51 protein-coding genes and 1 riboswitch (1 of these 52 running past the window's edge) are annotated in these 57,671 nt (G+C 65.3%); of the genes, 12 read left to right on the top strand and 39 right to left on the bottom strand.

What is annotated here, in order from left to right; all coding sequences use genetic code 11:
• Positions 1-86, top strand: an 86-nt coding sequence (locus B5G02_RS10325) for an IS3 family transposase (protein ID WP_428843242.1), incomplete at its 5' end; no start/stop codon positions are given.
• Positions 87-170: 84 nt separating this feature from the next.
• On the opposite strand, the gene B5G02_RS07245 is transcribed toward B5G02_RS10325, so the two are convergent.
• The 5 genes from B5G02_RS07245 to ilvA all read right to left on the bottom strand — a co-directional run bounded on the left by B5G02_RS07245 (position 171) and on the right by ilvA (position 6,751).
• Positions 171-1,124, bottom strand: coding sequence for an FHA domain-containing protein (locus tag B5G02_RS07245; protein ID WP_094335743.1), 954 nt, complete (start codon positions 1,122-1,124; stop codon positions 171-173).
• On the bottom strand, positions 1,121-3,007 hold the full coding sequence (locus B5G02_RS07250) for a protein kinase domain-containing protein (RefSeq protein ID WP_143758292.1): 1,887 nt from the start codon (positions 3,005-3,007) through the stop codon (positions 1,121-1,123). Before B5G02_RS07250 ends, B5G02_RS07245 begins: the two co-directional genes overlap by 4 nt.
• Before the next feature lie 20 nt (positions 3,008-3,027).
• Positions 3,028-3,924 carry a hypothetical protein gene (locus tag B5G02_RS07255; RefSeq protein ID WP_143758293.1) on the bottom strand — a complete coding sequence of 299 codons (897 nt, stop codon included), beginning with the start codon at positions 3,922-3,924 and terminating at the stop codon, positions 3,028-3,030.
• A 324-nt stretch (positions 3,925-4,248) separates the two neighbouring features.
• Positions 4,249-5,472, bottom strand: coding sequence for an Mbeg1-like protein (locus tag B5G02_RS07260; RefSeq protein ID WP_094335746.1), 1,224 nt, complete (start codon positions 5,470-5,472; stop codon positions 4,249-4,251).
• Between the two features lie 58 nt (positions 5,473-5,530).
• Positions 5,531-6,751 carry a threonine ammonia-lyase gene (gene ilvA, locus B5G02_RS07265; protein ID WP_094335747.1) on the bottom strand — a complete coding sequence of 407 codons (1,221 nt, stop codon included), beginning with the start codon at positions 6,749-6,751 and terminating at the stop codon, positions 5,531-5,533.
• A gap of 163 nt (positions 6,752-6,914) precedes the next feature.
• Here ilvA and B5G02_RS07270 point away from each other — a divergent pair, with 163 nt between their 5' ends.
• Positions 6,915-7,730: an ABC transporter ATP-binding protein gene (locus B5G02_RS07270; RefSeq protein ID WP_094335748.1), complete on the top strand. Its 816-nt coding sequence runs from the start codon at positions 6,915-6,917 to the stop codon at positions 7,728-7,730.
• A 205-nt stretch (positions 7,731-7,935) separates the two neighbouring features.
• Here the strand turns inward: B5G02_RS07270 and B5G02_RS07275 are convergent, their stop codons facing one another.
• From B5G02_RS07275 to B5G02_RS07340, 14 genes are all read right to left on the bottom strand, one after another.
• Entirely contained in the window at positions 7,936-8,793 is an 858-nt protein-coding gene (locus tag B5G02_RS07275) for a MetQ/NlpA family ABC transporter substrate-binding protein (protein WP_094335749.1), read from the bottom strand.
• A 94-nt stretch (positions 8,794-8,887) separates the two neighbouring features.
• Complete coding sequence (locus B5G02_RS07280) at positions 8,888-9,577, bottom strand: methionine ABC transporter permease (protein WP_019239826.1); 690 nt, start codon at positions 9,575-9,577, stop codon at positions 8,888-8,890.
• The gene (locus B5G02_RS07285) at positions 9,570-10,319 is read right to left on the bottom strand and encodes a methionine ABC transporter ATP-binding protein (RefSeq protein ID WP_094335750.1); all 750 of its coding nucleotides are present in this window, start codon (positions 10,317-10,319) and stop codon (positions 9,570-9,572) included. Before B5G02_RS07285 ends, B5G02_RS07280 begins: the two co-directional genes overlap by 8 nt.
• Positions 10,320-10,702: 383 nt before the next feature.
• Positions 10,703-11,299, bottom strand: a complete 597-nt coding sequence (locus B5G02_RS07290) for an Asp23/Gls24 family envelope stress response protein (RefSeq protein ID WP_094335751.1) — start codon at positions 11,297-11,299, stop codon at positions 10,703-10,705.
• A gap of 37 nt (positions 11,300-11,336) precedes the next feature.
• Complete coding sequence (locus B5G02_RS07295) at positions 11,337-11,765, bottom strand: DUF2273 domain-containing protein (protein WP_094335752.1); 429 nt, start codon at positions 11,763-11,765, stop codon at positions 11,337-11,339.
• Positions 11,752-12,306 (bottom strand): hypothetical protein, encoded by a 555-nt coding sequence (locus tag B5G02_RS07300; protein ID WP_094335753.1) that lies wholly within the window; start codon positions 12,304-12,306, stop codon positions 11,752-11,754. Before B5G02_RS07300 ends, B5G02_RS07295 begins: the two co-directional genes overlap by 14 nt.
• 327 nt (positions 12,307-12,633) lie before the next feature.
• Complete coding sequence (locus tag B5G02_RS07305; RefSeq protein ID WP_019239831.1) at positions 12,634-13,440, bottom strand: YebC/PmpR family DNA-binding transcriptional regulator; 807 nt, start codon at positions 13,438-13,440, stop codon at positions 12,634-12,636.
• Positions 13,441-13,602: 162 nt separating this feature from the next.
• Positions 13,603-14,715: an SIS domain-containing protein gene (locus B5G02_RS07310; RefSeq protein WP_094335754.1), complete on the bottom strand. Its 1,113-nt coding sequence runs from the start codon at positions 14,713-14,715 to the stop codon at positions 13,603-13,605.
• A 99-nt stretch (positions 14,716-14,814) separates the two neighbouring features.
• Positions 14,815-16,146 (bottom strand): phosphoglucosamine mutase, encoded by a 1,332-nt coding sequence (gene glmM, locus B5G02_RS07315; protein WP_094335755.1) that lies wholly within the window; start codon positions 16,144-16,146, stop codon positions 14,815-14,817.
• A 310-nt stretch (positions 16,147-16,456) separates the two neighbouring features.
• Positions 16,457-17,275 (bottom strand): prolipoprotein diacylglyceryl transferase, encoded by an 819-nt coding sequence (lgt, locus tag B5G02_RS07320; RefSeq protein WP_094335756.1) that lies wholly within the window; start codon positions 17,273-17,275, stop codon positions 16,457-16,459.
• 24 nt (positions 17,276-17,299) lie between these two features.
• Positions 17,300-17,584: a NifU family protein gene (locus tag B5G02_RS07325; RefSeq protein WP_094335757.1), complete on the bottom strand. Its 285-nt coding sequence runs from the start codon at positions 17,582-17,584 to the stop codon at positions 17,300-17,302.
• Between the two features lie 407 nt (positions 17,585-17,991).
• Positions 17,992-18,981, bottom strand: coding sequence for a glycosyltransferase (locus tag B5G02_RS07330; protein WP_094335758.1), 990 nt, complete (start codon positions 18,979-18,981; stop codon positions 17,992-17,994).
• The gene (locus B5G02_RS07335; RefSeq protein WP_094335759.1) at positions 18,974-21,106 is read right to left on the bottom strand and encodes a DUF6020 family protein; all 2,133 of its coding nucleotides are present in this window, start codon (positions 21,104-21,106) and stop codon (positions 18,974-18,976) included. Before B5G02_RS07335 ends, B5G02_RS07330 begins: the two co-directional genes overlap by 8 nt.
• 213 nt (positions 21,107-21,319) lie before the next feature.
• Positions 21,320-22,033, bottom strand: a complete 714-nt coding sequence (locus tag B5G02_RS07340; RefSeq protein WP_094335760.1) for a GntR family transcriptional regulator — start codon at positions 22,031-22,033, stop codon at positions 21,320-21,322.
• 178 nt (positions 22,034-22,211) lie between these two features.
• Here B5G02_RS07340 and B5G02_RS07345 point away from each other — a divergent pair, with 178 nt between their 5' ends.
• The 3 genes from B5G02_RS07345 (at position 22,212) to B5G02_RS07355 (ending at position 25,510) form a co-directional block, all read left to right on the top strand.
• Positions 22,212-22,685 (top strand): PTS system mannose/fructose/N-acetylgalactosamine-transporter subunit IIB, encoded by a 474-nt coding sequence (locus B5G02_RS07345; RefSeq protein WP_094335761.1) that lies wholly within the window; start codon positions 22,212-22,214, stop codon positions 22,683-22,685.
• A 95-nt stretch (positions 22,686-22,780) separates the two neighbouring features.
• On the top strand, positions 22,781-24,397 hold the full coding sequence (locus B5G02_RS07350) for a PTS system mannose/fructose/sorbose family transporter subunit IID (protein WP_162609758.1): 1,617 nt from the start codon (positions 22,781-22,783) through the stop codon (positions 24,395-24,397).
• 42 nt (positions 24,398-24,439) lie between these two features.
• Entirely contained in the window at positions 24,440-25,510 is a 1,071-nt protein-coding gene (locus B5G02_RS07355) for an SIS domain-containing protein (protein ID WP_094335763.1), read from the top strand.
• Between the two features lie 97 nt (positions 25,511-25,607).
• Here the strand turns inward: B5G02_RS07355 and B5G02_RS07360 are convergent, their stop codons facing one another.
• Positions 25,608-27,341: an OPT/YSL family transporter gene (locus tag B5G02_RS07360; RefSeq protein ID WP_019239838.1), complete on the bottom strand. Its 1,734-nt coding sequence runs from the start codon at positions 27,339-27,341 to the stop codon at positions 25,608-25,610.
• Positions 27,342-27,936: 595 nt separating this feature from the next.
• Between B5G02_RS07360 and B5G02_RS07365 the strand changes: the two genes are divergently transcribed.
• Positions 27,937-28,731 carry a type III pantothenate kinase gene (locus tag B5G02_RS07365; protein WP_094335764.1) on the top strand — a complete coding sequence of 265 codons (795 nt, stop codon included), beginning with the start codon at positions 27,937-27,939 and terminating at the stop codon, positions 28,729-28,731.
• A 9-nt stretch (positions 28,732-28,740) separates the two neighbouring features.
• Here the strand turns inward: B5G02_RS07365 and B5G02_RS07370 are convergent, their stop codons facing one another.
• The 8 genes from B5G02_RS07370 to B5G02_RS07405 all read right to left on the bottom strand — a co-directional run bounded on the left by B5G02_RS07370 (position 28,741) and on the right by B5G02_RS07405 (position 38,932).
• Positions 28,741-33,489: a 2-hydroxyacyl-CoA dehydratase gene (locus tag B5G02_RS07370; protein WP_094335765.1), complete on the bottom strand. Its 4,749-nt coding sequence runs from the start codon at positions 33,487-33,489 to the stop codon at positions 28,741-28,743.
• 25 nt (positions 33,490-33,514) lie between these two features.
• A complete protein-coding gene (locus B5G02_RS07375; protein ID WP_043359952.1) occupies positions 33,515-34,216 on the bottom strand; it encodes a TetR/AcrR family transcriptional regulator in 702 nt (233 codons plus the stop codon).
• Between the two features lie 233 nt (positions 34,217-34,449).
• Positions 34,450-34,977 carry a galactose-6-phosphate isomerase subunit LacB gene (gene lacB, locus B5G02_RS07380; protein WP_094335767.1) on the bottom strand — a complete coding sequence of 176 codons (528 nt, stop codon included), beginning with the start codon at positions 34,975-34,977 and terminating at the stop codon, positions 34,450-34,452.
• Entirely contained in the window at positions 34,974-35,429 is a 456-nt protein-coding gene (gene lacA, locus B5G02_RS07385) for a galactose-6-phosphate isomerase subunit LacA (RefSeq protein ID WP_094335768.1), read from the bottom strand. The genes lacB and lacA overlap by 4 nt, the downstream gene beginning before the upstream one ends.
• A 135-nt stretch (positions 35,430-35,564) precedes the next feature.
• Positions 35,565-35,867, bottom strand: coding sequence for a PTS sugar transporter subunit IIB (locus tag B5G02_RS07390; protein WP_094335769.1), 303 nt, complete (start codon positions 35,865-35,867; stop codon positions 35,565-35,567).
• A 17-nt stretch (positions 35,868-35,884) separates the two neighbouring features.
• A complete protein-coding gene (locus tag B5G02_RS07395; RefSeq protein WP_094335770.1) occupies positions 35,885-37,201 on the bottom strand; it encodes a PTS sugar transporter subunit IIC in 1,317 nt (438 codons plus the stop codon).
• Positions 37,202-37,212: 11 nt separating this feature from the next.
• Complete coding sequence (locus tag B5G02_RS07400; RefSeq protein ID WP_241146194.1) at positions 37,213-38,619, bottom strand: glycoside hydrolase family 1 protein; 1,407 nt, start codon at positions 38,617-38,619, stop codon at positions 37,213-37,215.
• The gene (locus tag B5G02_RS07405; protein WP_094335771.1) at positions 38,609-38,932 is read right to left on the bottom strand and encodes a PTS lactose/cellobiose transporter subunit IIA; all 324 of its coding nucleotides are present in this window, start codon (positions 38,930-38,932) and stop codon (positions 38,609-38,611) included. The genes B5G02_RS07400 and B5G02_RS07405 overlap by 11 nt, the downstream gene beginning before the upstream one ends.
• A gap of 191 nt (positions 38,933-39,123) precedes the next feature.
• Between B5G02_RS07405 and B5G02_RS07410 the strand changes: the two genes are divergently transcribed.
• Positions 39,124-41,013, top strand: a complete 1,890-nt coding sequence (locus B5G02_RS07410) for a BglG family transcription antiterminator (protein WP_162609759.1) — start codon at positions 39,124-39,126, stop codon at positions 41,011-41,013.
• A 302-nt stretch (positions 41,014-41,315) separates the two neighbouring features.
• On the opposite strand, the gene B5G02_RS07415 is transcribed toward B5G02_RS07410, so the two are convergent.
• On the bottom strand, positions 41,316-42,071 hold the full coding sequence (locus B5G02_RS07415; protein WP_297035994.1) for a ZIP family metal transporter: 756 nt from the start codon (positions 42,069-42,071) through the stop codon (positions 41,316-41,318).
• Positions 42,072-42,270: 199 nt separating this feature from the next.
• On the bottom strand, positions 42,271-43,131 hold the full coding sequence (locus B5G02_RS07420; protein ID WP_094335774.1) for an HAD-IIB family hydrolase: 861 nt from the start codon (positions 43,129-43,131) through the stop codon (positions 42,271-42,273).
• Positions 43,132-43,395: 264 nt separating this feature from the next.
• On the opposite strand from B5G02_RS07420, the gene B5G02_RS07425 reads away from it, so the two are divergent.
• A complete protein-coding gene (locus tag B5G02_RS07425; RefSeq protein ID WP_094335775.1) occupies positions 43,396-44,271 on the top strand; it encodes a LysR family transcriptional regulator in 876 nt (291 codons plus the stop codon).
• Between the two features lie 91 nt (positions 44,272-44,362).
• Here B5G02_RS07425 and B5G02_RS07430 read toward each other — a convergent pair whose 3' ends face one another.
• The 5 genes from B5G02_RS07430 to B5G02_RS07450 all read right to left on the bottom strand — a co-directional run bounded on the left by B5G02_RS07430 (position 44,363) and on the right by B5G02_RS07450 (position 48,329).
• A complete protein-coding gene (locus B5G02_RS07430) occupies positions 44,363-45,352 on the bottom strand; it encodes an alpha/beta hydrolase (RefSeq protein WP_094335776.1) in 990 nt (329 codons plus the stop codon).
• Between the two features lie 213 nt (positions 45,353-45,565).
• Positions 45,566-46,411 (bottom strand): transporter substrate-binding domain-containing protein, encoded by an 846-nt coding sequence (locus B5G02_RS07435; RefSeq protein ID WP_094335787.1) that lies wholly within the window; start codon positions 46,409-46,411, stop codon positions 45,566-45,568.
• A gap of 135 nt (positions 46,412-46,546) precedes the next feature.
• Positions 46,547-47,374 (bottom strand): amino acid ABC transporter ATP-binding protein, encoded by an 828-nt coding sequence (locus B5G02_RS07440; protein WP_019239848.1) that lies wholly within the window; start codon positions 47,372-47,374, stop codon positions 46,547-46,549.
• 3 nt (positions 47,375-47,377) lie between these two features.
• Entirely contained in the window at positions 47,378-48,052 is a 675-nt protein-coding gene (locus B5G02_RS07445; protein ID WP_019239849.1) for an amino acid ABC transporter permease, read from the bottom strand.
• Positions 48,045-48,329 carry a hypothetical protein gene (locus B5G02_RS07450; protein ID WP_019239850.1) on the bottom strand — a complete coding sequence of 95 codons (285 nt, stop codon included), beginning with the start codon at positions 48,327-48,329 and terminating at the stop codon, positions 48,045-48,047. Before B5G02_RS07450 ends, B5G02_RS07445 begins: the two co-directional genes overlap by 8 nt.
• Before the next feature lie 250 nt (positions 48,330-48,579).
• On the opposite strand from B5G02_RS07450, the gene B5G02_RS07455 reads away from it, so the two are divergent.
• The gene (locus B5G02_RS07455) at positions 48,580-49,764 is read left to right on the top strand and encodes a hypothetical protein (RefSeq protein ID WP_241146195.1); all 1,185 of its coding nucleotides are present in this window, start codon (positions 48,580-48,582) and stop codon (positions 49,762-49,764) included.
• Between the two features lie 66 nt (positions 49,765-49,830).
• Here B5G02_RS07455 and glyA read toward each other — a convergent pair whose 3' ends face one another.
• Together glyA and murB are read right to left on the bottom strand one after the other, a co-directional pair.
• Positions 49,831-51,081 (bottom strand): serine hydroxymethyltransferase, encoded by a 1,251-nt coding sequence (glyA, locus tag B5G02_RS07460; RefSeq protein ID WP_019239852.1) that lies wholly within the window; start codon positions 51,079-51,081, stop codon positions 49,831-49,833.
• 334 nt (positions 51,082-51,415) lie between these two features.
• The gene (murB, locus tag B5G02_RS07465; RefSeq protein ID WP_094335778.1) at positions 51,416-52,375 is read right to left on the bottom strand and encodes a UDP-N-acetylmuramate dehydrogenase; all 960 of its coding nucleotides are present in this window, start codon (positions 52,373-52,375) and stop codon (positions 51,416-51,418) included.
• Positions 52,376-52,640: 265 nt separating this feature from the next.
• A riboswitch (FMN riboswitch) is annotated at positions 52,641-52,807 on the top strand.
• 7 nt (positions 52,808-52,814) lie between these two features.
• Here murB and B5G02_RS07470 point away from each other — a divergent pair.
• Genes B5G02_RS07470 through B5G02_RS07480 form a run of 3 tightly spaced genes read left to right on the top strand, consistent with a single transcriptional unit; the run spans position 52,815 to position 56,068 of the window.
• Entirely contained in the window at positions 52,815-53,384 is a 570-nt protein-coding gene (locus B5G02_RS07470) for an ECF transporter S component (protein ID WP_094335779.1), read from the top strand.
• A 1-nt stretch (position 53,385) separates the two neighbouring features.
• A complete protein-coding gene (locus B5G02_RS07475; protein WP_094335780.1) occupies positions 53,386-55,293 on the top strand; it encodes an ABC transporter ATP-binding protein in 1,908 nt (635 codons plus the stop codon).
• Positions 55,277-56,068, top strand: a complete 792-nt coding sequence (locus B5G02_RS07480; RefSeq protein WP_094335781.1) for an energy-coupling factor transporter transmembrane component T family protein — start codon at positions 55,277-55,279, stop codon at positions 56,066-56,068. The genes B5G02_RS07475 and B5G02_RS07480 overlap by 17 nt, the downstream gene beginning before the upstream one ends.
• A gap of 324 nt (positions 56,069-56,392) precedes the next feature.
• Here B5G02_RS07480 and B5G02_RS07485 read toward each other — a convergent pair whose 3' ends face one another.
• Both B5G02_RS07485 and B5G02_RS07490 read right to left on the bottom strand, forming a co-directional pair.
• Complete coding sequence (locus B5G02_RS07485; RefSeq protein WP_019247004.1) at positions 56,393-56,803, bottom strand: heat shock protein transcriptional repressor HspR; 411 nt, start codon at positions 56,801-56,803, stop codon at positions 56,393-56,395.
• 97 nt (positions 56,804-56,900) lie between these two features.
• Positions 56,901-57,671: the 3' portion of a DnaJ C-terminal domain-containing protein gene (locus B5G02_RS07490; protein WP_094335782.1), read on the bottom strand. It continues 186 nt past the right edge of the window; the window shows 771 of its 957 coding nt (coding positions 187-957); the start codon falls outside the window, past its right edge; it ends in the stop codon at positions 56,901-56,903.

Raw genomic sequence — 57,671 nt, forward strand, 5'->3', positions numbered from 1 at the left:
ACTGGAACCACGTGAGGCGGCAGGTCAAGCTGAAGGGCCTGACCCCGGCGGAGTTCCGGGAGCTGGCCCTCCGCGAGGCCGCTTAGCGGTTATGATTTAACGCGTCCAAGTTTTGGGGTGCAGTTCACATTTGAACCCGTCCCCATTGACTCACTGACGCGATGGCGCGCTTACTCCATGGCGACGAAGGTGGTCGAGGCGCCCAGGGTGATCTCGTCTCCCGGGTACAGCTCGACCGCCTGGCGCGCCTCGAGCTGCACGCGCTCGCCATCCGCGCCGCTCACGAGCACCGTGCCGTTCGTCGAGCCCAGGTCGCACACGGTCCAGCCGCCGCGCTCCGCGTCCCAGCCCACGCGCGCATGCTCGGCGGACACATCCTCGTCCACCTCCGCGATATCGCCCGCGCCGGTGGCCATCGCGCCGATGACCGCGCCCGCGCCGAACGGGTCAATCCAGTGGATATTACCGGAGAGGTATCCGTCGCGAACGCGCACGAGCCCGAGCGGCCGCGGCTCCTCGCCATCGCGCGCCGCCGCGCCCGCGCCCGCCACCGCATCGTCCACCATGGCAGATTCCGGCGTCCCCATGCGTCCGCCCAGGTTCTTCTCCACGTACGAGCAAGCGTAATCAACCGCAACCTGCACCTGGCCGGAGCACCCCACCGCCACGAACAGCACGAGTAGCGCCTCCGCGCGCTCGCCCGTCGTATGGCCCTGCCCCTTGGAGAACCGCGTCACCGCGTTGCGATAGAGCGTGACGTTCTGATAGCAGGCAGCGAGCGCCGCGCACATGGCATCGCTGCCCTCGCCGCACACAAGGTCGATGATCTTCTCGAACGTCATGCTGCGCGGCCCGTACTGCCGGAGCCTGCTCATGATCCGCTGCGCCGAAAGCCCCCAGTCGCGGAAGTACGCGGGTTGCAGCGATCCCACCGGCGCATGGACGATGAAATGCGAGAGCCACGTGCGGTCGGCCGCGCGGCTCGAGGCGCTTCTGCCATCGGAAAGCGGGCGGTCGGACAGGATGAGCCCGGCGAGCTCCTTGTGGCTGATGCCGCCCCGGCGCTTGAACACGTCAAAGAGCACGCCGCAGGGCGTGAGCTCTGGTTGCCTCAATACCATCATTCCCCCTCCGTGAGTTCGTGGGCGGCGCGGTCGCGCAGCTCCGGGTGCTCGGCCGCCGCGCGAAGCATGCGGTGGCGCTCGGCGAGCAGCGCCGGCACGACCGCCATGGCGTAGTCGAGGACGATCGGGCACCACGCCGCCGCGCCCACGGCGAACACCGCGGCGTACAGGCCGAGCGCGCGCCGGGAGGATTCGAAATCCAACAATCCTATACCCATCAGGAGCACCGCCGTAGCTACGAGCAAAGCGCAGGTACCCCGCAGAAAGCCGGAACGCGTCGCGCGCGCCGACCCGCTCGCCACGCGGGCACAGAGCGCGGGGACGAAGAGCGCGCACGCCACCGCGATACCGCTGAGCGTCACAGGAAACGAGGCGGCACCGGCCACGACCTGTGCCTGCGCGCCGTCGAGCAGAAGCCCCGTCGCCAGTGCGACCACCACCAACACGCCTGCGGCGACCGCCTTGCCCGCCGACCGCACGACGCGGCGCAGCGCGAACGGGGAGGCCGAGTCGAGCCACGACGCGGTGCCCCAGCACGGGATGAGCGGGCTGCCGCGCAGCGCCCGCGCGACGTTCTGGCCGTACTGGTCGCAAAACGCCGCGAGGCCGTCGCGCATCGCCGCCGCGGACGGGCGGTCCGACTGCTTGGACGAGAGACAGGCGCGCAGCATGTCGGCAAGCTGGCCGTCCACCAGCACGAGCGCCGCACGCAGCGCCTGCTCGTCGGGCTCCATGCCGAAGTCGAGCAACGCCTTCGCCGCGGTGACGGCGACGTCCTGCTCATGCGCCAGAACCTCGACGATCGACGGCGCGGCCTCGTGCGCGCCGACGAACGGGCGCGGCGCGGCGGTGCTCTTGATGAGGTACGGGGAAGCGGAGCCGCTCTGCCCGTCACGTATCTGCCGCGTGGGCTCCACATCGCTGCCGTCCGCGTCCGCGCCCGCCGACGCCGTCGCATCGGCGGCGGCAAGGTCGAAGGGCACCGAACCCGTCGCCAGCTCGAACAACACGCTCGCCGCCGCGTAGACATCCACCGCGGCCGATGTTCGAAGTGCCGCGACGCCCGCGATGTCGTTCGTGAGCATCTCGGGCGGGGCATAGTCGGGCGTGGCGAACCGCACGGTTCCCATCGCATGGGTGAACGAGCCGCGCGCGCCCTGCGGCGACGCCGTCGCGGAGCCGAAGTCCACGAGGCACAGGTCGAACGCCCCCTCTTCCTCCTGCCGCTCCGCCGAGAGGTGGGAGGTCCGGAGCATCACGTTCGAAGGCGAGATATCGCGGTGCACGAAGCCCTCGTCCAGCGCATCGAAGCGCGCGAGGACGTCAAAGAGGTCGCGCCCCAGCCGCGCCACCGTGAGCGTCGACATCCGGCGCGTACCATCGACCGCGAGCTGGCGCGCAACCTGGCCGAGGGTCTCTCCCTCGATCCACTCCATGATGATCGCCGGCGCGCCGTCGACGCTCCCGTAGCCGAAGAGCCGCGGCACGCCCTTGATGCCGTTGAGCGCCCGATGCTCCTCGTATTCACGGCGAAACGCTTGACGGCGAGCCGCCGCGCGCTGCTCGGAGGAATCCTCATCCTCGGCTGCTTCGACAGCTTCACCGCTCGCAGGCCGCAACATGGTCTTGAGCGCGAGCGATTCGCCCAGGGCGTTCCGCGCGAACGCGACGCATCCGAGCCCGCCGCTGCGCGTGCGCTCATCGTCCACGAAGAGCGTGCAGAACCTGCGCAGGTACGCCGCCCGCTCATGGTCTGCCAGAGGCACCGCCGGCTCGAATTCGTCCAGGCGCACCAAGCGCAAGGGCTTCGCGCCCGCCTCGCGCGCCAGGTCCGTTGCGCTCCGCCCCGCCATGCTGCTGTCTGGTTCTCCCGGCTCCCTCATCAGGGCATGCTCGTCCCGACTCATAGCACGAACCTGTCGTAGTACGACTGGAATTCCGCAAGGGCAGCGTTCTCGCCGTTGATCTTGGCGTCTTCGAGCGGCTTCATGAATTCATCCACATGCTGCGAAGGATCCTCGAACGAGAGGTTGCTCACCCATACCTCGTTGAGAGTCGACACATACATGGCAAGGCAGCGATACATGGCTACGAGATTGACCAGCGCATCCTTGTATCGCTTCGAGACCTTGGCCAGGTAGTTCATGTTCGCGGTATAGCGGTTGGTGAGCTCCGCCTCGAGCGCCAGGGTGCGGTACCGATGCCGGGAACGAATCTCCGTTGATGCAAGCGCGTCCTGTTCAACCGCGGCCGTGCAATCGTTGATCTGGTCGATGTAGCCGCCCTGGCCATCGATTGCCTGGAATTCCACCAGCAGATACTCGTAATCCGCCTGCTCCTGGACGGGGTCGGAGGGCTCTTCCTCATCGCCGCCCGGAGTGTTCCCGCTGGAATCATCATCGCCGGGACGCTCATCGGCGTCATCGCCCGGGGTGGTGCTCTCGTCATTGGAGGCGCCAGAATTGGTCGATGGATCGCTTTGCGCGTCCTCGCCAGCCATCTCCGATGAGCTCGCGCCGCCCGTGATTCCGCTGACACCGCCGAGCACGCGGCCGGACGACGTCACACGCCCCGCGCCCGAGGTGGAGCCATCCACCGCGGCGTTTGACGCATCCTGATTGCCGCCAGACCCCACGAGCGCTTCGAGCAGCGACCCGCTCGCGATCTGGGCGTAGGCGCCGTCGCCGTCCACCGCATCCTGGACGAGGGACGGCAGCGTCGCGGTGTAGACCGCAGCGCCGAAGAACAACAGGGTGAACGAGAAGACCACGAGACCCATGAGCATTGAAGGAAGCGCCAACCGCCTGCTCAACCGTCTGAACAGCGCCCGCGCGCGATGATGGCCCATGGAATCCCCTCCCGTCGTTGCCCTCCCATTGTACCTGAGGGTCGGGGCGAGCCATTCCGCCGACCGCTAAGAACGCGCTTGCAGCCTCACGCAAACGTTCGAGCCTCGATACTGTGTGGGATTGCGGACTCGCCGAGTAGCCGGGTGATTCGGCGAACAAAACCGCAGGATTCGCAGGACGCAACAAGGGGTCTACTCGGAGGATTCAAAATCCCACACAGTATCGAGGCTCGAACGTCTCGCCGGGGGCAAATCCGGGCGCCACGCACCCGTCGCTCACCCGCCAAACACCGCGGCGGCGAGGTCGCGGCCGACGCGGCGGGCGGTGATGGCGGCGAGCTCGCCGAGGGCAGCCCCGAGCACGGCACGCGAGCCCTCGTCCAGGTTCCGCATGGCATCGCTCACGAGCTGCGGGAACGGCTTCCCGCCGAGGAACACGTCCCGGGCATCGCGCGCACCGCTTGCGCCGAGCGCCGCGAAGAGCGCGTCCACCACCTTCGCGCAGCGCTCAGGATCCATGCTGGCGAGCCATTCCATCAGGATGTCATGGAGCGCCCGCGATCCTTCGCCCAGATGCTCGACGGTGACGAAGTCGTCGCGATCCTCCGCTATCTCCCAGCTGAACAGGGAGTGCTGCATCGCCCCCTGCGCGCTGCTGCGCACGACGCGCGGCTGCACCGGGCACTCGAGCAGCATGCCCACGATGGAATCCTGCGGCACGAACCGCTCGATCTTGCACGCGCCCTGCACCCCGGCTCCGGCCGCCGCAGCGTCACCCGCGCCCGCGCCGCCCGCGTCCGCATGCCAGCCCAGGTGCGCGTACGCCTCCGTCCCGAACCGTCCCGCGCGGAACCCCGGCGCATCGAGGCACCACACGAGCTCGATACGCTCGCGCACGTCCTCGTGGCACGTGAGCGCCGCGTAGAGCGCGAGGTTCCCGCCCTTGGAATGGCCGCCCACGTGCACCGCGCCGCTCAGCCGCGGCATCATGCGCTCCAGGTACTCCCGCGCAAGCCTCTGCGACGGCACCTCGTCCTCATAGGCCATGTCGAAGTTCTCGCGCCAGCCGGTCGCCGAGATGTCCGTGCCGCGGAACCCCACAAACGAGAACGCGCGCTTCCAGCTGAACGTCATCGCCGCGAACTGCGTGGGCACGGCCTCGTCGAACACCGCCTGGTACCCGTGGATGCGCAGGTTGCGGTAGCGCGGACTCGCCGCGAGCAGCAAAAGCAGCCGCTGGATGTCGCCCGGCACGAGCCCGGTGAACATGCCGTCGAAGAACTCCGTCCGCGCGAGCTCGGCGAACGTCACCCCGCGCGCGTCGGGCGCAAGCCGGGCGAGCACGCGGTCGAGCAGCGCCGGGCGCGTGGGCGGCTCGGGCACCACGCGCGCGCCGTCGATCATGCACGCCTGCGAAAGCACCGCCGCGTCGACCGGCCCGAACGGCTTCTGGTCGAACGTCGCGAGCTCGCGTTCCACATATTCGAACAGGTACGGCATGGGTCTCCCTTCGTCGTCGGGTCGCTTATACCCATCCCGCGCCCGCGCTGCCCTGCGCCTAGAGCGACGTCTGCACGATGCTCGGCGAGAGCCCCGCCGCCTCGAGCGCGCCCACGATCTGCTCCTTGTGCTCGGTGCCGTACGCCTCGATGGTCACGCGCAGCTCCACGGCGGCGTTGCGGTTGGTGCTCACGAACTGGTTGTGCTCGAGCTTGATGACGTTGCCGTTCTGCTCGGCGATCACCTGCGCCACGCGCACGAGCATGCCCGGGCGGTCGGGCAGAAGCACGCTCACCGTGAAGATGCGGTCGCGCATGATGAGGCCGTGCTGCACCACCGAACTCATGGTGATGACGTCCATGTTGCCGCCGGAGAGGATCGCCGCCACGCGCCGGTTCTCGGCCGGCAGGTGCTTGAGCGCCGCCACCGTGAGCAGCCCGGAGTTCTCGACGATCATCTTGTGGTTCTCCACCATGTCGAGGAAGGCCACGATGAGCTCCTCGTCCGGCACGGTGATGACGTCATCGAGGTTCTCGCGCAGGTACGGGAAGACGCGGTCGCCCACCTCGAGCACGGCGGTGCCGTCGGCGATGGTGTTCGCCGCGGGCAGGCGCACGGGGTGCCCGGCCTCGAGCGCGGCCGTGAGGCTCGGCGCGCCCGCGGGCTCCACGCCGATCACGCGGATCTTGGGGTTGTAGAGCTTCGCGAAGGTCGACACGCCGCAGGCCAGGCCGCCACCGCCCACGGGCACGAGGATCGTATCCACGAGCGGCAGCTCCTGCACGATCTCCATCGCGATGGTGCCCTGCCCCGTGGCGAGCACGGGGTCGTTGAACGGGTGGACGAAGGTGTAGCCGTGCTCCGCGGCGAGCTCGAGGGCGTAGTCGCAGGCCTCGTCGTACACGTCGCCGTGCAGCACGACCTCCGCACCGTAGCCCTTCGTGCGCTCCACCTTGATGAGCGGCGTCGTGGTGGGCATGACCACGATGGAGCGCGCGCCCGCGCGGCTCGCCGCGTAAGCCACGCCCTGCGCGTGGTTGCCCGCGCTCGCGGTGATGAGGCCGCGGTCGAGCTCCTCGGCCGAAAGCGTCGAGATCTTGAAGTACGCGCCGCGCACCTTGTACGCGCCCGTGCGCTGCATGTTCTCCGGTTTGAGGAACACCCGGTTGCCCGTCGCCTGGCTGAAATACGGGCTCTCCACGAGCTCGGTCTTCTGCGTGACCTCCTTGACCTTCTCGGACGCCAACTCGAAGGCGTTGAGGGTGAGCATGTCGGGCATGGGCGATCCTTTCCGTACGGGCATCTGGGCTGCGGTGATACTCTGGTATGAGTCACCATGGTATCACCGCGGTGTTCGGGCGCGGAGCGCCAGCCCGGCCGCTCCCAGGGTGGTAACATGGCGTTCGACACCAGAGCATCATCCGTGTAGAAGCGAGGCCCCCATGCCCGATACCGTCTCATCCGCCACGCCCGCCCCGCCGCTGTTCTCGCTCCGCGACGCGCAGGTGGTGCGCGCCGGGCGCACGATCCTCTCCGTCGACCGGTTCGACTTGGCCGAAGGCGAGCACGTGGCGCTCCTCGGCCCCAACGGCGCGGGCAAGTCGACGTTCATCCAGCTGCTCACGCGCGAGATCTTCCCCCTGCACCGCGACGAGCCGCCCGTGCGCTTCCGCGGGCAGGCGCGGCCGCTCCTCACGGACATCAAGCAGGCGCTCGGCATCGTTTCGGCCACCATGCACGACCAGGTACGCGTGCACCTGCCCGTGAGCGACATCGTGTGCGGCGGCATCTTCGGCACGCTGGGGCTGCCGAACCACGTGGAGGCGACGCCCACCCAGCGCGCACAGGCCCTCGATGCCCTCGAGCGGCTGGGCATCGCCGACCTCGCGGACCGCGACGTCATGACGCTCTCCACCGGCCAGGTGCGGCGCGTGCTCGTGGCGCGCGAGCTCATGAGCGACCCGCGCGTCCTCATCTTCGACGAGCCGTGCACCGGCCTCGACCCGGAGGGCATGTACCACGTGCGGAGTACCATGAGCCTGCTTGCCGCCGAGGGCCGATCCGTGGTGCTCGTGACGCACTACCCCGAGGACATCATCCCCGCAATCGAGCGCGTGCTGCTCATCAAGGACGCGCGGATCTTCGCCGACGGCCCCAAGGAGGAGCTGCTCACGAGCGACGCGATGAGCGAGCTCTTCGGCGTGCCGCTCGAGGTGAGCGAGCGCAACGGCTGGTACGCCCTCCAAGGACGGTACTGATCCCATATGGGTTGGTTGGGGACGTGTTCCTTTCAACCCCTTTTTTGAGCGAAAGGGGTTGAAAGGAACACGTCCCCAAATGACCCATATAAGAAACGAGGCGCCGATTCCCGGGGATCACCTGGGGAATCGGCGCCTCGCCGCGCTCCTGCGCGCGTTCAGCTAGCAAAAAGGGGTTGAAAGGAACACGTCCCCAATCAACCCATTAGAAAGCGGCCTGGACGGCGTCGCCGAAGGTGTCGGCGAGGTACTGCTTGAACTCATCGGTCTGCAGCACACCCACGAGCGCGACGATGCGCTCGTCGTCCTCGAGCTCGGGCGTCGTCACGATGACGTTCGCGTACTCGTTCTGAATGATGTCGGAGTTCGCGTCCTCCTGCGCCACGGCGTCCTCGAGCTTGAGGCCGGCGTCGATGGCGTAGTTGCCGTTGATGACCCCGAAGTCCACATCGCCCAGCGTGCGGGCGACCGCTGCGGCATCTTGTTCGGAGAACTGCAAGTTTTTGGGGTTATCCACAATGTCGTTCGGCGTCGCGGTGATGCCGGCGTCATCGGCGAGCGTGATGAGACCCAGGTCCTGCAGGAGCAGCAGTGCGCGTCCCTCGTTGGTGGGATCGTTCGGCACGGCGAAGGTGGCGCCGTCGGCGACGTTCTCGATGTCGTCCGAGTTGCCCGCGAACACGCCCATGGGCTCGAAGTGGATCTCGCCCACGTTCACGAGGTCGGTGCCGTTCTCCTCGTTGTAGTTGTTGAGGTAGTTGATGTGCTGGAAGTAGTTCGCGTCCACCGTGCCGTTCGAGGTGTCCTTGTTGGGAAGGATGTAGTCGGTGTACTCCTTCACCTCGAGCTCGATGCCCTGCTCGGCCAGCAGCGGCGCCGCATAGTCGTTGAGGATCACCGCGTGCGGGCTCGGGCTCGCGCCCACGGTGAGCGTCTGCGTGGCGGCAGCGGCGGAACCCTCACCGGCATCGGAGCCGCCGCTGCATGCAGCGAGCGAGGCGGTCGCCGCGAGTGCGGCGGCGCCGGCAAGGACGGAACGACGGGAAATGAATACCTGGGACATGATGAACTCCTCTTTTGTTCGGTTCCCGGCGGGACGGCCCCGCGCGGGATGGTTGGTTACGGGACAGGCAAGCCGCGGGCCTCGGGCACAGCCCTTACGCCTCGGCCTGCGAACGATGGTCGATCTTGCGCGCGATGAAATCGCACGCGCTCTGGATGATCTGGACGAGTACGATGAGCAGCACCACGGTGACGATCATCACCTCGTCCTCATAGCGGTAATAACCGTAGCGGATGGCGATGTCGCCCAGGCCGCCCGCGCCCACCGCGCCCGCGATGGCCGTATAACCGAGCTCCGCGATGAGCGTGATGGACACGCCGCGCACGATGGACGGCAGCGCCTCGGGCAAAAGCGCCGAGATCACGACGCGCGGGATGCTCGCGCCGCAGGCCTCGGCCGCCTCGACGCTCGCACGCGGAACCTCGGCGAGCGACTGCTCGATCATGCGCGCCACGAACGGCGCCGTCGAGACCACGAGTGGCGGGATGACGCCGCGCACGCCCGAGGTGGTGCCCACGAGGGCGTCGGTAAACGGCATGATCGAGATGAGCAGGATGATGAACGGCAGCGACCGGCCGATGTTCACCACCCAGCCGAGCACCGCGTTGAGCGCGCGCATGGGGCGCAGCGACCCCGGAGCGGTGAGGTAGAGCACCACGCCGAGCACCGTGCCGATCACGTACGCGATGGCGGTGGAGACGATGAGCATGACGAGGGTGTCGACGACGCCCTGGCCGAGCAGCTCGCCGTACTCCTCGATGAATTCGGTCACGACGCTAGGCATCCCAATCAACCCTTTCGAGCAGCACCTTGGCCGCCTGGCTCTGCGGCGCGGCGAACACGTCCGCCACGCTCCCCTGCTCCACCACGCGCCCGTGCTCGAGCACGGCCACGTTGCGGCAGATCTTCTCGACCACGCCCATGGCGTGCGTGATCACGATGATCGTCACGCCCGTGGTGCGGTTGATGTCGCGCAGCAGCTTGAGCACCGAGTTCGTGCTCGCCGGGTCGAGCGCGCTCGTGGCCTCGTCGCACAGGATGTACTCCGGGTCACAGGCGAGCGCGCGGGCGATGGCCACGCGCTGCTGCTGGCCGCCCGAGAGCTGGGACGGATACGACGATGCCTTCTCGGCCAGACCGACCATCTCGAGCAGCTCGAGCGCGCGCTTGCGGTTCTCGGCCGTCACGCGACCGGATGCCGCCTTGTAGGGGAAGCACACGTTGTCAAGCACGGTCTTCTGCGCGAGCAGGCCGAAGTTCTGGAAGATCATGGCCACGCGGCGGCGGTACGCGCGCAGCGCCGCGCCGGTGAGGCCGGTCACGTCCTGGCCGTCGACGACGATCTTGCCCGACGTGGGATGCTCCAGCAGGTTGATGCACCGCACGAGCGTCGACTTGCCGGCGCCGCTCATGCCGATGACGCCCATGATGTCGCCGTCCTCGATGGTGAGCGACACGTCGTCGAGCGCGTGCGCCTGGCCGGCAGCCGTGCTGAAGGTCTTGGTGAGATGTTGGATTTCGATCACGGGAAAGCTCCGCTCGATGTTCTGGTCTGGAAGGAAGGCGAGCCGTCCCCCGCCGGGGACGACTTAACGAAGGCGCCCGGTCTCCCCATGCGCGCGACGGAAGCGCGGCATGGCAAAGTGCCCGGGCGAGGGCATCTCCATGACCATCATCATCGCGATATGTGCAACGGCGCTATTCATGTGCTTTAGCGTAGCAGCGTGCGCGCGGCGTGGCAAGCCCGCAATCAAGCCGAAACGCAAGGGGGAGCCGCGGGATGTAAAATTACCCCAGGGGTTTTTTAACATGACCCCTGGGGTTGTTCTGCTACCTGGCTCGACGGTCATGTTAAAAAACCCCTGGGGTTATTTTACATCGGGGTAATTTTACATCCCGCAGTTAGATCTTACGCTTCGTCTGCGTCGTCGTGCTTGAGGTTGTCGATGAGCTTCTTGCGGCTCGCCTCGTACTCCTCGCGCGTCAGGACGTCCTCGATGCGCAGGTTGATGCCCGCGACCTCGAGCCCGGTCATCTCGTCCAGGCGCGCCGTCACGCGCTCCTTCACATCCTCGAAGATGTCCGGCGCGTAGCAGCCGTACTCGATGATGACCGAGATGTTGATGATCATGCGGTTGTCGTCGGTGACCTCGACCGTCACACCCTTGGTGAGGTTCTCCGCGCCGAGCTGCTCCTGGAAGAAGTGGACGATGTTGCCCTTCATGCCCAGCACGTGCGGCACCTCGCGCGTGGCCATGGCGACAATCTTCTCGATCACGCCGTTGGAATAGGTGAGCGAGTCGTCGGTCTCGGGCTCGTCGTCGTACGCCTCGTCCGCGTCGGAGCCGTCGGCGGGCACGGGCGCGTCGGTCGCAGCGGGCTCAGCCGCGTCGCCCTGCGCGGCCTCCGCGGCGTCCGTCTCCGGCGCGACCTCGGTCGCCGCCGGCGCTGCATCCTGCACGACCTCGACTGTCTCGGACATGGGCTTGTCGCTTGCCTTTGCCATGGTCTATCCCCTTTCGTTACCGGGTTGCGTGGTGGGCCTAGGAACGGCGGCTGCCGATGAGCCCGCTGAAGAAGTTCACGATGCCGTTGTCGCCGTCGCGGATCTGGCCGATCATGGCGCCCACCACCACGAAGACCGCAATGATGATGGTGCTCCACAGGCCGATGGTGAGCACGAGGACCGCGAGCACGAACCCCGTGAAGCCGTACCCCACCGTGTAGGGATGGCTCCGCGCGTACGCCCACGCGGCGGCGCCGAGCCCCTGGATGAAGCCGACCGCCTCCTCGAGGTCCTCGTGGTCCAGGCGCTTCTTGCGGCGGCCGCGCTTGGTGGACGCGCCGCCGGATGCTTCGCCCGAAGCGGCCTGCTCAGCGGTCGCCTCGTCCACGACGGCGTCGGGCGCCTGCTGGTCGTCTTGCTCGATGGTCAACTTCGGAGCCGATCCGCTCCCGCTATGCTTGCTCACGGGGAACCTCCTTGGTCACCGTTGTCGTCGTGCTGGGAAGGAACGTGACCTGCACGGTCACGCCGGGAACGCCGAGCATGCGCTCGCACGCCTCCTGGACCCGCAGCTGGATGTGCTTGCCCAGGCTCTCGAGGCCGATGTCGGTGAAGGCGATGAGCTCGAGCGCGATGCGCACCTGGGACGCATCGTGCCCGGCAACGCGGCTCCGCACGCGCTCGATGAGCACGTCCTCGCCGGATACCGCCGCGCGCGCCACGGACGAGACCGCGGCGAGCCTGACCTCGATGTGCGGGTTGCCGGCGGGGTGGACGCTCGCGGGCGGACGGCGCTCGAGGAGCGCCCGGGCCACCACGATGAGCGTGCCGAGGGCCAGGATCGCGAGCGAGATGACGAGGGAGATGCGCCCCGCGGGATGATCGAGCAGCTGCCCCACGCGCAGGCGGAGGCCCGGGTTGCCGAACTCCTGCGCCGCGAACCCGCCCGCCACCACGACGGCGGCGACCAGGTAGAGCACCGCGCAGCATTTCTTGAACAGCCGCATCCTCGCCTCCTCGCCTTCCTTGCCTCGTCCCACGCGCGTCCGCACCGCGCGCCGCAAGCGCGCAGCGCCGCCGACGCGTGCTTCTGCAAGATTATACGGCGCGCGCAGCGGTGCGGGCGCCCCGCGCGGACGGCTTAAGGAGTTCGCCATATGTTCCGCCCGAGCCCGGCATAACGAAAACCAGCCCGCCTGCCCGGGTTTCGCCATGCTTCCGCCGCAGCAGCGGGGCAACAGCGGCCGCACCCGCTGCGCACGAAAAAAGGAGCCCGCAGGTGCGAGCTCCTTCCAAAAGCGAATGTTCGGCAACACGCCGGCTCGTGCCGGACGCTACTCCTCCTCGAGGGCGGCGAGCACCTCGTCGGTCATGTCCATGGTGTGGTACACGTCCTGCACGTCATCGAGCTCCTCGAGGCGGTCGATGAGGCGCTGCACCTTCTTGGCGTCGGCGGCGGAGACGGCCGTCGGCGTGGTGGGAACCATGGTGAGCTCCGAGCCCTTGACCTCGATGCCCTGCTCCTCGAGGCCCTTGGAGACGGCCATGAGCTCGGTGGGGTTCGTCCACACGACCCACTCCTCGCCGGCGTCCTCGTAGTCCTCGCCGCCGGCCTCGGCCACGGCCATCATGAACTCCTCCTCATCGCCGGCAGCGCCGTTGGCCATGAGGTTCTCCTTCTTGTCGTTCGGGTCGACAATCTGCTTGGCCACGACAATCTGGCCCTTGCGCTCGAACTGGAAGGACACGGAGCCGGTGGTGCCCAGGCTGCCGCCGGAGTGGCTGAAGGCGGAGCGCACGTCGGCCGCGGTGCGGTTGCGGTTGTCGGTGAGGCACTCGACGTACACGGCCACGCCCGCCGGGCCGTAGCCCTCGTAGACGATGTTCTCGTACACGGCGGCATCGGCGCCGGCGCCGAACGCCTTGTCGATGGCGCTCTTGATCTTGTCCTTCGGCATGGACTGCGCCTTGGCCTTCGCGACCGCGGCGGCGAGCGACGCGTTGTTGTCGGGATTCGGGTCGTTGCCCAGGCGGGCGGCGACGGTGATGTTACGGCTGAGCTTCGAGAAGAGCGCCGAGCGCTTCGCGTCCTGCGCGCCCTTGCGATGCTTGGTTGTTGCCCATTTAGAATGTCCGGACATGCGAGACCCCTTCTATGTGCTTCTGGCCGGCAGCGGAGCGTCCCGCCGCATCAGCCCACGTTCCCATAAACGACAATATGATATACCGTCGCAGCTCGCCGGTACAGAGCTCGTAAAAATGATAGAAACCCGCCGGGCCGGCTCGCCCGCGCCGGGCTTCACCTAGTTGGGCATGATCGTGTCGATCGCGTCCGTCTTCGTGCTGATCGCCTTGCGGAAGCGCTCCTCGAACAGCGGATGCTTCTCCCAGCGATGCAGGTCGGTCGTCGCCTGGTGCGCGATGATCTGGTAGAACGGCAGCACGTAGAGCGGCATCATGAGCGGCTCGGCGATGTCGAACGGCAGGCGGACGGCGTGGTCGTCGTCCACGCGGTCGGAGTTCGAGATGATGAACGCATGGTCGGTCACCGTGCGCGCGGCCAGGTAGATGTCGACGGCGCGCTCGGAGCCGGGGCCGAAGTCGTCGACGCACACCACCGTGTAGCTGGGCGTGAGCTGCAGGTTCGGGCCGTGGATCCACTCCTCGCCCTCGTACGCGAAACTCGGGATCTGGATCGTCTCGCCGAACTTGAGCGCGCCCTCGCTGGCGATGCCGTAGGCCTGGAGGAAGCCGACGTGGTTCACCACGGTCATCGAGGTGAAGTCCGCGATGTGGCGGCGGTAGAGATCCCAGGTCGCCTGCTGGACGGCCTCGTGGCGGCGCGGCGCATCCGCCATCTCGTCCAGGAGTGCGGCGCGCTGCTCGGGCGTGACGGTGCCGGTGCGCACGCCGGCCTCGATGGCGAAGAGCATCAGGAACTGCGCGAGCGTGGCCACGCCCTTCGTGACGTAGCCGACCGTCTCCTCGCCCACGCCGTAATCGACCACGAGGTCGGCATGGTCTTTGAAGTCGGACGCGACGTTGCCCGTGAGGCCGATCGCCGTGATGCCGAGCTCGCGGAGCAGGTCGAGCGCCTGGATCGAGTTCGTAGAGCAGCCGCTCTGCGAGATCACGAACACGAAGTCGTCCTCATGCAGGTCGTGCTCGCCGAAGATGAACGTGGCGGGCGGCACGATCTTCACCTCGCGCTTGAGGTACCTCATCATGAAGTAGCGCGCGCACAGGGCACCGTTGAAGCTCGAGCCGCAGGCCACGATCCAGATGGCATGGCGCGGCCTCTGGACGTACAGGTCGACGAGCGCGCCCGTCAGCTCCTCGGCGCGCTCGACGTTGCGCTTGAGCTGCTCCGGCGTCTGCTCGATATAGGTGAGCATCGTGGGCTTGGTATCTGACATGGTTCCCCCTTGAACGACAGCACCTACAGCATACCGCCCGCGGCCGCGAAGGTCGCCCTCCGCCGCGCGAAAAAAGACCAGCCCGCCCGGTCGCCGCCGCTACAGGGACTCGATGACGCGCACGACCTCGTCCACGTAGTGCTCGCACTGCTCCATGGTGGGCGCCTCGACCATCACGCGCACGAGCGGCTCGGTACCGCTCGCGCGGATGAGCGCGCGGCCGTCGCCCTCGAGCGCCGCCTCGACGCTTTCCGCCGCGGCCTTCACGGCCTCGTTCTCCATGACGGCGTGCTTGTCCTCGACGCGCACGTTCTTGAGCAGCTGCGGGTAGATGGTGAGCGGCTCGGCCAGCTCGGCGAGGGTCTTGCCCGTCTCGATCATGGTCTGCATGATGCGCAGGCTCGTGTTCACGCCGTCGCCCGTGGCGCTGTACTCGGAGAAGATGATGTGGCCGCTCTGCTCGCCGCCGAGCGAGTAGCCGTGCTCGGTCATGCACGCGCTCACGTACTTGTCGCCCACATCGGTTTTCTCGTAGGAAATGCCCAGCTTATCGAGGGCCTTGAACAGGCCGAGGTTGCTCATGACGGTCGCGACGACGGTGTTGCCGGCGAGCTTGCCCTGGCGGGCCAGGTGCGCGCCGCACACGTACATGATGGTGTCGCCGTCGCACACGTTGCCGTACTCGTCCACCGCGATGCAGCGGTCCGCGTCGCCGTCGAAGGCGAAGCCCACGTCGAGCCCCTCCTCGCGCACGTACGCCTGCAGGCGCTCGATGTGCGTGGAGCCGCAGCCCTTGTTGATGTTGAAGCCGTCCGGCTCGTCCGAAATCACGTGCACCTCGGCGCCGAGCGCGTTGAACACGCCGGGCGCGACGGGCGTGGAGGCGCCGTTCGCGCAGTCGAGCGCGATGCGGTAGCCCTTGAGCGAGAACTTCGCGGAGCCGATGAGCGAGGCGATGTAGCGGTTGCGCCCCTCCACGTAGTCCACCGCGCGGCCGATGTGCTCACCCGTGGCGAGCGGCACGTCGATCTTGCCGTCGATGTAGTCCTCGACCTTCTGGAGCACCTCCGGGTTCATCTTGTAGCCGCCCGAGTCGATGAGCTTGATGCCGTTGTCGCAGTAGGGGTTGTGGCTCGCGGTGATCATGATGCCGCAGTCGAAATCGCCGTGGCGCACCACGTAGCTCACCGACGGCGTGGTGGTCACGCGCAGCACGTACGCGTCCGCGCCGCTCGACACGAGGCCGGCGACCAGGGCGTTCTCGTACATGTAGCTCGAGCGCCGCGTGTCCTTGCCGATGACCGCCTTGGCCTTGCGGCCCTGGCGCAGGCCGTAGTACCAGCCCACGAACTTGCCGATCTTGAACGCGTGGTCGACCGTGAGGCCGACGTTCGCCTCACCGCGGAAGCCGTCGGTGCCGAAGTATTTCATCGTTGCTCCTTTGCGGAAGAAACCGGGATGCTGTTCCATGACCATGGTACGCTCGCGCCATACCAGTCGGCCGTCTTACACGAGAACTACGGAGAGCGCCGCGGGCATGCAAAATTACCCCAGGGGTATTTTTACATGCTTTGGTGGCGCTTCAGCTCGAAGGCTCCTTCGTTGCGGCATGTAAAATTACCCCAGTGACTTTTTTACATGCGTTGACAGCCCTCCAGCTCAATAGCTTTTTTCGGCGTGGCATGTAAAAAAGTCGCTGGGGTAATTTTACATGAAAAAGTCGCTGGGGTAATTTTACATGCTACTGCACATAGTCGCGCTGCGGGCGCTTGGCATGCAGGGCGTAGGCGATGAGCCCCGCGCCGATGAAGATGAGCGGTAGCGACAGCAGCTGGCCCATGGTGATGACGCCGCCGAAGATGTAGCCCAGCTGCGCGTCCGGCACGCGCACGAACTCCACGAGGAAGCGCACGATGCCGTACCCGAGCACGAAGACGCCCAGGTAGGCGCCCTGCGGCAGCGGCGGCTTGCGGCGGCTCAGCACGTAGAGCACCGCGAAGAGCACGATACCCTCGAGGAAGGCCTCGTAGAGCTGCGATGGATGCCGCGGGATGTCGCCCGCCGCGCCGCCGAAGACCACGCCCCAGGGCAGGTCGGTCGGCTTGCCCCACAGCTCGCCGTTCACGAAGTTCGCGCAGCGCCCCAGGCAGAGCGCGATGGGCACCCCGATGATCGCGAGGTCGGCCATCGTCCACGCGGAGAGCCTGTAGATGCGGCACACGATGTAGCCGCCGAGCAGCCCGCCCACGAGCCCGCCGTGGAAGCTCATGCCGCCGTGGTTCGTCATGAAGATCTCGAGCGGGTGCTCCCAGTAGTACCCGTCGCCGTAAAAGACGACGTAGAACAGGCGCGCGCCCACCACGAGGCCGATCACCGCGCCGAACACGACCATCATGAGGTCGTCCTGGGAGATGTTGAGCCCCCAGCGCCGCTGCGTGCGCCACATCATGACGCCGCAGATGAGCGCGCCCACCACGTAGGCGATGCCGTACCAATAGATGGTGATGGGACCCACCGAGAGCGCGACGGGGTCGAGGCTTTGATAGAGTTCCGTGAGCATGGGGTCTCGTTAGCAGACGGGCCGTTAGAACGGGGTGTACTCGTCGAACAGGTCGGACATGCTGTCGCCGCCCAGCTCGTTCACCGCCACGACGCGGGTCACGCCGGGGACGTGCTCCTTCAGGATGCGCTCGATTCCCATGGAGAGGGTGAGCTGGCTCATGGGGCAGCCGGCGCAGTGGCCGAGCAGCTCGAGCGAGACGACGCCGTCATCATCGACGCCCACGTACTCCATGTCGCCGCCATCGGCCTGCAGGTTCGGGCGAATCTGCTCGAGCACCTGCTTCAAGAGGTCTTCATTCACTGCCATGAGGATTCCCTTCACGCCCGCACGGCGCGCGGCGGGCTCGTATTCGTTGCGTTGACTGCACGAAGTATACCCGCATTTCCCGCTCCAAGCACGAGCGATGTGGCGGCGGCGCGGCGCGGGGCGGGGTCGCGCGGCCGTACGCTGCCGCTGCGCACGAGGGAACCGGGCCGGAGGCGCGTGGCGCGGGGGTTCGGGCCTCGATACTGTGTGGAAATCGCGACACCTCGAGTAGCGACGCCTGAGCGCCAACAAAACCGCAGGATTTTGAGGGGTGTGGGCCTTGTCTACTCGCCCGTTTCAAAATCCCACACAGTATCGGCGCTCGAACTTCCCGACACGCGCCTCCGGCGGCAAAATACCCGCCCTCGCACACCCCTCGCGCCCCCGTTCGCCCGCGCCGCAACCGGTCAGCGACCGCGCCGCCCCTCGTCCTCGATGCGGTAGACCTCGAGCTCCCACTGCTTGCGCCGGTTCTTCGCCACCGTGTCCAGGATGCAGCCCGTGCAGAACGAGAGCGCGCCGCAGAAGACGAGCCCCGTGGCGAGCACGGCCGACGGCAGCTTCGAGACGTATCCCGTGGCGGCGAACTCGGCTACCACCGGGAAGCCCACGGCGATGCCGAGCACGATGAACACGAGCGCGGCGAGTGAGAAGAACTTGAACGGATGGCAGTCCTTGAACAGCGCGCCGATGGCCATGAGCACGCGCAGGCCGTCCGAGACCGTCGAGAGCTTCGACGTCGAGCCCGCGGGGCGGTCGCGGTAGGTGATGGGCACCTCGCGGATGCGCCAGTCCATGTCGACCGCGTGGATCGAGATCTCGCATTCGAGCTGGAACCCGCGCGACACCACGGGGAAGCTGCGGGCGAACACCCGGCTGAACGCGCGGTAGCCGCTCATGACGTCGTGGAACCCGTAGCCGTAGATGAGGCGGATGAGCCAGCGCACCAGATCGTTGCCGAAGCCGTGGAAGGCGCGGTCGTTCTCGTGCGCGTAGCTGCCGTTCGAGAGGCGGTCGCCCACGGTCATGTCCGCCTCGCCAGCGAGCACGGGCCCGATGAGCGCGGGCGCGGCCTCAGCGGGGTACGTGTCGTCGCCGTCCACGAGCAGGTAGCAGTCCGCGTCGATGTCGCGCAGCATCTGGCGCACCGTCACGCCCTTGCCCTGGCGCGGCTCGAAGCGCACGAGCGCGCCGTGCTCGCGGGCGATGCGCGCGGTGTCGTCCGTTGAGTTGTTATCGTAGACCCAGATCGCGGCATCGGGCAGCACGCGGCGGAAATCGTCCACGACCTTACCGATGGTGACGGCCTCGTTATAGCAGGGTATGAGCACTGCGACGCGCGGGCAGGCAGCGGAGCCCCCGGTGGCCGCGGCGAGGTTGTCAGCACATTCAGGCATCGATGGCCTCCTTGTTGCTTCGGGTGAACAGCAGCGCGCACATGAACGGCGCGAGGAACGCCACCGGGTACGCGTAGCGGAAATAGGTCGTCGCGTTGCACGGCCCCACGAGCGCCACCGCGAGTACCACCCACGCGGCGGCGAGCACCGGGGCGAGCGGGCGCACCCGGCGCGTCGCGGCGTAGACCGTCGCGAGCGCGAGCACCCAGTCGTAGAGCGCCGCCTGCATGGTGAGCGTGGTGAAGGGGATGCTCTGGAAGAGCAGGCGGTACCCCTCGCACGCGCCGCTCAGGACGCGCGAGACGGGGTTCTCCGCGGGGGCGAAATCGAAGTAGGGTGCGATGCCCGAGCTGAACCAATCAACCTCGGTGCTCGCCATCACCTCCGCGCTGGAGGCGGGCGTGTAGCTCCAGACCATCGCCCTCCCCGCGTAGAAGTACCCGTAGTAGTTCTCGGCGAGCGCCTCGAGGAAGCAGCCGGGCTCCTCGGCGAACCACTGCGCCCAAAGCCGCATGAACCGGGCGAGATCCTCCGGCGTGGCGTCCTCGCGGAAGGTCGCCTTCACGGGATCGGACTTCGAGGGGGTGTAGATGGCGGCGAGCTCGTTCGCGTCGAGCACGGCGTCGACCGTGCGGAACTCCTCGGCCGAGACGCTTCCGGGGTGGTCGCGCATGAAGCGAGCGACCTGCTGGAAGGGGATCGAGAGCACCTCGCGCTTGCTCGAGGGCGAGATGCCGAGCGCCGGGTAGACCACATTCGAGAGCGCGAGCGACACGAGCACCGCGACCAAGAGGGCGACCGCCGGGTAGCGCCGCGCGCCCAGCTGCCTCCGCACCAGCACCAGCGCCACCAGACACGCGAGCGCGACCGTCACGAGCATGCCGCTCCGCAGCAGCGCCGTGCCGAGGGCGGAGAGCAAAAGCAGCGTGACGTGATGGGGCGGGAGCGCGAAGGACGACGGGGACGGTGCGGCGCGGCGCGCGGGCGGGCTTGCGGGCGCGGGTCGCGCGTCCGCCGGGTTCCCTGGCTGCCCGTCCGGCTGCCCGGCACGCGACCGCGCACGCCACACGAGGTACGCGAGCTCCATCGCGAACACGAGCAGGACGGCCGCGAAGGGCACGTCCTTCGTCACGATCACGCTGTAGTTCGAGAACGCCGGGACGAGCGCGATGAACGCGAGCACGACGAGGCGCACGCGCGAGCGGACGCCCATGAGCGCGAGCAGGCGGAGCGCCCACGCGATGGCGGCGATGTCGAGAGCCCATTGGAGCAGGGCGTAGAGGAAGATGCCCGCGTTCTCGTTGCCGAAGAGCGCCATCCCAGCCTGCACGCAGAGACCGACCATCGCGGTGTGCAGTGGCGGATGGTGCTGGGTGAGGAGGACGGCGGGGTCGATGAGCTCGACCGATTCGCTGATATGGTTGGGCAGGCCGAACCATTGGAGAATCTGGGTGTTCGTGTCCCACATGAAGAGCGCGGGCGCGTACCCGATGAGCACCGGCAGCCAGGCCACGGCGAGCACGGCCGCGGGAACGGCGAAGGGATGCCGGTCGAGGGCGGCGCGGGCGCGGGCGCATATGCCGCGACGGCCGGCCTGAGCCGGCGCGGGCGGCGCGGACACAGCGCTCCCCCGGGCGGCTGCAACGCTCCCCCGTGCGCAATCGAGCCAGGAAAACAGCAGGCAGATGCCGGCATGCGCCAGCACGAGCCAGCCCAGGAAGAATATGGCCGACCGGAGCGCCTCCGCGATGCCGCCGGTGACGTAGGCGCTCGACCCCACCTCGTCGAAACTCCGGCCGAAGAGCATGGCGGCTGCGAAGAGCGCGGCCACGACCCACGCCGCGCGCCCGCCGGCACGCCGCGCGGACGAATCGCTCACGCCGTGCACCGCGCGCAACGGCGCGAACAGCAGGGCAGCGAAGAGCACGGTGACGAGTGCCTCGTCGCGGGAGGGCAGCGAGCACAGCACTTTCGCGACGACGTACGCCGCGCCGTGGACGCTGCCGAAGAGGCTGCGAATCTCCTGAGATGACGCGCCCGCGAGGTCGGTAAAGACCCCGAGCGCACATAGTGCTGCAAGCGCACCGGGGAGCAGAAGCTCCCGGGCGGAATACTTTTTTGACATAACCCCCCCCCCGGTCGATCCTCCCCCCTTGGAAAGACCACCAGAACGGAATCAAGCCAGACCGACGTCCCCGTGCAGCAAACAGGAACAACCGCGTTAGGGTACCACGCGATGGCGCATCCGATGAAACGTCCACAGAACTGAAGCGACACTCAGGGCGCGCTTTGCGCCGGAGGATGCCAGCGGGAACTATCGTGAAGAAGCCCCGATCCCCTAGTCCCGTGAGGTATACGAATAGATGTCACCATTGTAATTCGTCTCGGTATATTCAAATGGCACGAGCACACCGTCAACGCGCGTATAGGTGCAGTGAGATACACGGAATAACGCGATATCGTCCGCCTGCAAAAGCCTCCGCTGTTCAAGGGTCGGAAGTACCGCGCGGAACTCGCTCCCCTGATATATGCGCGGTAGCCCAAGCGAATCAACAAAGGCGTAGAACGATTGGTCGAGACAGCGCACATCGATTGCGGGAATGATCGCCGCCGAAACATAGTTGTAGCTGATGGCAATGGGTTTACCGTCGCCTGTTCGCAATCGCGCGAAATAGTGAATGAGATCTCCATCCGAAAGCCCAAGGCGGTCCGCGATGTTCGGAGCGTCCTCGCCACGAATAACCTCATATGAAAGCAGCTGGGACCCCGCCTTCTTGCCGATGGCCTCCATGTCTTCGGTAAAGCTCCTCGAACTGTCGGAGGGTTTCACCACTTGCGTCGCTTTCACGAAGCTGCCCTTACCGGGAATTCGTTCGATATAGCCTTCCTTCGAGAGATTCAGAAGCGCCTTGTTGACCGTCATCCGGGAGAACCCGAAGCGGCGACCGAGCTGCTCCTCGGTCATGATCTTGCTTCCAACCTTTAGCGAACCGTCGGCGATGCCGCCTTTGATGAACTCCTCAATCTGCCGATATTTCGCCGTCTGACCCATGGGGAGATCCCTTTTCCCGTTATCCGGAACCCTACCGCTTGCGCGAGCTTTAAACCGTTTGCCGCTTTCAGTATACCGCTAAGGAAACATAACCGTAACTTTGTATATACATTTAGAAATAGTAAGGGCAATATATCTATACTTTTCGTATCGTCCAATCTGTTCGGAGGGAGTCCACATGGTAGAGCTGCTACGAGTCGACGATCGCTTACTCCACGGTCAAGTTGCCTACGCCTGGTCAAAGAGCTTACCGATCAACCTCATCGTCATCGCGAACGACGAGGTGTCCCAGGACAAAACCGCGAAGGCAACATTCGCCCTTGCAAAGCCTGCAGGAATGAATCTGGTTATCTCAACGATCAAGAAGACCATCGCATTCCTCGGTTCAGAGAAAGCTCGGAATTATCGCGCGCTTGTGCTGGTAAACAATCTCGACGATGCCGCCGCAATCGCACGATCAACGGAGGGTATTTCAGCCATCAACGTTGGCGGCATGCGCGAGTGCGACGGCTCGAAGCGGTACCTGCCCGCCGTTTGCCTCACCCCGCACGATACGGAAGTCATCGCTGCGCTCTCCCATGAGGGCTACGAGGTATACGCCCAACAGGTTCCCAGCGATACAAAGACCAATCTCGCCGGTCTTCTGGGATAGGCGCCACGCAGGCGAGCGGCAGCGCGACCAGAGCAGACGCTCCCTGCGTAGCTCTCGCCCCCTCAACGTCTGTTAATCCATAGAAAGGAATGCACATGACCGTCTTTCAAGAAGTGCTCCTCGGTCTTGTGGCCGTAATCGGTTGGTGCGAGTACGTCGACGGAATTAACAAATCAACACGACCCCTTGTTATGTGCACGCTCACTGGTCTTGTCCTTGGCAACCTTACCCAAGGCGTTATCATCGGCGGGACGCTCGAGCTCGCCACTATGGGCATGATGGGCATCGGCATTTCGATTCCCATCAACATCACCATAGCCGGTGTCCTGGGCGCAGGCTTCGCCATTGCAGGCGGTCTTTCTGCCGAGGCTGCCGTGGCGCTCGCGATTCCCGTAGGTATCGTCTATCGCCTGCTCGAGCATCTCGCTACGACCGGATACGACCTCATCGCCGCCAAGATGCTCTTCACGCATCCCGAGCGCAACACGCCACAGCGCGTTACCCAAGCCTTTTGGATCATCTTCGGGGCATCGTGCCTGTTCATGTTCCTGTCGGTGTTCCTGAGCCTGCTTATCGGTGCCGACGTGGTCGCGAACATCGCCAACGCCATCCCCGATAGCATCATGAACGCCATCGGCACGGGCACGAACCTGCTTGCCGCCCTCGGCTTCGCCATGCTCTTCAACCTTACGCAGTCGCCGAAAACGCTTGCCTTCTTCTTCATCGGTTTCGTGCTCGCCTCGTACCTCGGTATGCCCACGATGGGCATCGCCATCATCGGTGCAGGTGCGGCTGCAATCGCGTACTTCTTCACCGATAACGGACAGGTAGCCAACACAGAGAGCGACGAAATCCTCGACGACTTCGACGCTCTCGCCGATGCACCCGTCGAACAGAAACGCGCTGAACGCCTGCTGGGCCGCGTCGACCTTACGAACATGTTCTTCAAGTCGTTCGGCCTCGAAGGTCCCTTCATCTACTCGCGCCTGCAGGCGATCGGCTGGTGCCGCTCCATGCTGCCTGCCATCGAGAAGATTTACACCACGGACGAAGAGCGCTGCGCCGCCATCAATCGCCATCTCGAGTTCTTTAACACCAACCCCGAGTTCTCGACATTCATCTTGGGTATCTCGGCTTCCATGGAAGAGCAGAACGCGCAGGATCCGAACTTCGATACCGCGAGCATCAATAACGTCAAGGCCGGCCTCATGGGTCCCATCGCAGGTATCGGAGATAGCTTCTGGTGGGGTATCGTCAAGACAGTCGCATCGGGCATTGGCTGTCAATTCGCCATGCAGGGTAACGTGCTCGGCCCCATCCTGTTCCTGCTCATCTTCAATATCCCCCACTGGACAATCCGCTACATCCTCGCCCAGAAGAGCTATGAGCTGGGGCATCGCATTCTCGACGCCATGACCGAAAACGGCATCATCGAGAAGATCTCGCTCTGCGCAGGCATCCTCGGCATGATGGTAATCGGCGCCATGACGAGCTCGATGATCAGCATCTCCACGCCACTTGTATTCAATATGGCCAACGGCGTCACACTCGAGCTGCAGGCCGTGCTCGACGAGATCCTGCCCAACCTACTGCCGCTCGTGACGATGCTCATCGTGGCGTGGCTGCTGCGCAAGAATGTGAAGGTCGTACCGCTTATCTTCGGCATTCTGGCTTTCGGTATCGTGTTCAACCTGCTGGGCATCATCGTCTAACGTCACCCGCATCAATTCTGAAAGGTATCGACCGTGAGAAGCATGTATACCTATATCGAACAAGCACCCACCGTGTGCCGCGCGATTCTCGATACGCGCGATGAGCGCGTGGGCGGCCTCGTGCAACTCTTCTGCGCTCGCCCCTACCGGCGGCTTCATATCGTTGCCTCCGGATCCTCTTACAATATCGCCATGACCATGCGAGATTTTTTGCAGGCCGCGCTCGGCATCGAGGTGACGGTCGGCTGGCCCATGAGCTACATACTGTACGACCATCTGCAACCCGGCGACACATTCGTGCTGTGCCTCTCGCAATCGGGAAAGAGCACGAACACCATTGCTGCCGTCGAAAAGGCTGTTGAGCGCGGCAATACCGTCGCGGTGCTCACCTGTAACGCCAATGCGCCCATCGATGCCGCAGGCGGGAATGTGTTTGAATATGGCAGCGGGACAGATGACTACTACGTGGGCAAAGGCTTCCCTTCGAGCTGCACATACCTCGCCCTCTTCGGCATCATGGCGGCTTCCATGCGCGGCACACTTGAGGACGAAACGCGGGATGCACTGATCGACGCGCTCTCCACGGAGATTGGCGGCATGCAGGATGCTTTTGAAAAGGCACAGGCATTTTGCGCAGAGCACATCAATGAGCTCGTACGTGCTCGCCGCATCATGACCGTCGGAATCGGTGGAGGATACGGCCTCGCACTCGAAGGCGCACTCAAGCTCAATGAGATGACGGGCATCGCTGCAAACGCCTACGAGATGGAAGAATTCGTGCATGGACCTACCTATGAAATTCGCAAAGACCATGTCGTGATGCTTGTGGACTTAGGTGGTCCGGGTCATGAACGTATGATGCAACTTTCACAAGCACTGCACTTGCTCACTGATCATGTATTTGTGATTGCGGCAACTGAAGGGTACGACGAATATTCCCTTGAACTGGGCACAAGCTCCGGACGCAATGTGGGTTCAAAGAGCGACCTTGCCGCGATTCGCGCTATCATCCCCTTCCAAACTGCGGCTGAAGCTATCTGCAGCAAGCTCGATATGCTGAGCTATAACCTCGTCAACTTCGACTTCGAGCAGGAAATGAAGACGAAGGCGTAGGCGCTTTAGCATACCCGGTCCCGGGCGATGCCTGGTCACATACCATGCTATCGCCCGGGCTATCTGCCTTGATCCGCGCCCGCACGCCTTCGCACACCTACCCCGCGAGCCCGCTCGCCACGCTCGCGAACGCGATGATGACGCCGACGATGGACTCGCCGCCGAGCACGCCGGAAGCCACGACCGCGCCGGTCTCGTCGAGCTCCTTCGCCGCCGCGGCACCCGCGCGCTGCGCCCGCGCCGCGCGCACGCGGTCGAACGCCACGCGGACGAGCGCTCCCACCGCGGTGGTGAGCGACATGTAAAACGGCAGGTACACGCCCAGGCCGAGCATCATGGCGGGAATCCCCGCGCAGTACAGGAGCGTCCCTCCCACCAAGCCGATCACGAACGCGGGCACGCTCGGGATACCGGCGACCATCGTGGCCACGACGTTCGCCTGCGCCGCGATGAACTCCGCATCGGCGCCGAACGCGTCCGTGCCGTACGCCGCCACGATGGCGAGCATCACCGCGACCGCCACCACGGCGCCCAGGAGCGCGCCGATGGCCTGGCCGATCCACAGCGTGCGCGGGTCGGTCCCGATGATCTGCCCGGTCTTGAAATCGCTCATCACGTCGCCCGCGAGGCCGCACGCCACGGCGATAATGCCCGCGACGAAGAAGAGCTGCACCTGGGTGGTTCGCGAGAATGCCGCTACGAACAGCAGCACGATGAGGCCGAAGATCTCCATGGGGTCGATGCCGGACTGGCCCACGGACTGCGCGCTCATGATGGCCGTCACGAACGAGAGCGCAACGATCGCCACGGAGACAAGGGGCGAGAGCCCGAGCCCCATGCAGCAGATGAGCGCAGCTGCGGCGACGAAACACGCGAGCGCGCCCGCATCGAGGCGCGAGAGGTGCCGCAGGGCGCCGGCGAGCATGCCCGTGCACCTGGTTGCGTCCGCCGCCGCACGCCCGGTTGCGCCCTCCGCCGCGTCGCCCGCGCGACCGCCGCGATCCCGCGCGCCGCGCACAAGCGGCCAAACGATGTCCTTCGCCACCACACCGAGGCCGGAACCCATCATGAGCCCCATGCCCAGGCTACTCACGATGCCCTGCGCCGTCGCGACGTCCCACAGCCCCAGCGCGGTTCCGCCCACGGTGATCCCGAACGCCGCGAGCACCGCGCCCGCCATCCACCAGGCAACGGAGCGGCCGCCCACGAGGAACCCCACGGAGAGGCGCATGGGCGACGCCTGGATGCCGAAGCTCACGCCGGGGATCGGCAGCGTGGCCACCAACGCCGGAATCCACCCGAGCACGTCGCGCGCCACGCACCACGCGCCCGCGAACGCCATGGAACCGAACAGCTTGCGACCGGTGGAGCCGCCCGCCGTGCTCGCGAGCAGGGTCTCGGCGGCAGCGGTGCCGATGGGGTACTCCAGGTCGCTCTCCTCCACGAAGCGCCTGCGTATGAGCGCCGTGCACACGAGCCCCAGCAGCGTGCCCACAAGCGCCACCGCGAGCAGCTCCCACCAGCTCACCTCCACGCCGAGCCCCAAGATCCAGATGCCCGGCACCGTGAACGCGATGCCCCCCGCCACCATGGAGCCCGCGGACATGATGACCTGCGTGATATTCGCTTCATTCAGGCTTGTTCGCCCCATCGCGCGCAGCAGCACGAGCGCGGTGATGGATGTGAAGATGGTCGGCCACGGCAGCGCGCCCATCTTGAGGGCGGTGTAAACCGACGACGCCGTGATGATGACGCAGCCGACGCAGCCGATAACGATGCCGGCAGCGCTCAGCTGCCCGCGCAGCCCCGCGCGGGTACCCGTTTCGCTCATATGCGTCCCTTCGTATATCCGCTCCCCCTCGGCGGGGAGTCGGGTTACGGACCGGATGCGGTCGATTATAGCCCGCGGCATGCCCTGCGAAGGCGTTTTTCTCAAGCTGACGCGTTTTCTAGCACGTTAGTTCAGATATGCACGATGCATGAAACGTGCTCCGGCGGCGGTGCAGCAGAGCCGCGCACATGCTTCGAACGTCCAACGAAACGCGCGCCGCCTCGTTTTTCACGCGCGGAACCGAAAATGTGGTGATGAAATTCAGATATGCACGATGGGGGCACGCCCTGCGCGTCCGTCTGCGTCCCCTCGAACCCTATCGGACGAGGAAATCCTGGGAAAATGAGCATGTGACGTGCCGAAGGCATGCGAAATGCGGCCGCGTAGCCCGCCATCGCGCCGCGCAATCGTGCATATCTGAACTACACCACCATTTTTCGATGATCGCCGTGAAATTCCCCTCGAAGCACGGCCGAAGGCGCCATCGCGAACGGTTGGCACCCCCATCCGCTCCCCTGACGCCCCCCATCGCGCAGCCAGCCACCCAGAACGACCGTGGTACAGTGTCCCCATCACACGATGCGAAGGAGCCCCCATGTCCCACGTTCTCACCGTCGACGTCGGCAACACCATGACGCATATCGGCCTGTTCTCGGTCGAGGGCACGGGGACCCAAGCCGGCACCGTCGAACTCCTCGGATCCTGCGCGCTCACGACGCGCGAGCGCATCACGGCCGACGAGGCGCGCATCCAGCTCAATCAGGCGCGCTCCCTCATGCCGCGCGTCGAGCCCGACGGCGTTGTGCTCTCCTGCGTGGTGCCCACGCTCACCAGCGCATGGCGCGCCGCGCTCGGCACCGCCTGCGACGTGCGCGCACTTGTCGTGGGGCCGGGCATCAAGACCGGCATCCGCATGAGCTACGACGACCCTGCGGAGGTGGGACCGGACCGCATCGCCGACGCGGTGGCGGCGCGGGCGACGTACGGCGCGCCCGTCGTGGCCATCGACCTTGGAACCACGACGAACTTCGAGGTCATAGACGAGCAGGGCGCGTTCGCCGGCGGCATCATCGCCCCGGGCGTGGCGCTCGGCGCCCGCGCGCTCGAGCAGGCTGCCGCGCGGCTGCCCGTCATCGAGCTGCGCGCGCCGAAGCGCGTCATCGGGCGCAGCACGCGCGCCGCCATGCAGTCCGGCGTGGTACTCGGCGAGGCCGCGCGCATCGACGGGCTCATCGACGCCATCTTCTCCGAGCTGGGCTATGAGGCGCCGATCGCACTCACCGGCGACGGCGCCTCGAGCCTCGCTGCGCTCCTGCGCCACAGCGTCACGGTCGACGACACGCTCACGCTGCGCGGCCTCGCGCTCATCTGGCGCGCGAATGTAAAATAACCCCTGGGGTTATTTTACATTGTGGCCGAGGCGCTCGGCGACGGCCGTCACGGCATCATCGCTCACCGCGCCGCAGGCCGAGCAGGAACCGCTGCCCGCGCTCGCCGCGTCATCGCCGTGGAACGGGCGAAACTTGCTGTCGTCCATATCCATCGCGAGCGGCTTCACGCTCTCCATCACGAAGCCCTTGCCGGCGCGCAGGTTCTCCTTCGCCACCGAGATCATGAGCTTGATGCGGTTGAGCTGGTTCACCTCGGACGCGCCCGGGTCGTAGTCCACGGCCACGATGTTGCTCTCGGGGTGCTGGCGGCGCAGCTCCTTGATCACGGCCTTGCCCACCACGTGGTTCGGCAGGCACGCGAACGGCTGCGTGCAGATGATGTTCGGCGCGCCGTGGTCGATGAGGTCGAGCATCTCGGCCGTGAGGAGCCACCCCTCGCCCATGTTGTTGCACAGGCTCAGCACACGCGTGGCCTTCTCGGCCATGACCGAGATGGGCTCTGGCCGCTCGAAGCGCGCGCTCTTCTCCAGGAGCTCGTCCACCGGCTTGCGCATCCAGTCCACGAGCCCGATCACTGCGTCCATCGCGCCGCGCGACGCCGCCGAGCTGCCGAGCTCGTCCTTTTGCACCTTGGCGTTGCTCATGGAGTAAAGGAAGAAGTCCAGAAGGCCCGGCACCACGGCCTCGCAGCCCTCGGCCTCGATGACGTCGACCACGTGGTTGTTCGCCGTGGGGTGGAACTTCACGAGGATCTCGCCCACCACGCCCACGCGCGGCTTCGTGCCCTCGCCCTCGAGCGGCAGCGTGTCGAACGCGTTGATGGCCTCGCGCGAGAGCTTCGTGAACGAGCGGCGCGTGAAGTTGGGCGCGAGTGCGCGGACACGCTCCATGTACTCCTCGAAGAGCGCGTTCGCCGAGCCGGGGACGGCCTCGTAGGGACGCGTGCGGTAGAGCATCTGCATCATGACGTCGCCGAAGAGCACGCAGTACACGGCGGCCTTGAGCAGCGGGACGGTGAGCTTGAAGCCGGGGTTCTGCTCGTCGAGTTTCACGGCCGAGAGGCTGATGACGGGCACCTGGGGGTTGCCGCTCTCGCGCAGCGCCTTGCGGATGAGCGCGATGTAGTTCGTGGCGCGGCAGCCGCCGCCCGTCTGCGAGATGATGACGGCCGTGCGGTTGAGGTCGTACTTGCCGCTCTCGATGGCTTCCATGATCTGGCCGGTCACGAGGATCGACGGGTAGCAGATGTCGTTGTTCACGTAGCGCAGGCCGGCCTCGACGGCGCCGCGGTCGGTGGAGGGCAGCAGCACGAAGTTGTAGCCCGCCGCCTTCATGACCTCCTTGACCAGGTCGAAGTGGATGGGCGCCATCTGCGGGCACAGGATGGTGTAACCCGCGTCGCGCATCTCCTCGGTGAACTGCACCTTGGGGAATGCCGCGCTGGCAGCCCGGCGCTGCGCCGCGAGCGCGTACTTGTGCGTGGCGAAGGCGGGCGCGTCGGCGCTCGGCGCCACGGGGGCGGCGTCGCCCTGCTCGTACGACTCGCCGGCGGCCGCGGCCTCGGCGGCGCGCTCGGCCTCCTGGTCCTTGAGCGCGGCCATGAGCGAGCGCACACGGATGCGCGCCGCGCCCAGGTTTGACACCTCGTCGATCTTGAGCACGGTGTAGATCTTGCCGGAGCCCTCGAGGATCTCCTGCACCTGGTCGGTGGTGAGCGCGTCCAGGCCGCAGCCGAAGGAGTTCAGCTGGATGAGGTCGAGGTCGTTGCGGAGCGTCACGAGCTTCGCCGCGCGGTAGAGGCGGCTGTGGAACATCCACTGGTCCACGACGCGGATGGGGCGGTCGGGCTTCACGAGGTGCGCGACCGAATCCTCCGTGAGCACCGCGAAGCCGAAGCTCGTGATGAGCTCGGGCAGGGCGTGGTTGATCTCCGGGTCGTTGTGGTAGGGACGGCCGGCGAGCACGATGCCGTGGCCACCGTGCTCCTCGATCCAGTGGAGAGCCTCCTCGCCCATGGTCTGGATCTGCTCGTGGAAGCGCGCGTCCTCCTCGTAGGCCGCGTTCACGGCGGCGTCGATCTCGGAGCGCGTGATCTTGGGCCCGCGCACACGGCCGCGGCCGGCCTCGGCGTCGGCCACGCGCTCGACGGCGATGAGCTCGTACAGGCGGCGCTTGAGCTCCACCTTGTCGTGGTACGGCACGAACGGGTACATGAACTCGACGTGCTTGCTCTCGATCTCGTCGATGTTCAGGCCGAGCGCCGTGGGATAGCTCATGACGATGGGGCAGTTGTAGCAGTTGCCCGCCGCCGGGTCCTCCTTGCGCTCCCAGCGGATGCACGGCATCCAGATGAAGTCGACGTCCTTGTCGATGAGGTTCATCACGTGCCCGTGGCTGAGCTTGGCCGGGTAGCACACGCTCTCGCTCGGCATGGACTCGATTCCGGCCTCGTAGGTCTTCTTGCTCGAGTTGTCCGAGAGCACCACGCGGAAGCCGAGCTTGGTGAAGAACGCGTGCCAGAACGGGTAGTTCTCGTACATGTTGAGCGCGCGCGGGATGCCGACGGTGCCGCGCGGCGCGTCCTCCTCCGCGAGCACGGGGCGGTTGAACAGCAGCTCGTTCTTGCGGGTGAAGAGGTTCGGCACCCGGCTGCGCTTACCGTGGTTGCCGGCGCCCTTCTCGCAGCGGTTGCCGGTGATGAACTTGCGCCCGCCGCCGAAGTCGTTGATGGTGAGCTGGCAGTTGTTGGAGCAGCGGCCGCAGCGCGCGTGGCGCTGCTTCACGGTGAGCTCGGCGATCTCGTTGGCGGAGAGGATGGTCGAGGTGCCCGTGGCGCCCGCGCGGTCGCGCGCGAGGAGCGCCGCGCCGTAGGCGCCCATGCAGCCGGCGATGTCCGGGCGCACGGCGTCCACGCCGGTGAGGAGCTCGAAGGCGCGCAGCGTCGCGTCGCTCATGAACGTGCCGCCCTGCACGATCACCTGCGTGCCGATCTCACGCGGGTCGCGCAGCTTGATAACCTTGAAGAGCGCGTTCTTGATCACGGAGTACGAGAGTCCCGCCGCGATGTCGCCCACCGTGGCGCCCTCCTTCTGCGCCTGCTTCACGCGGGAGTTCATGAAGACGGTGCAGCGGCTGCCCAGGTCGACGGGCTGGCGCGCGCCGATGGCCTCGTGCGCGAACTCCTCGACGCCCATGTCCATGGACACGGCGAAGCTCTCGATGAAGGAGCCGCAGCCCGAGGAGCATGCCTCGTTGAGCATGATGTGCTCGATCACGCCGTCAGCCACGCGCAGGCACTTCATGTCCTGGCCGCCGATGTCGAGGATGAACTGCACGCCCGGCAGGAAGGCCTTCGCGCCGCGCAGGTGCGCCACCGTCTCGATCTCGCCCGAGTCGGCCTTGAGCGCCTCGATGAGGAGCGCCTCGCCGTAGCCCGTGGTGGTCACGTGGCCGATGGAGCAGCCCTCCGGGATATGCGCGTAGAAGTCGGCCATGATGGTCTTGGCCGTGCCCAGGATGTCGCCGTTGTTGTTGCCGTACCAGGTGTAGAGGAGCTGGCCGTCCTCGCCCACCATCGCGGCCTTCATGGTGGTGGAGCCGGCGTCGAGGCCGATGAACACGCGGCCGCGGTAGCTCGCCAGGTCGCCGCGCGGCACGACCTCCTTGTCGTGGCGCTCCTTGAAGGCGGCGTAGTCCTCGGGCGTGGCGAAGAGCGGGTCCAGGCGCGCCACCTCAGAGCCCTGCGTGTCGCCGAGAGCGTCGATGGCCTCGATGAGCTGCGGGAAGGTGCTCAGCTTCTCGGACTCGTGCGCCATGGCGGCGCCGCTCGCCACGAAGAGGTGCGCGTTCTCGGGCACGATGCGGTGCGCCTCGTCGAGGTCGAGCGTGATGTAGAAGCGGCGGCGCAGCTCGGAGAGGTACTGCAGGGGGCCGCCCAGGAAGGCGACGTTGCCGCGGATGGGACGGCCGCAGGCGAGGCCGGAGATGGTCTGGGTCACCACGGCCTGGAAGATGGAGGCGGCCACGTCCTCCTGGCGCGCGCCCTCGTTGAGCAGCGGCTGCACGTCGGACTTCGCGAACACGCCGCAGCGGGAGGCGATGGGGTAGATCGTGGTGGCGCCCTTGGCGAGCTCGTTCAGGCCGGAGGCGTCGGTGTGCAAAAGCGTGGCCATCTGGTCAATGAACGCGCCCGTGCCGCCGGCGCAGGTGCCGTTCATGCGCTGCTCGATGCCCTGGTCGAAGTAGATGATCTTCGCGTCCTCGCCGCCGAGCTCGATGGCCACGTCCGTCTGCGGAATGAGCGTCTCCACGGCGCGCTTGCTCGCGATGACCTCCTGCACGAACTCGAGGCCGAGCCACTGGCTGAGCAACAGGCCGCCGGAGCCAGTGATGGCGCAGGTCATCTGCGCGTCGGGCAGCACGCGGACGGCCTGGTCGAAGAGGTCGCGGGCGCAGGCGCGCACGTCGGTGTGGTGGCGCTGGTACTTGGCGTAGACGATCTGGTTGGCGTCGTTCAGCACGGCGAGCTTGACGGTGGTGGAGCCCACGTCGATGCCCAGGTGCAGCGCGCCCGTGGCCGCCTCGGGGTTCCAGATCGCGCCCTCGACGGCGGTCGCCTCGGGGGCGGCGGGGGTGGCGGGCGCCTCGGGCTGCGCGGGTGCCTCCGCCTGCGGTGCGGCCGCCTGCGTCGCGGCCGTCTCGTTCAGCGTATCCTCGGCGCGCATATCCTGCTCGCCCATCACGGGAATCTTGACCATCGAATCCTCCTTTACCGCATGGCCCCTATCGGGGGTCGCACGCGTTCAGTCCCATAAGCTTCATGCCGTACGCGGGCACGTTGATGTCGATCGGCTGGCCGTACAGGTCGCCGGGGCGCACGAAGGCGATGACCGTCATGATGCGCGCCATGGTCTCCGGGCTCTCGGCCAGGCCGCCGGCGAACCAGCGCTGCACGACGCCGACCTCAGCGGCGACCACATACGACAGGTAGTAGTCGAAGAACGTGTCGAGCACGCCGGGGAAGATGCCGTTCCGCATGCGCTCGGCGACCGTCTCGCGGGCGATGGCCTGGATGCGCTGGACGAACGCCGCGTCGCCCTGGGGGCTCAGCAGCGCGCCGATCACCGCGCCGTCGCGCTTGAGGTACGCGAGCAGCTCCACCGAGCCAGGCGCGGGCTCGAGCGCATCGATGTTGCGGTAGAGCGACGGCAGGTCCGCCGCCGAGATGCGCGCGATGCGCGTACGCAGCTCATCGAGGATCTCGCCCTCGACGTGGTCGATGAAATCGGGGATGTCGCGGTAGTGCGTGTAGAACGTGCGGCGCGTGAGGCCCGCGCGCTCCGTGAGCGCCGCCACGGTCACGCCGGAGAGATCCTGGCCGCTGTTCAGCTCGTCCGCGAGCGCCTGGCGCAGCAACCGCTGCGAGCGCAGGCTGCGACGATCGCATTTCCCCAGTTCATGGGTGCATACGGTGGTTGTTGGCATGCCCTGCCCCTCATATGCGGCGGCGCCCCGCGGCAACCGCCCGCTCTTTCACTTCGTGAGTATTATTGCACACCATGTGAATTATCAAGGGGGTACCGAGCGGTCACCGCGAGGAGTTCACAAGCGTCAAGGTTTCGTAAGACGCTGGGGTCGGGTTCAAATGACTCACTAAGTCAATTGAACCCGACCCCTATGACTCAAGACATAACGTGCGCCTTATATTCGTGAAGCCCCTAGACGGCGGCATCGTCCTGATATTCCCCGCGATCCCAGCGTGCAAGAACGTCGGCGAAGAAGCTTGGGTTACGCTGGCCTGGCGCTTCGGACTCAAGCGCCTCGATTTTCCGGAGCATAGCCTCGCTCCGAGAGGTCGGATCATAGGAAGCCTTCAAAAACGCTTCAGTGATATCACAGATGAGAAACTCGCCGCAAATCTTTCCACCGAAACCGACAACGTTCGCATTAAGGCATCGTTTCGCATATAACGCCGACGTCATATCGCGCACCAATGTGCAGCGGGCACCTGGCACCTTGTTGACAGCATTGGTGATTCCCACTCCCGTGCCGCACATTACGACACCCTGGTCTGCTTCGCCAGATGCAACGAGCTCTCCAACGCGCTTGCCGAACAGCGGATAATGTGTACGGGCGTGGTCGTACGTACCCACATCGATGACATCATAGCCCCGGCCCTTTAGGAAATCCGACACTGCGATCTTCATGTCGGTCACGATATGATCGCATCCAATCGCTACGATCATCGTCCCACCTCCCCGGCCTCGATGCTCCCCATCATCTTGAGCATGTCGACGCGCGCTTGATGCCTTCCACCGCTATAGGTGCCGGTCAGAAAGCCAAACACGATATTGCGCGCGAGCTCAGACCCTACGATCTGCGCTCCCAGGCAGATGACCCGCGCATCATTGTGCTCGCGTGTCATGTGCGCGGTTCGCTCATCGGAAAGTGCCGCAGCAACCATACCCTTCATCTTGGTTGCCGCTAGATAGCTCTCAACACCGTAGGCATCGCATACAATCCCCAAACTCTCATCGGACGCCTGAACCGCACGCGCTACGAGAACAGCAGCTTCAACGCCGTCCTCTACCGGCTCGGGCGACAGATCGACAACATCCCATCCTCGTGAGCGCAAGTCGGCCGCAAGCACTTCCTTGAGCTCGACGCCGAAGACGTCGGCGGCAAGCACCACATTCATCTGAGCCCCCTATCAAAATTGCAATTGGATTCAGAAAATTAGGGCGCACGCCCATGTGCGGTACTGGAGATAGGCCATCTTGTGCCTTCCTCCCACACCAGCCTCGGTCGTACGCCCTTATTTCACGCTTGTTATTTATGCGGCAGATACCAACTTGAGGGCGGCGTCAACGATTGCCTTTGTATTCATGGTGCCAAAGTCTTGCGGCGCCATAACGTAAATCGGCGTGCCGTTTGCGCCCTTCTCGATCTCCGGCTTTACAAAGCGCACGTGAGGACCTAGGAGGACAAGATCCATGTTTGCAGCCTCATCCGCCGCTTCGGAGACGGGAAACGCCTGAACCGTGACATCGTACCCGCGAGAAGCCGCCTCTTCCTCAAGCTTCTTCCCCAAGATGCTCGTCGTCATCCCTGCATAACAGCAGATCATCCATTTCATTGCGCCACAGCTCCCTTCTACACCGCCTGTTGTGCATCGACCTGATCGTCCGTACTTTCCTCCTCAAGCTTATTACGCTCAAACGCCTTGAAGAACGGGTAGTACACCGCGACGTCGAGAGCGATGAGCGCAATCACCAAGACAAGGGCACGAACATCCATGGTGGACACAATTGCGCCGACAGGTGAGAACAAATTCCATCCGGGGTAAATGAATGTCTTCCCGACCAACCCGAAAATCATTGCCGCGTACGTAATCGTCGCGTTAAGCACCATGCTCAGGATTGAGGGGATGAACATGAGCGGGTTGTACATAACCGGTAACCCGAAAACAATGGGTTCATTAACACCGAAGATAACCGGGACGATACCTAAACGGCCAATCGTTTTGATTTGCTTTGATTTGCTCCTCAGCGTCAGGAGAGCCAGGGCAAGCGTCGCCCCATTGCCACCGATTGAAACGAAATAGAAGAGGAACGACTGAGTAAAGGTATACGGTAGAGCAGTTCCCGCAGCATACGCCGCCATATTTGCATAAAGATTCGCATATAAAAAGGGCTCGAGAGGACTCGTGATTACTGAATCGTGGATTCCAAACCAGAAAAGGAGCGGAATGGTAAACGCCACGAACAGCACACCCCAATAGCTATCAACGGCACCGATGAGCGGAGAAAGCATAATGGCGACAAAGTCCGCAAACGGTTGTCCGGTAACACGCAGAGCAATGGTGGAAACAACACTCATAACGATGAACACGATAGCGGCGGGCGCAAGCTGACCAATTGAGTCCGCAAGAGCAGGCGGTACACCACCGCCCGGTATTTCAATACGACCAACCTTGTGGTTGCACAGGAAACGGAACAGCTCGAGAGAAGCTACTGAGCTTACGATTGCACAAAACAGGCCTGTCCCCGAGAAATAATCTGTAATGAGAGCGCCTTCGTTATTGATGAGCGCCATCGAAGCAAATGAGGCTGCGCTTACAACGACTGGCAAAAAGCCATTCATTTTGTAATGACGAGCCAAAAAGAACGCGATGCCAACTGCCACCCAGATTGCCAAGCATCCCATGGTAATGAGGTTGATGGTATTCAGCGGTTGATAAAGCCAGGAAGCGAGTGTGCTCCATCCCTGCATGAACGCCCGTCCGATTCCCGGATCCATTGTCGTGTAATCCATGGGTGGCGTTATGATAACGAGCGCCAAACCACCTATGGTCATGAAAGGAATGAGCGTGAGGAACGTGTTCTGAATCGCTTGGACGTAACGATTCGCACCGATCTTACCGGCGATTGGACCAACATGGGCTTCGATCCATTGCGTGAAAGTTTCCATGATGGCTCCTCCTATTCAAGTGAAGAGATGAATCCCTTATACCAGTAGTAACTGTCCTTTGGAATGCGTTTATTACCGTTGTCGTAATCGATATAAACGAGCCCATATCGCTTGGCGTAACCGTTAATCCAGCTATAGACGTCCATTGTTGACCATACAAAATACCCGCGCACATCGACGCCCTCCCGCATGGCTTCGCGCATCCATGCGATATGCTGGCTTTGAAACTCAATGCGATACGGATCGTGAACGTTACCAAGCTCATCGAGATGCTCGTGATACCCGATTCCGTTCTCCGTGATTATGAACGGCGTATCCGGATACAAATCATGGAGCGCCATGAGCAAGTTATAGAGACCCTTGGGATAAATCTCCATATCCCAGTCGTTGGTGGGAATCGATTCATCTCGATCAAGCTCGAACCAGTTCTTGACTACGGCCTCTACGCGATCGCCCTTCTTGCCTGAGTTGCTCATCTTGAGATGGGTCTCTCCCTGCGTATAGGGCTTTACAAGATAACGCAGGTACGCATTCACGCCGAGATAATCGACCGTGCCCGAACGCAAAATCTCGTCATCCCCATCAAGCACATAAGATAAATCGTAACCATCGGCCACAAGCTTTTCGACGAAGTCGCGAGGAGGCTCCCCGAGTACGCATGTATCATTCACGCACCGGTTGTAGAACAAGTCCGCACAATGCGCAGCCTTACGATACGACTCGTCATCGACAAGAGTCTCAATCGAGTAGGAATCGTTCACTAGACCAATCATGCCTTGATACCCGCCGGCACGAAATTCCGCAACCGCCATAGCGCTGCCAAGCAAAAGGTGATACATTGCGCGCCAGCGACGACCAAGATCTTGTACATTCGGCGGATAGTTTCCTGCTGCATAGCAGCATTGCGTCTCGTAATTCGGCTCGTTAATCGTTGCCCAATAATGCACGCGATCACCGAAACGCTCGAAACACGTCTTCGCATATGCAGCATACGCTTCACATGTCTCGCGGTTCTCCCATCCGCCGCGTTCGAACAGCGCCTGGGGAAGATCGTAATGATACATGGTAACCAACGGTTCCACACCATGCCCCAAGCAGCAGTCAATCACGCGATTATAGAATGCAACGCCCGCCTCATTCACGGCTCCTATGCCATCCGGAATGATGCGCGTCCATGCGATTGAGAAGCGGTATGCATTCTGACCACCATTCGCGAGCATCTTGATATCTTCTTCGTAATGGTGGTAGTAGTCGCATGAGACATCTGCGTTTACAGGGTTAACAACATTCTTGTCGCTATGGCAAAAAGCGTCCCAGTTCGAAATACCCTTGCCATCTTCCTGCCAGGCGCCCTCGCACTGATAAGCAGCCGTTGCGCTGCCCCAGAGAAACGCCCCCTTTGCTTTCTCATTCATCATCTGCCATCCTCCGATACACCTCAATCAGTTCCCTTGCCATGCGCTCGAGCAAAATCGTGCTCATCAGGTGATCCTGAGCGTGCACGAGCAGCAAACTGAATGCGATATCCTCTCCATTCACCTCGCACCGTAACAGATCCGTCTGGGAAGCGTGCGCCTCATTCAGAGAACTTGTACCTTGTGAAAGCTTGGCTTCTGCTGCATCAAAGTCACCCTGGCGCGCAAGCTCCACCGCATCGAAAAAGCATGCAGAGGCCTCGCCTGCATGCGCCACAAGTTGAAATGAGATGCCCTGTACAGACTCCTTTTCCATCCCACACCTCCTTTAGCCCGTCTCAGTGTCCTAACGACGCGTCTTGCGATCATCCTATTTCGAGCTAAGGAGGCGGGTAAAATCCCGTCTGGCGGGGATAGCCCGCCAGACGGGACTTCAGTTCAAAAACATATTGAAAGAGTATGGAGTGGAGTTGTATTTCGACCGCACTCTGCCGAAGGAGGGGTTCGATGTTCAGCGAACGCCAACAACGCATCCTTTCGTGCATCGCGTCCACCCGACAGCCTATAACCGGCCAAGAAGTCGCCGATCTACTCAATCTCTCCCTACGAACAGTTCAGCGCGATATTTCTCGAATCAACCGTTCTCAACAAATCGTACAAAGCTCATATGAGGGCTACAGCATCAATGCTGCGATGCTGACTGAAGTACTCAAACTGGATCATACGAAAAACGAAGGCTCGAACGCAGCTTCGACAGATCACGCTCTGCTGAAGATGCTCGCGCTTGCGTCACAACCAATTGATATCGACGATGCCGCTGAGCATCTCTTCGTCAGTACGCCGGTTCTAGAACGTAGTATCCGGATGATACGTGAGGGGCTTTCCCCGTATAAACTAGAACTCATCCGCCAGCGAAACAAGCTCTCTTTGAAGGGCGACGAATCAGGCAAGCGGGCACTCATGGGCGCGCTGCTAATTGATGAGGTTAGCGGACAATTCTCAAGTATCGACGGCGTGGCCCATTACTTCAAGGGCATGGATTTCGAGCGAGCCAAAGCTACTGTCCTTGAAGCTATCAACCGACACGGACAACGCATTAAACCGGGCTATGCACGGGGTCTTATAATTAATGTCGCAATTGCCCTCTACCGCATGCGCGCACACTCCTATATCCAAACCGGCAAACCCCGCAAGCAGCAAAATGATATTGAACATGAGATCGCCGCATCTATTTGCGCGGAATACGCCACTCATTGCCCCATCAACCCCGGTGCTGCAGAGATTGACTACCTTGCGTCATTGTTATCCGGGCAGATTGAACCCAACGACTCCATTGACGCCCCCAAAGCGACAGCAGATATCTCTGATCTTGAAAAAGCAGTCAAACGAGTTGTTGACAAAGCATTTGGATTTTTTCAGCTCAATGTTGAGTTTTCCCAGGCTATTCGAAATTTCTCTATGCATATAAAGGCGTTGATTGAACGTGTTGACGCCATACAAATCACCGACACCGAAATGCTTGAAAACGTAAAGAGAAATTGCCCGTTTGTATATGAGCTCTCCATCTTGATAGCGCAAGGCCTTTCCGAAGCGTTTCACATTCACATCGAAGATGGCGAGCTTGGCTTCATCAGCATTCATGTTGGGCTACTCATCGAAGATACACTCGCCGATGAAAAAGTCCATATCGTTCTTGCTTGTGACCAATATCAAAGTATCTCGAAGCGCATACGAAATGAAATTGAAAAAAGATTCGCTGGCGTTGCAGTTGTCACCGAACTAGATGAACTTGGGCGAGAGGATAGAGAAGTTCCACTCACCGATCTGATTGTGACAACCCGTGCTATGGAATGCACCATGCACAATGCTGTTTACGTATCTCCCTTCTTCACGCCATCAGATTATCTGAAAATTGAAAATGCTATAGGCCTATGTCTCCATGAGAAAAGGGCGGCACAGACGAAACGATTGCTCGAACCGTTCTTTGATGATCGACTCTTTTTGAAACGCAACGTGCAAAATGAACATGAAGCGATTTGCCTTCTCGGTCAAAAACTTTTCGACTGTGGAATTGTCGACGACGGATTTATTGAGTCTGTGCTCCAACGTGAGCAACTCTCTCCCACATCGTTTTTCAACCTGTTTGCCATACCGCATGCACTGGAAATGAACGCGAAACGCACGATGGCCGCCGTGCTCCTCAGTGAGCAAGGAGTATCTTGGGGTGCCGAGCGCGTGCATATCGTACTCATGATTGCCGTATGCGCCGACGATAGGCGCAGATTTATGGAAATCTACGACACTGTGGTCAACTCACTTTGCGAACGTCGCCGTGTTCGAAAGCTACTCTCTTCCAACACGCTCAGCGATTTCCTCGAAAAGCTAATTAACGGGTAGTCATTCGACAATACATCCCCGCCCAACCTATAGGCCAAACGAACCCAACTCGATGTCTCGACCCCAATGTCACGCCCGTCCATTCATCCGCCCTGTGCGGCGCGGCGTAACGCCCGTTTACGCTGTATGATGAGGCAACTTTTCGAACGGCTCCTCTACCTGCGATTTCTGTCGCTTCGCTCAACGGGTTCAACCTCATCCCTCTTGTATGGCGTTTCGTCGCCACGCAGAGCGGATGAGAGGCAGAGACGCCCCGCGGGAAGTCCCATGTAAAAAATGCCCCTGGGGTTATGTTACATGCGCTACCCCAGCGCCACGTCCAAGACCATCATGATCACGAACCCGGCGATGACACCGAGTGTGCCCACGTTGGAATGCTCACCCAAATGCGCCTCGGGAATGAGCTCCTCAACCACCACGTAAATCATCGCACCGGCAGCAAACGCGAGCATCCAGGGCATGTACGGCGAGATCCAGCCCGCCGCAAGCACCACCGCCACGCCGAAGATGGGCTCCACGATACCCGAGAGGCTTCCCACCACGAACGCCTTCCAGCGGCTGAACCCTTCGCGGCGAAGCGGCAACGACACCGCTGCGCCCTCGGGAAAGTTCTGCAAGCCGATACCGAGCGCCAGCGCAAACGCCATACCGAGATACGTATCGCCCGCCGCGCCCGACGCCTGTGACGCCATCGCGAACAACAGCCCCACGCTCATGCCTTCGGGGATGTTGTGGAGCGTCACAGCGGAAACCATCAACGTCGTGCGCTTCCATCCCGCACGCAAGCCCTCGGGCTCATCGCTTCCCACATGGAGATGCGGCAGCAGTGTATCGAGCGCGATGAGAAACGCCACACCCAGTAAAAACCCGCCTGCAGCAGGAATCCAACCGATCTGTCCGAGCTCCTCCGCCTGCTCGATCGCCGGATTAAGCAGCGACCACACACTCGCAGCGACCATGACGCCCGCTGCGAAGCCTAGGAATATATGGTGCGCGAGCTTACCGCGTTCGGGGTCTTTCCCGGTAAAGAGCACCACAGACGAACCCGCCGTCGTCATGAGCCACGTAAAGCCGCAGCCACATGCCGCCCATAGAAGAGCGCGCGCAATTGAAGGATCCATCGAAGAGCCTCCCCTTCAAAGAGCAGTCTATCTGCCTTACCGGTACCCTCGTTCGACGAACCTCATACGCCCAGATGCGCACGCACCACACCTCCGCGCACGCCTCGGCGCATGCTCGCCGACGCCGAACGCCGTGCTACTCGACCACGTACCGACCTTGCTGGGCGCGCACCGTACGCACCATGTGACGCGGCACCGCGTACGCCACGTTCGACCCGATGACCGTCCCCGCCGCGCGCTTCGCCGTATCGTTGGCGTTCGACGGCGCGTACGCATGGGCGAACCGGTCGAGCATCGCGATGTCGTTGCCACCGTCACCGTACACCGCAACCTCGTCCTCGGAGATACCCAAATAGGCCGCGAGCCACGCGAGCGCCGCGCCCTTGTTCACATCCGCGCGCGAGATCTCGAACATCACGGGTTTGAACGGCGCGTTCACGAGGGCGTCCGAACGCTCCGCCAGGTATGCCGAGAGCTCGCGGCCGAGCCCCTCGTCTGGCGTGCGCACGTTGAACTTGCAGATGTCACGTTCGAGCACCTGCGCCATCGTCTGATCGAATCGCATCCCCGTGCCGGCCTTGACGCGTTTGCGGTTGCGATGCTTCATGGCAAGCCGGTCGAGCGCGCTCTTTCCGGTGAACGACGCGAGCCATGCGTCCTCCGACCCCGTGATGTAGGCGCCGTCGGGCGCGATGCACTCGAAGATGAGCCCGGGGAATGCGCGCATCAGGTCCTCGGCGACCGCCTTGTCGATGGTGAACGCCTTGAGCAGCACGCCGTGAGAATCGCGGATGATGGCGCCGTTCGATCCCACCACCTCGAGGGGGATGTCACCGAAGCCCTGATCCGCGCCGGAACGCACCGGCCTGCCCGTCGCAAGCACCACGTGCGCCCCCGAGGCGACGACCTCGCGCACCGCCGCGCGCACCACGCAATCCGCCTGATGGAAGTAGTTGAGCAGCGTACCGTCCAGATCGCTCGCGAACATCTTGATCATGCGTCGAAACCCTCCGCGTTTCCTCGCCTCTCGCCCGCACCTCTCGCCCATACTCGTAAGCACCTTCCCATGATACGCAGGCGCGACGAATTTAGGCGCGACGAATTTGGAGTGCATGTAGGGCGAATTCAAGACGTTACCTTGTGCTTCATGTAGGGAAGGCTTCAAAACGCCGTCTGCTGTACGCCACTCGCGCTAGCGCGCTCACCAGGTACAATAAGTAGCAAACCACCTTCGAAACGCAACACGTACGGAAGAAGCGATATGGAAATTACTGCACTGCGGCGCTTCCTCATGATCGCCCGCGAGGGCACCATCTCCGGCGCCGCCGCGGCGCTGCACATCTCGCAGCCCTCGCTCTCGCGCCAGATGCAGGAGCTCGAGCGCGAGCTGGGCACCACGCTCTTCGCACGCGGCAAGCGGCGCATCGAGCTCACCGAGGCCGGCATGCGCCTGCGCACGCGCGCCGAGGAGATCGTCGACCTCGCCGACCGCACCGAGGCCGAGTTCCGCGTCACGGGCGACGCGCTGGCGGGCGAGGTGCGCATCGGCGGCGGCGAGACGCCCGCGATGTCGCTCGTGGCGAACGTGATCGCCGAGCTGCAGGAGACCTACCCGCTCATGCGCTTCAGCCTGCACAGCGGCAACGCCGAGGACATCTCCGACCGCCTCGACACGGGGCGCATCGACTTCGGCCTGTTCATCGGCCATACCGACCTCGACAAATACGAGGTCCTGCCCCTACCTGCGCGCGACACCTGGGGCGTGTTCATGCGCGCGGACGACCCGCTCACCGCGCGCGCCGCGATCCGCCCCGAGGACATCGAGGACCGCCCGCTCATCCTCTCGCAGCAGTCGAGTCGTCGCGAGATGCGCAGCTGGTTCCGGCGGGATTTCGAGGACCTGGACGTCGTCGCGACCTACAACCTGCTCTACAACGCCGCGCTGCTCGCCCGCCGCGGCATCGGCTACGTCGTGAGCCTCGAGGGCATCGTGGACACCTCGCCCGGGAGCGGCCTGGCGTTCCGCCCGCTCGAGCCGGCGCTCACCGCCGATGTGTTCATCGCCTGGAAGCGCTACCAGGTGTTCTCGCCCGCGGCCTCCGCGTTTCTGCAGCGTATCCGCGAGTTGTGGGGGTAATCGGGCGGGCGGCGCGCACCGGGGGCGGAACGCGCGGCGGGGGGAGCCGTTTCGCCGCCGCGGCGCGCCACGCGACCGCCCCGCCGAGCACCTACGCCAGGTACCGCTCGAAGAATGCCTGGATGGTATCCCAGGGGATGGCGCCCTTGCCGCCGCCGTCGTACAGGTCGGTGTGCACGGCGCCCGGCACGAGCACGAGCTCCTTGTTGTCGCCTCGGAGCAGCTTGAAGGCGTCCTTGCCCATGTAGCAGGAGTGCGCCGCGTCGCCGTGGAGCACCATGACGGCGTTCTCGATCTCGCCCGCATAGGCGAGGATGGGCTGGTTGAGGAAGCTCTGGGTGCCCGTCACGTTCCAGCCCTCGTTGGAGTTGAGCGAACGCGGGTGGTAGCCGCGCGGCGTCTTGTAGTAATCGTAGTAGTCGCGCACGAACCACGGCGCGTCCTCGGGCAGCGGGTCGACCACGCCGCCCGCGCGCTCGTACGTACCGGAGGCGTAGTCGCGCGTGCGCTGCTCGGCGAGCGCCCGACGCTGCTCCATGCGCGCCTCGGGGCTGTCGGCCTCGTCGAAGTAGCCCTTCGCGGCGATGCGCGCCATGTCGTACATGGTGCTCGCCACCGTGGCCTTGATGCGCGGGTCGAGCGCGGCGGCGTTGAGCGCCAGGCCACCCCATCCGCAGATGCCGATGATGCCGATGCGCGACGCGTCTACGTCCTCCCGGCAGCTGAGGTAGTCCACCGCCGCGAGGAAGTCCTCGGTGTTGATGTCCGGGCTCGCCATGTAGCGCGGCTCGCCGCCGGACTCGCCGGTGAACGACGGGTCGAAGGCGAGGGTGAGGAAGCCGCGCTCCGCCATGGTCTGGGCATAGAGGCCGCTCGCCTGCTCCTTCACGGCGCCGAAGGGGCCCGAAACGGCGATGGCGGCGAGCCTGGCACCCGGCTCGGCGCTGCGGGGCCGGTAGAGGTCCGCCGCCAGCGTGACGCCGTAGCGGTTATGGAAGGTCACCTTCTCGTGGTCCACCAGATCGGACTTCGGGAACGTCTTGTCCCATTCCCGCGTGAGGTTCAACTGCTCGTTTTCCATGGTGCAATCCTTTCTCATATGAATCCATATCGGTTGTGAGCCGGTCTGTTACGCGCGCTCCCAAGCCACCGAGACGGAGCCCGCGCCCACGGCCCGCGCCAGGCCGGAGGCATCGTCGAGCGTCGCCTGGAACGCCTCGCCCTGCACCGTGACCGTGATGCGCCGCATGGCAGCACCTCCTTCCTCCCCAGGCTCCTTGACAGAAGCTGCCCTTCAAGCCTCGCTCGAGATGTCGATGCCGAAGAACTCGTTCGAGAGCGCGGCGAGCGTGCCGTCCGCGCGCAGGGCGTCGATGGCCTCGTTCATGGCCGCGCGCAGGCTCGCCGTCTCCGCGCCCTTGCGCAGCGGGAAGGCGACGGGGGTCGCCTCGCTGTTCTCCGCCGCGATCTTGAGCGGCGCGTCCGGGTGCGCGTCCATGTAGTCGAAGAAGACCACCTCGTCGTTCAGGGTCGCATCGATGCGCCCCTGCTGCAGAAGCTCGATCGTCTGGTTGAAATCGTCCACGCCGGAGTTCGTCGCGCCGAAGCTCTCGGCGAGCGTCGCGTAGCTCGAGCCGAGCGTGTTGGCCGTGCGCTTGCCGTCGAGGTCCTCCATGCGCGCGATGTCGGAGTCCTCCGTGGTGATGACCACGATGCGGTTGTAAGCGTAGGGCTCGGTGAAGTCGTACTGCTCCTCGCGCTCCGGCGTGACGGACACGCCGTTGGCCATGGTGTCGAAGCGCTCGGCATCGAGGCCGGCGAGCAGGCTGTCCCAGCGGCCCTCGGCGAAAGTCGCCTCGACGCCGAGCTCGCCCGCGATGGCACGCGCCACCTCGATGTCGTAGCCGGTGAGCTCGTCCGCCTCGTTGTGGAAGGTCCACGGGCTCCAGGTGCCCTCGGTGGCGAAGACGAGCTCGCCGCAGTCGCGGACCTGGGTGAGGAGGTCGCCGCCCGATGTCGCCGCCGAGCCCGCGCTGCTGCCCGAGCCCGCCGACGCGCCCGTGCCGCCGCAGCCCGCGAGCCCGAGCGCCGCCGCACCGGCCGCTCCCGCCGTCGCGGCGAGGAAACCCCTACGTGTCATGTTGCCCATCATCGTGATTCCGCCTTTCTTACGCTGTTGTTCTCAAACGGTCGCGCGCCTCGCATGGGCGTAGCGCGCCGAGGGGTTGAAAGGAATGGGTTGAAAGGAACACGTCCCCAACCAACCCATAAGGGGTCAAAAGGAACACGTCCCCAAATGACCCATCGTGTGGTGCAGGAACGCGCGCACGCGGTCGTTCGCCGGCTGGTCGAAGAACGTCCGCGCCGACGCCTCGGCCACCACCGCGCCGTCCTCCATGAACACGACGCGGTCGGCGACGTTCCGCGCGAAGCCCATCTCGTGCGTGACCACGAGCATGGTCATGCCGTCCTCCGCGAGCTGCCGCATCACGCCGAGCACCTCGCCCGTGAGCTCCGGGTCGAGCGCCGAGGTGGGCTCGTCGAAGAAGATGATCTCGGGGTCGGTCGCCATGGCGCGGGCGATGGCGACGCGCTGCTGCTGCCCGCCGGAGAGCTCCTCCGGATAGGCATCGCAGCGGTCGTCCATCCCCACGCGCGCCAGGCACGCGCGGGCGCGCTCCTCCGCCTCCGCGCGCGGCACCTTGCGCGCCACGACGAGCCCCTCGGTCACGTTGCCGAGCACCGTGCGGTTGCGGAAGAGGTTGTAGCCCTGGAAGACGAACCCCGTGCGCCGGCGCACCCCGGCCGCCTGCCGCGGCGTGGCGGACGCGAGGTCGAGGCGCTCCCCCGCGAGCTCGAGCGTGCCCGCGTCCGCGCGCTCGAGGAGGTTCGCGCAGCGCAGGAGCGTCGTCTTGCCGGAGCCGGACGGCCCGAGCACCGCCACGACCTCGCCTTTGCGCACCGAGAGGTCGACCCCGTGCAGCACCTCGGTGCCGCCGAACGACTTCCGCACGCCCGTGAGCGCGAGCATGGGCGGCTGGGCCGGCGCGTCTCCGCGCCCGACCGCCCGCGATTCCGCGCCATGGTTCAGCATCTCCGCCATAGCTTACCCCCGCTCCATGCCATGCCGCGCGAGCGCCCGCTCGCCCATGCGCTGCAGCCAGGTGAGCACCGTCGAGAACAGCAGGTAGATCGCCGCGACCTCGAGGTAGATGGGCATGGTGACCCATTCGCGCGAGACGATCTCCTGCGCCGCGCGAAACATCTCCGCCACGAGGATGCTCGCCACGAGCGACGTGTCCTTCACGAGCGAGATGAGCTCGTTCGAAAGCGGCGGGAACGCCGTGCGGAACGCCTGCGGCAGCACGATGCGGCGGATGACCTGCAGATAGCTCATCCCCACGCAAAAGCCCGCCTCCAGCTGGCCCGCCGGCACGCTCTCGAGCGCCGCGCGCATCGTCTCGGCCGCGTACGCCCCCGTGTTGACGGAGAGCACGATGACGGCCGTCGGGAGCGAATCGAGCATGATGCCCAGGTCGGGCAGGCCGAAGTAGACGAGGTACAGCTGGACGAAGAGCGGCGTGCCGCGCACGATCCAAATGTAGAGGCGCGCGACGTGCTTGAGCACGGGCACGTTCGCGTACTGCACGAGCGCCGTCGCCACCGCGATGACGAGCGCGAAGGCGAACGAGACAAGCGCGAGCGGCAGCGTCACCATGAGGCCGGGGATGAGGATCTTGGGGAATGAATCGACGAGCAGCGTGACAAGGCCGCTATCCATGGGCGCTCACCTCGCCGTCGTGCCGGGGCGCGTCGGTGCCGCGCTGGCTGGCGGGCACGCACTCGCAGCTCACCCGATGCAGGATGTGATCGATCGCGTCGATGCCGCGCTGCGAGGCGTGCAGCTCATCGAGGAGGCGCTGGCGCTCGCCCAAAAGGACGCGCTTGGTCTCGCGCACGCGGCCCTCCGTGCACGAGGTCTTCGCGCGCGCCGCGGCCCGGACGTCACAGGCGCAGTCGCAGAGGCAGCGCTCGAGGTCTTCAGACAGGTCGCTCATACCATCAGCTCCTTTCGAAACCTATGGTATGGGTCGCCCCATATCATGTAAAAGACCTATATTGCATGCTTTACCATGCAGATAGGGCATGGTTTCTGCGCCTTCGCATGGGTTCGAACCCCCTCGCCACCCCGCACCGGTAAAGGCTTGGTAAGGGCTGCGCCCGCGCGGGTAGCGCGTACCCGGGGGCACGTAAACTGGAGACGGCGCGCGACGTGCGCGCCACCGCATCGCCCAAAGGAGGCGCACCGTGCTTCCAGCTACCCTTACCGACGTGCTCGCCGCCGTCCACCCGTTCATCACCGCTTGGGGAATCCCCATCGGCTACATCATCTGCTGCGGCATCGAGCGTCGGCTAAGCGCGCACGACGACATCCCCATTCCCCAGGACGAGACCCCGTCGCCCCGCGTGCCCGCCTTGCACCCGACGCTCCTCGCAGCGCTGCGCTGCCATAGCGAGTTCAAGACGCGCAGCGAGACCGACGCCGTGCAAGCCGCTCTCGCCCGCATCGTGCAGCTCATCGCCCGAGCGGACCTCTCGTTCATCGAGCTGAGCCCCGCGCAGGCGGAGCGACGCGAGCGGGCGGAAGACGAGGCCGACGAGCTGCAGGCCGGCCCCATCGTCTCCGAGCAGCGCACACGGCGAAAGGAGCGACGGCACGGGCGGCGCGCGACCTCGAGCCAGCCGCTGCGCGCATACGGCGGCAGGCTCGTGCTCAGCGTGCGGACGACGGCGCTCGACGACATCGATCGCGGGGCGGTCGGCCTCGTGATGCCGCCGGGCACCGTGAACGCGACCGTCGAGGAGCTCTGCACCTTCACCGATCGCGTGCGCGAGCGGTATACCCGGCTGGGCGGCTACCTCGGACGCTACACCGACGACCTCTGCCGCGCTGGGCTCGTCGAGCACCCGGGCCTGATTCCGCGGATCCTCTTCAGCATGCCGGTCATGATGCTCGTCACGGTCCTGGGCATCGCCCTGCCCGTGACCGCCGACATCGACGGCGCGCTCGCCTACGGAACGGTCACCCTCCTCATCGCCGCGTTCGTGGCGCGCGCCCTGCTCGTCGACATGGGCACCCGGCTCATGCCCGAGGGAGCGCGCATCCTGGGACGGGCGGCGGCCAACGTCCGGTGGGCGGAGATTGCCCTGAGGGGGTGCGAAGGGCGCATCGACAGCCTCTCGGACGACGAGGCGGTCGACCTGATGGCGGCGCTCATCGCCCTCGACCGGCGCGACCTCGCATCCGACCTCGCCGAGCAGCTCATCGCGGACGGCCGCACCAACCTCTCGGAAGCGACGCCCCTGGCTCAGGCGGTGAGCTTCTGCGCGCGGCGGCCGTACAGCGACGCCTCGTCGATGCGGACGTGCGCCTCGCCCATCGACCTCATCGTCGAGGCGGTCGAGAAGTTCGTCCATAGCATGCGCGACTAGGCGGTTCGGACGCTCCCGGGGCGCATCGAGGGCCGTCCCGAATGGGCCGGGCGCACCCCGGCGCGGCTACAGCTCCGGATAGAGCGGGTGCGCGGCGAGCAGCTCGGCGGTGCGGGCGCGGATCGCCGCGAGCTCCGCCTCATCATCCTTGCCGAACACGGCGCGCGCGATGAGCCAGCCGATCTCGCGGAACTCGTCGGCCGTGAAGCCGCGCGTCGTGCCTGCCGCGGAACCCACGCGGATGCCGCTCGTCACGAAGGGCGACCGTGGCTCGCCCGGGATGGCGTTCTTGTTCACGGTGAGCCCCACGCTGTCGAGCAGGCGCTCGGCGTCGCGGCCGGTCACGTCCGACGCCGTGAGGTCCACGAGGCAGAGGTGGTTGTCCGTGCCGCCGGACACGAGGCGCAGGCCGCCCGCGACGAGCCCCTCGCCCAACGCCGCGGCGTTCTCCACCACATGCGCGATGTAGGCTGCGAACTCCGGCTGCAGCGCCTCGCCGAACGCGACCGCCTTGCCCGCGATCACGTGCATGAGCGGGCCGCCCTGCGTACCGGGGAAGACCGCCTTGTCGATGGCCTTCGCGAGGGCGTCGTCGTTCGTGAGGATGAGCCCGCCGCGCGGCCCGCGCAGGGTCTTGTGCGTGGTCGAGGTCACCACGTCCGCATGCGGGAAGGGGCTCGGGTGCGCGCCCGTCGCCACGAGGCCGGCGATGTGCGCCATGTCGATCATGAGCTTCGCGCCCACGCCGTGCGCGATGGCGGCGAGGCGCTCGAAATCGATGACGCGCGGATACGCCGACGCGCCGCCCACGATGAGCTTCGGCCGCTCCTCCCGCGCCAGGCGCTCGAGGCCGTCGTAGTCGATGGTCTCGGTCTTGGGATCCAACCCGTAGGACAGGAAGCGGTACAGCCGTCCCGAGAAGTTCACCGGCGAGCCGTGCGTGAGGTGACCGCCCTGGTCGAGGCTCATGCCGATGACCGTGTCGCCGGGCTCAAGCAGCGCCATGTACGCGGCGAGGTTGGCGTTCGCGCCGGAATGCGGCTGCACGTTGGCGTGCGCGCAGCCGAAGAGCTCGCAGGCGCGGTCGCGCGCCAGGTCCTCGACGAGGTCGACCTTCTCGCAGCCGCCGTAATAGCGATGCCGCGGGTACCCCTCGGCATATTTGTTGGTGAGCACGCTGCCCACGGCTTCGAGCACGGCCGGCGAGACGATGTTCTCCGAGGCGATGAGCTCGATGGTGCGGCGCTGGCGGTCGAGCTCCTGCGCGAGCGCGGCGGCGACGGCCGGATCCGATTGGGCAACGTGGTCGTAGGTCATGGAACCTCCTTGTGCGACGGCGACGCGGCTCCACGATACGCCCCCCGCGGCCGTTTGGCGAGGGGGCTATCGCCGGACGGCGGGGCGTTTTCGACATCGAAGGCGCCTCATGTGGTGGCAGAATTCAGATATGCGCGATTCGATCGCCGCGCGGGGCGTCAAACGGGGCCGAAACGCCCCGAACGACCCTATCGGCGCAAGGCAATCCTGGGGTTTTCCTGCGCGGGCCGCGACGAGTTCGGCCGAACGGGCTCCGCAATCGTGCATATCTGAATTTGAGCACCACTTTGGGCGCTTGGCGCGTGAAAAACGCCGACGCGAGGCGCCGGATGGCCTAGAACTCACCGATGCGGTGCACCTCGGGCTCGAGCTCCACGCCGAACTGCTCGCGCACCTCGGCCTGCACGTGCTCGATGAGGGCGTTGACGTCGGCCGCCGTCGCGCCGCCCGTGTTCACCACGAACCCGCAGTGCTTCTCCGAGACCTGCGCCCCGCCTACGCGGTACCCGCGCAGCCCGGCGTCCATGATGAGCTTCCCGGCGAAATAGCCCGCCGGCCGCTTGAAGGTGGAACCGGCGGAGGGCAGCTCGAGCGGCTGCTTCTCCTCGCGACGGCGTTGGTAGTCGTCCATGCGGGCGCAGATGGACGCCTCCATGTCCGGCACGAGGGCGAACACGGCATCGAGCACCACGAGCCCGTCCGTCGCCACGCGGCTCTCGCGGTATCCGAACGCGAGCTCATCGCGGCCGAACGTGCGCACCGAGCCCTTACCGCGCGAACCATCCGGCAGGACGGCGCCCGGCACATAGGCCGTGAGCGTCTCGAGCACATCCGCGATGCAGGCATCGTAGGCGCCGGCGTTCTGATGGCAAGCGCCGCCCACCGCAGCGGGGATGCCCCAGAGCGGCTCCATGCCGGACAGGCCCGCATCCGCCGCCGCGAGCGCGACGTCGCGCAGGAGCGCCCCCGCTTGGGCGTGCACCCGCGTGCCCTCGATGCGCACGTCCGAGAGGTTCTCGCGCAGCAGCACCACGACGCCGCGGATGCCGCGGTCGCCCACGAGCAGGTCGGAGCCGTTGCCAACCACCGTCGCCGGCACATCGGCGATCGCGCACACGTCGAGCGCCCGCGCCGCCGCCTCAGGCGTGCGCGGCAGGACGACCGCGTCCGCCGACCCGCCGATCTTGAACGTGGTGTGCGCGCTCATGGGCTCGGCGAGGAGCACGTTGTCCTCGCCCACCGCCGCGCCGAGCGCGCAGATGACCTCGTCGCTCATCGTGCTGTATTCGTGCATGGGGACCGCCCTCTCACGGCGCGAGCCGCACTATCTCGTGGTTCCTTCGCACCCACTATACCCTGACTGGCCGACCCGCCCCGCCTTCCCGCCGTCCCCGCGCGCTCGAACCACATAAAACGCGACTGTCTGCGCACGGGGACGCTGCCGCTGCAGCCTCCGGCCGCCGCACCAGCCACCGCTCCCGCGACCCGGATGTGTCGTGGTTCTGCAGGGATTTGTTACGTTCCGGCGTCAAGCGACATCGAACGGGTATAGTGGTCTCGCATAGTTTCAGGGTTGGGTGAGATTCCCTACCGGCGGTAACTGGCCAACATCCCGCGTGCGGTGAAAGGAAGCCGCGCGGCGCGCCAGGAGCCCGCGAGCCGCACATGCGGCCGATCCGGTGAGATTCCGGAGCCGACGGTACAGTCCGGATGGAAGAAACGGAGGCGCTGCCATGAGCAGTCCCACGCGCGCTACCGAGCGCACCTCGCACGTCAACACCGGGAAGATCGCGCTCACCGCGCTCTTCACCGCCGCGTCGCTCATCCTGAGCTTCATCCAGATCCCCATCTTCCCCGCGGCCCCATGGCTCATGTACGACCCGTCGGGCATCGTCTGCCTCATCGCCGCGTTGGCCTTCGGCCCCAAGCTGGGCGCCGCGGTCGCCATCATCTCGTGGCTGCCGCGCGTGTTCCTCGACCCCTTCGGCGCGCCCATGGGCATGGTCTCGACCTGCGCGCTCATCATCCCCGCCACGCTCATCTACGCGCGCCGTCGCACGCGTGCGGGCTCGATCGCGGGTATGGTCGTGGGCGCCGTGCTCTCGGTGATCGTGTCGTGCGCGCTCAACCTCGTGGTGACGCCGCTCTACACCGCGGTCACCGTGGCCGATGTGGCCGCGATGATCCTGCCCATCCTCCTGCCGTTCAACGCGCTCAAGATGGTCATCAACGTGGTGGCGGGGCAGGCGCTGCTCGCGCCCTGCATGGCCGTGCTCGCGCCCGAGGGCTTGGGGTCGCGGTAGCATGGCGCGCACCTCTGACGGCATGACCGCCGGCGCCGCCCCCGCTTCAGCCGCCGGCGCCGCCCCCGCGGGCGCAGCCACCCCCGCCGCCACTCACAGCGCGGAAGCCACGGCCGGCGCCACGGCAGCCGCAGCCGCCGAGCCCGTCATCGACTTCGCCGACGTCCACCTCACCTACCCCGACGGCACCGAGGCCCTGCGCGGCGTGACGCTCTCCATCGCGCGCGGCGAGCACGTGTGCATCCTCGGCGGCAACGGGTCGGGGAAGTCGACGCTCGCACGCCTGATGAACGCCCTGCTCGTCCCTACGGAGGGGCGGGCGCGCGTGGTGGGCCGCGACGTCGACGGCAGCCCGGAGCGGGCGCTCGACATCCGCCGGCGCGTGGCGATGGTCTTTCAATACCCGGATGACCAGATGGTGACGAGCATCGTGGCCGACGACGTCGCCTTCGGCCCCGAGAACCTCGGCGTGCCGACGGCCGAGATCGCCCGCCGCGTCGATGCGGCACTCGAAGCCGTGGACATGACGGCGTTCGCGCAGGCAAACCTCGCCGACCTCTCGGGCGGGCAGCGCCAGCGCGTGGCCATCGCGGGCGCGCTCGCCATGGAGCCCGAGGTGCTCGTGCTCGACGAGCCCGCCGCGATGCTCGACGCCCGCGGTCGCCATGCCATCCAGCGCGTGCTCCGCGACCTCGCCGCGCGCGGCATCACCATCGTCCACATCACGCACTTCATGGACAACGCCCTCGACGCAGACCGCGTCATCGTGCTCGACCGGGGCACGGTCGCCCTCGACGGCACGCCCGCCGAGGTGTTCGCCCAGCGCGACGCCATCGAGCGACTCGGGCTCGAGCTGCCGTTCGAGCTGCGCCTTGAGGACGCGCTCGCGACATGCGATGCAACCGAAGCGGCGCACGAGCCCGGCGTAGAGCCCGCGGCAGCAACACCGCGCACGCCCGCGCCCGCCAACTCCCCCGCACCCGGCCCCGCGTCCGGCAGCTCCCCCGCCCTCGCCATCGCGCTTGAGCACGTCTCGTTCTCCTATGCGGACGAGCACCACCCGCATAGGCGCACCGGCCTGCTCGCGCGCCTGGGCATCCGCCTGCGCCGCCGCATGCCGCGCGCGGCGGACACCCTGCGCGACCTCACCGCATCCGTCCCGGCGGGCTCGCTCACCGCGCTCATCGGACGAACCGGGTCGGGCAAGTCCACCACCGCCGAGCTCGCATGCGCGCTCAAACTGCCCAATACCGGGCGAGTGCTCGTAGCGGGCATCGACAGTGCTGACGCCTCCCGCCGCGACGAGCTCCGCGCCCGCGTGGGCTTCGTGGCACAGCTGCCCGAGCGCCAGCTCTTCGCCGAAACCGTCTTCGACGACGTCGCGTTCGGCCCCCGAAACCTCGGACTCGACGAGGAGGAGGTGGCGCGGCGCATCGCGGAGGCGCTCGACGCGGTCGGCCTGCCCGCGGAACCGGGTCTCCTCGACCGCTCGCCGTTCGCCCTCTCCGGAGGCCAGCGCCGCGCGGTCGCCATCGCCGGCGTGCTCGCCATGCGCCCGGGCATCCTCATCCTCGATGAGCCCATGGCCGGCCTCGACCCCCAGGCGCGCCGCCGCATGCGCGCCCTCATGCGCGACCTCAAGGCGCGGGGCACCACGCTCCTCACCATCACGCACGACATGGACGACGTCGCCGAGCTCGCCGACCATGTCATCGCCCTCGACCGGGGCGCGGTGGTGGCCGAGGGCAGCCCGCGCGAGGTCTTCTCCGTCGACGAGCAGCTGCTCCCCGGCGTGCCGAGCGCGCTTGCCGCGGCCCGCCGCCTGCGCGCGCAGGGCATGCCCATAGCAGGCGACCCGCTCACCCTCGATGAGCTCGTGAAGGAGGTGCGCCGTGTCCGCGCGCATTAGCATCGGCCGGTACTACTCGGCCGCGTCGCCCATCCATGCGCTCGACCCGCGCGTCAAGATCGCGGCGACCATCGGCTTCATGGTGAGCTGCCTCATCGTCACGAACGCCCTCGAGCTCGTACTCGCCGGCGCCTTCGTGCTCGCCGCGGTCGCCCTCGCCCGCGTGCCCGTGAGCCGCCTGCTTGCGCAGCTCAAGCCGGTCATGTTCTTCCTGGTGGTGACCTCGCTCTTCAACCTGCTCTTCGTGGGAACGGGAACCGAGCTCGTCGCCCTCGGCGTGCTCCGCATCACCACGGGCGGCGTGCAGGCGGCCGCCCTCTACACCCTGCGCTTCCTCTTCCTGCTGCTCATGGGGTCGCTGCTCATGCTCACCACCCAGCCGATGGCGCTCACCGACGCGGCGGAGCGGCTGCTCGCACCTCTCGCGCGCCTGGGCGTTCCCGTGAGCGAGGGCATGCTCGTGCTCTCCATCGCCCTGCGCTTCGTGCCCATCTTGGGCGAGGACGCGCGCGCCATCGCCAATGCCCAGATCGCGCGCGGTGCGAAGCTCGAGGGTGCGCGGTTCCGCGATCGCATCCACGCGTTCATCCCACTCGCGGTGCCCCTCTTCTCCGCCGCGGTGCGCCACGCCGACCGCCTCGCTTGCGCCATGGAGGCGCGCTGCTACACCGGCGGCGCGGGGCGCACGCACTACCACGAGCTGCGGCTCGCCCCGCGCGACGCCGTGGCGATCGCGGTATTCGCGCTCTACCTCGTCGTTCTCATCGCACTGTAGCCGCATGCGCCGCAGCGGTGCGGTGGCTTCAGGCCGCCGAGGACGCAGCCGATTCCCAAATTGAGCGAAACGAGCGTTTTATAGAGGGATGCCCGAGTAGCCGAAAAAGCGGCAACCTCGCTACCTGCGGTTCCGTTGCCGCGCACCCCCGTGCTACTCCAGGGGGTGCTCATAAACCGCTCGTTTCGCGTGCTTTGGGTTTCAACGCCGAAGCCAACCCAAGAAAAAACGGCGACATGGCATACAACATGCCATATCGCCGTTCCAACAACGTTCCGCCTACCGCGAACGCGTCCCACGCGCGCCTCGGCGCCCTCGCGCAGCCTAGATGCCGCCACCCAGCAGCCCGCGAAGCACCTGCTCGGGGTCGGCCGAACCGCCGCGCGGCACGAGCGCGGTGATCTTCTTCTGCACCTTGTACTCCGCCACCTCGTCCTCGAGCTCGCGGACACGGGTACGCAGCCGCTCGTTCTCGCGCTCGCGCTCCTCGGCGCGCTCCTTCATGTCCAGGATGCGCACCACACCGGCAAGGTTGATGCCCTCGTCGGTGAGCTGGTTGATGAGCTCGAGCCGCTCGATGTCGGCGCGCGAGTACAGGCGCGTGTTGCCGCCCGAGCGCTTGGGGTTCACCAGGCCCTTCGACTCGTAGACGCGCAGGGTCTGCGGGTGCATGCCCGTCAGCTCCGCCGCCACGGAAATCATGTACAACGGCTTGTTACGCTCGTCCTCTGCCATATCGAACCCCAAATCTCGTCCTCTTCGCGCGCCGCTCCGTGCGCGCACCGCGCATCACGGGAGCGGCTCATGTGGCCGCGCCCGCAGCGCAGCCCCCCTATGCGCTCGCCTTCGACGACGAACGGTATTGATTGATCGTCGCGCGGTAGTCGCGCGTGTCGGCTTCCATGAGCTTCTCGAGCGATGTGCGCTCGGTGTCGCTCAGCCGCTCCGGCGTGCGGACCTCGACGGTCACGATCAGCGCGCCCGTGCGCCCGCGATGCTTCAGATCCGGCGCGCCCATCTCGTTGAACCGGAACTTCTTGCCCGTCTGCGTCCCCGCAGGGATGCGCAGGCGCACCGTCTTGCCGCCCGGCGTGGGCACGTCCACGCGGGCTCCCAGCGCGGCCTCGTACATCGAGATAGGCAGCGTGAGCAGCACGTCCGCGCCCTTGCGCTTGAAGATGGGGTGCTCGAGCACGTGCGTGCGCACGATCAGGTTGCCGCGGCTGCCGCCGTTCACGCCGAAGTCGCCGCGCTCCTTGAAGTTCATCTTGCCGCCGTCCACGGCGCCTGCCGGGATCTTGACGACCACGCTCTCGCGCGTGCCCGTCGACGGCACGGTGTAGCTCACCTTCTTCGTGACCCCGTGGAACGCGTCCTCGGCGCTCACGTCGATGGTCAGCGAGATGTCGTCGCCTTTGCGCGGGCGGTTCGCGGCGCGGCCGCCCATGCCGCCGAACCCCTGGGCGAAGCCACCGAACCCGCCGCCATCGGAACCGCCAAAGATGGAGCTGAAGAGGTCGTTCAGGTCGACGTTCGCCCCACCGCCGCTATATGTATACGAGCCGCCACCGCCCGGCATGCCGCCGAACATGAGCAGCTGGTC

Origin of the sequence: [Collinsella] massiliensis (genome assembly GCF_002161605.1) — a bacterium.
In the GTDB taxonomy this organism is placed as follows: domain Bacteria; phylum Actinomycetota; class Coriobacteriia; order Coriobacteriales; family Coriobacteriaceae; genus Enorma.

Coding starts and splice junctions, on each gene's coding strand:
- lacB (WP_094335767.1), bottom strand. CDS start 34,977: ATGATCGTAGCGATTGGATGCGATCATATCGTGACCGACATGAAGATC.
- B5G02_RS07395 (WP_094335770.1), bottom strand. CDS start 37,201: ATGGAAACTTTCACGCAATGGATCGAAGCCCATGTTGGTCCAATCGCC.
- B5G02_RS07350 (WP_162609758.1), top strand. CDS start 22,781: ATGACCGTCTTTCAAGAAGTGCTCCTCGGTCTTGTGGCCGTAATCGGT.
- B5G02_RS07390 (WP_094335769.1), bottom strand. CDS start 35,867: ATGAAATGGATGATCTGCTGTTATGCAGGGATGACGACGAGCATCTTG.
- B5G02_RS07360 (WP_019239838.1), bottom strand. CDS start 27,341: ATGAGCGAAACGGGTACCCGCGCGGGGCTGCGCGGGCAGCTGAGCGCT.
- glmM (WP_094335755.1), bottom strand. CDS start 16,146: ATGAAATACTTCGGCACCGACGGCTTCCGCGGTGAGGCGAACGTCGGC.
- B5G02_RS07345 (WP_094335761.1), top strand. CDS start 22,212: ATGGTAGAGCTGCTACGAGTCGACGATCGCTTACTCCACGGTCAAGTT.
- B5G02_RS07250 (WP_143758292.1), bottom strand. CDS start 3,007: ATGAGGGAGCCGGGAGAACCAGACAGCAGCATGGCGGGGCGGAGCGCA.
- B5G02_RS07435 (WP_094335787.1), bottom strand. CDS start 46,411: ATGACACGTAGGGGTTTCCTCGCCGCGACGGCGGGAGCGGCCGGTGCG.
- glyA (WP_019239852.1), bottom strand. CDS start 51,081: ATGACCTACGACCACGTTGCCCAATCGGATCCGGCCGTCGCCGCCGCG.
- B5G02_RS07300 (WP_094335753.1), bottom strand. CDS start 12,306: ATGCGGCTGTTCAAGAAATGCTGCGCGGTGCTCTACCTGGTCGCCGCC.
- B5G02_RS07470 (WP_094335779.1), top strand. CDS start 52,815: ATGAGCAGTCCCACGCGCGCTACCGAGCGCACCTCGCACGTCAACACC.
- B5G02_RS07400 (WP_241146194.1), bottom strand. CDS start 38,619: ATGATGAATGAGAAAGCAAAGGGGGCGTTTCTCTGGGGCAGCGCAACG.
- B5G02_RS07335 (WP_094335759.1), bottom strand. CDS start 21,106: ATGTCAAAAAAGTATTCCGCCCGGGAGCTTCTGCTCCCCGGTGCGCTT.
- B5G02_RS07355 (WP_094335763.1), top strand. CDS start 24,440: ATGTATACCTATATCGAACAAGCACCCACCGTGTGCCGCGCGATTCTC.
- B5G02_RS07270 (WP_094335748.1), top strand. CDS start 6,915: ATGCCCGATACCGTCTCATCCGCCACGCCCGCCCCGCCGCTGTTCTCG.
- B5G02_RS07280 (WP_019239826.1), bottom strand. CDS start 9,577: ATGCCTAGCGTCGTGACCGAATTCATCGAGGAGTACGGCGAGCTGCTC.
- B5G02_RS07305 (WP_019239831.1), bottom strand. CDS start 13,440: ATGTCCGGACATTCTAAATGGGCAACAACCAAGCATCGCAAGGGCGCG.
- B5G02_RS07405 (WP_094335771.1), bottom strand. CDS start 38,932: ATGGAAAAGGAGTCTGTACAGGGCATCTCATTTCAACTTGTGGCGCAT.
- B5G02_RS07365 (WP_094335764.1), top strand. CDS start 27,937: ATGTCCCACGTTCTCACCGTCGACGTCGGCAACACCATGACGCATATC.
- lacA (WP_094335768.1), bottom strand. CDS start 35,429: ATGAATGTGGTGCTTGCCGCCGACGTCTTCGGCGTCGAGCTCAAGGAA.
- B5G02_RS07475 (WP_094335780.1), top strand. CDS start 53,386: ATGGCGCGCACCTCTGACGGCATGACCGCCGGCGCCGCCCCCGCTTCA.
- B5G02_RS07370 (WP_094335765.1), bottom strand. CDS start 33,489: ATGGTCAAGATTCCCGTGATGGGCGAGCAGGATATGCGCGCCGAGGAT.
- ilvA (WP_094335747.1), bottom strand. CDS start 6,751: ATGCCCGACATGCTCACCCTCAACGCCTTCGAGTTGGCGTCCGAGAAG.
- B5G02_RS07340 (WP_094335760.1), bottom strand. CDS start 22,033: ATGGGTCAGACGGCGAAATATCGGCAGATTGAGGAGTTCATCAAAGGC.
- murB (WP_094335778.1), bottom strand. CDS start 52,375: ATGCACGAATACAGCACGATGAGCGACGAGGTCATCTGCGCGCTCGGC.
- B5G02_RS07425 (WP_094335775.1), top strand. CDS start 43,396: ATGGAAATTACTGCACTGCGGCGCTTCCTCATGATCGCCCGCGAGGGC.
- B5G02_RS07310 (WP_094335754.1), bottom strand. CDS start 14,715: ATGTCAGATACCAAGCCCACGATGCTCACCTATATCGAGCAGACGCCG.
- B5G02_RS07260 (WP_094335746.1), bottom strand. CDS start 5,472: ATGCCGTACCTGTTCGAATATGTGGAACGCGAGCTCGCGACGTTCGAC.
- B5G02_RS07440 (WP_019239848.1), bottom strand. CDS start 47,374: ATGGCGGAGATGCTGAACCATGGCGCGGAATCGCGGGCGGTCGGGCGC.
- B5G02_RS07330 (WP_094335758.1), bottom strand. CDS start 18,981: ATGCCTGAATGTGCTGACAACCTCGCCGCGGCCACCGGGGGCTCCGCT.
- B5G02_RS07485 (WP_019247004.1), bottom strand. CDS start 56,803: ATGGCAGAGGACGAGCGTAACAAGCCGTTGTACATGATTTCCGTGGCG.
- B5G02_RS07245 (WP_094335743.1), bottom strand. CDS start 1,124: ATGATGGTATTGAGGCAACCAGAGCTCACGCCCTGCGGCGTGCTCTTT.
- B5G02_RS07430 (WP_094335776.1), bottom strand. CDS start 45,352: ATGGAAAACGAGCAGTTGAACCTCACGCGGGAATGGGACAAGACGTTC.
- B5G02_RS07445 (WP_019239849.1), bottom strand. CDS start 48,052: ATGGATAGCGGCCTTGTCACGCTGCTCGTCGATTCATTCCCCAAGATC.
- B5G02_RS07415 (WP_297035994.1), bottom strand. CDS start 42,071: ATGACGACGGCGGGTTCGTCTGTGGTGCTCTTTACCGGGAAAGACCCC.
- B5G02_RS07450 (WP_019239850.1), bottom strand. CDS start 48,329: ATGAGCGACCTGTCTGAAGACCTCGAGCGCTGCCTCTGCGACTGCGCC.
- lgt (WP_094335756.1), bottom strand. CDS start 17,275: ATGCTCACGGAACTCTATCAAAGCCTCGACCCCGTCGCGCTCTCGGTG.
- B5G02_RS07410 (WP_162609759.1), top strand. CDS start 39,124: ATGTTCAGCGAACGCCAACAACGCATCCTTTCGTGCATCGCGTCCACC.
- B5G02_RS07275 (WP_094335749.1), bottom strand. CDS start 8,793: ATGTCCCAGGTATTCATTTCCCGTCGTTCCGTCCTTGCCGGCGCCGCC.
- B5G02_RS07375 (WP_043359952.1), bottom strand. CDS start 34,216: ATGCCAACAACCACCGTATGCACCCATGAACTGGGGAAATGCGATCGT.
- B5G02_RS07290 (WP_094335751.1), bottom strand. CDS start 11,299: ATGGCAAAGGCAAGCGACAAGCCCATGTCCGAGACAGTCGAGGTCGTG.
- B5G02_RS07325 (WP_094335757.1), bottom strand. CDS start 17,584: ATGGCAGTGAATGAAGACCTCTTGAAGCAGGTGCTCGAGCAGATTCGC.
- B5G02_RS07420 (WP_094335774.1), bottom strand. CDS start 43,131: ATGATCAAGATGTTCGCGAGCGATCTGGACGGTACGCTGCTCAACTAC.